This window comes from Acinetobacter sp. LT1, from assembly GCF_059800965.1.
The window spans coordinates 115,344-173,014 of the sequence record NZ_JBBAXE010000006.1 but is presented as its reverse complement, the minus strand read 5'-3'; the positions used below and the strand labels follow the sequence as shown (position 1 = coordinate 173,014).

Annotated in this window: 53 protein-coding genes (2 of these 53 cut by a window edge); 38 read left to right on the top strand and 15 right to left on the bottom strand. The window is 40.1% G+C overall.

The features are described from left to right. Window positions 1–275, bottom strand: the beginning of a protein-coding gene (gene betI, locus WBW42_RS08010) for a transcriptional regulator BetI (protein WP_005070763.1). It extends 349 nt beyond the left edge of the window; 275 of the gene's 624 nt are visible here — the first part of the coding sequence; it begins with the start codon at window positions 273–275; its stop codon lies off the left edge, out of view. 264 nt (window positions 276–539) lie between these two features. Here betI and WBW42_RS08005 point away from each other — a divergent pair, with 264 nt between their 5' ends. From WBW42_RS08005 to WBW42_RS07990, 4 genes are all read left to right on the top strand, one after another. Continuing rightward, window positions 540–2,162: a BCCT family transporter gene (locus WBW42_RS08005; RefSeq protein ID WP_032056878.1), complete on the top strand. Its 1,623-nt coding sequence runs from the start codon at window positions 540–542 to the stop codon at window positions 2,160–2,162. Window positions 2,163–2,282: 120 nt separating this feature from the next. Continuing rightward, on the top strand, window positions 2,283–4,349 hold the full coding sequence (locus WBW42_RS08000) for a choline transporter (protein WP_032056877.1): 2,067 nt from the start codon (window positions 2,283–2,285) through the stop codon (window positions 4,347–4,349). Between the two features lie 11 nt (window positions 4,350–4,360). Continuing rightward, complete coding sequence (locus tag WBW42_RS07995) at window positions 4,361–4,975, top strand: MarC family protein (RefSeq protein ID WP_002117499.1); 615 nt, start codon at window positions 4,361–4,363, stop codon at window positions 4,973–4,975. 251 nt (window positions 4,976–5,226) lie between these two features. Next, the gene (locus WBW42_RS07990; RefSeq protein ID WP_005070756.1) at window positions 5,227–5,742 is read left to right on the top strand and encodes an acyl-CoA thioesterase; all 516 of its coding nucleotides are present in this window, start codon (window positions 5,227–5,229) and stop codon (window positions 5,740–5,742) included. 130 nt (window positions 5,743–5,872) lie between these two features. Here the strand turns inward: WBW42_RS07990 and WBW42_RS07985 are convergent, their stop codons facing one another. After that, window positions 5,873–6,073 carry a hypothetical protein gene (locus tag WBW42_RS07985; protein ID WP_000761577.1) on the bottom strand — a complete coding sequence of 67 codons (201 nt, stop codon included), beginning with the start codon at window positions 6,071–6,073 and terminating at the stop codon, window positions 5,873–5,875. 500 nt (window positions 6,074–6,573) lie between these two features. Here WBW42_RS07985 and WBW42_RS07980 point away from each other — a divergent pair, with 500 nt between their 5' ends. Then, window positions 6,574–7,572 carry a CobW family GTP-binding protein gene (locus tag WBW42_RS07980; RefSeq protein ID WP_032056876.1) on the top strand — a complete coding sequence of 333 codons (999 nt, stop codon included), beginning with the start codon at window positions 6,574–6,576 and terminating at the stop codon, window positions 7,570–7,572. A gap of 45 nt (window positions 7,573–7,617) precedes the next feature. Here the strand turns inward: WBW42_RS07980 and dctA are convergent, their stop codons facing one another. Continuing rightward, window positions 7,618–8,880 carry a C4-dicarboxylate transporter DctA gene (gene dctA, locus WBW42_RS07975; RefSeq protein WP_032056875.1) on the bottom strand — a complete coding sequence of 421 codons (1,263 nt, stop codon included), beginning with the start codon at window positions 8,878–8,880 and terminating at the stop codon, window positions 7,618–7,620. A gap of 189 nt (window positions 8,881–9,069) precedes the next feature. Here dctA and WBW42_RS07970 point away from each other — a divergent pair, with 189 nt between their 5' ends. The 5 genes from WBW42_RS07970 (at window position 9,070) to pgaD (ending at window position 14,041) form a co-directional block, all read left to right on the top strand. Continuing rightward, window positions 9,070–9,600: a YaeQ family protein gene (locus WBW42_RS07970; protein WP_005075397.1), complete on the top strand. Its 531-nt coding sequence runs from the start codon at window positions 9,070–9,072 to the stop codon at window positions 9,598–9,600. Window positions 9,601–9,687: 87 nt separating this feature from the next. Continuing rightward, window positions 9,688–10,026, top strand: coding sequence for an FKBP-type peptidyl-prolyl cis-trans isomerase (locus WBW42_RS07965; RefSeq protein ID WP_002117532.1), 339 nt, complete (start codon window positions 9,688–9,690; stop codon window positions 10,024–10,026). A 244-nt stretch (window positions 10,027–10,270) separates the two neighbouring features. Next, window positions 10,271–12,265 carry a poly-beta-1,6-N-acetyl-D-glucosamine N-deacetylase PgaB gene (gene pgaB / locus WBW42_RS07960; RefSeq protein ID WP_032056874.1) on the top strand — a complete coding sequence of 665 codons (1,995 nt, stop codon included), beginning with the start codon at window positions 10,271–10,273 and terminating at the stop codon, window positions 12,263–12,265. A gap of 13 nt (window positions 12,266–12,278) precedes the next feature. Then, the gene (gene pgaC, locus WBW42_RS07955) at window positions 12,279–13,538 is read left to right on the top strand and encodes a poly-beta-1,6-N-acetyl-D-glucosamine synthase (protein WP_002117710.1); all 1,260 of its coding nucleotides are present in this window, start codon (window positions 12,279–12,281) and stop codon (window positions 13,536–13,538) included. Between the two features lie 83 nt (window positions 13,539–13,621). Further along, window positions 13,622–14,041 carry a poly-beta-1,6-N-acetyl-D-glucosamine biosynthesis protein PgaD gene (pgaD, locus tag WBW42_RS07950; protein ID WP_032056873.1) on the top strand — a complete coding sequence of 140 codons (420 nt, stop codon included), beginning with the start codon at window positions 13,622–13,624 and terminating at the stop codon, window positions 14,039–14,041. 103 nt (window positions 14,042–14,144) lie between these two features. On the opposite strand, the gene WBW42_RS07945 is transcribed toward pgaD, so the two are convergent. After that, window positions 14,145–14,933, bottom strand: coding sequence for a crotonase/enoyl-CoA hydratase family protein (locus WBW42_RS07945; RefSeq protein WP_032056872.1), 789 nt, complete (start codon window positions 14,931–14,933; stop codon window positions 14,145–14,147). A gap of 247 nt (window positions 14,934–15,180) precedes the next feature. Here WBW42_RS07945 and pnuC point away from each other — a divergent pair, with 247 nt between their 5' ends. Both pnuC and WBW42_RS07935 read left to right on the top strand, forming a co-directional pair. Continuing rightward, on the top strand, window positions 15,181–15,762 hold the full coding sequence (pnuC, locus tag WBW42_RS07940) for a nicotinamide riboside transporter PnuC (RefSeq protein WP_005075405.1): 582 nt from the start codon (window positions 15,181–15,183) through the stop codon (window positions 15,760–15,762). Between the two features lie 14 nt (window positions 15,763–15,776). Continuing rightward, window positions 15,777–16,076: a hypothetical protein gene (locus WBW42_RS07935; RefSeq protein WP_032056871.1), complete on the top strand. Its 300-nt coding sequence runs from the start codon at window positions 15,777–15,779 to the stop codon at window positions 16,074–16,076. 44 nt (window positions 16,077–16,120) lie between these two features. On the opposite strand, the gene WBW42_RS07930 is transcribed toward WBW42_RS07935, so the two are convergent. Next, the gene (locus WBW42_RS07930; protein WP_017399043.1) at window positions 16,121–16,933 is read right to left on the bottom strand and encodes an IclR family transcriptional regulator; all 813 of its coding nucleotides are present in this window, start codon (window positions 16,931–16,933) and stop codon (window positions 16,121–16,123) included. Between the two features lie 272 nt (window positions 16,934–17,205). Here WBW42_RS07930 and WBW42_RS07925 point away from each other — a divergent pair, with 272 nt between their 5' ends. The 14 genes from WBW42_RS07925 (at window position 17,206) to WBW42_RS07860 (ending at window position 30,658) form a co-directional block, all read left to right on the top strand. Continuing rightward, window positions 17,206–17,511 carry a non-heme iron oxygenase ferredoxin subunit gene (locus WBW42_RS07925; RefSeq protein WP_002117586.1) on the top strand — a complete coding sequence of 102 codons (306 nt, stop codon included), beginning with the start codon at window positions 17,206–17,208 and terminating at the stop codon, window positions 17,509–17,511. 27 nt (window positions 17,512–17,538) lie between these two features. Further along, window positions 17,539–17,838 (top strand): recombinase-like helix-turn-helix domain-containing protein, encoded by a 300-nt coding sequence (locus WBW42_RS07920; protein WP_005070730.1) that lies wholly within the window; start codon window positions 17,539–17,541, stop codon window positions 17,836–17,838. Window positions 17,839–17,854: 16 nt separating this feature from the next. After that, window positions 17,855–18,922 (top strand): Rieske 2Fe-2S domain-containing protein, encoded by a 1,068-nt coding sequence (locus tag WBW42_RS07915; RefSeq protein WP_005070727.1) that lies wholly within the window; start codon window positions 17,855–17,857, stop codon window positions 18,920–18,922. Continuing rightward, window positions 18,915–19,679, top strand: a complete 765-nt coding sequence (locus tag WBW42_RS07910; protein WP_005070723.1) for an SDR family oxidoreductase — start codon at window positions 18,915–18,917, stop codon at window positions 19,677–19,679. Before WBW42_RS07915 ends, WBW42_RS07910 begins: the two co-directional genes overlap by 8 nt. A gap of 11 nt (window positions 19,680–19,690) precedes the next feature. Further along, window positions 19,691–20,620 carry a VOC family protein gene (locus WBW42_RS07905; RefSeq protein ID WP_032056870.1) on the top strand — a complete coding sequence of 310 codons (930 nt, stop codon included), beginning with the start codon at window positions 19,691–19,693 and terminating at the stop codon, window positions 20,618–20,620. 28 nt (window positions 20,621–20,648) lie between these two features. Further along, window positions 20,649–21,860, top strand: coding sequence for an NAD(P)/FAD-dependent oxidoreductase (locus tag WBW42_RS07900; protein ID WP_032056869.1), 1,212 nt, complete (start codon window positions 20,649–20,651; stop codon window positions 21,858–21,860). Window positions 21,861–21,902: 42 nt separating this feature from the next. Continuing rightward, a complete protein-coding gene (locus tag WBW42_RS07895) occupies window positions 21,903–23,126 on the top strand; it encodes an MFS transporter (protein ID WP_017399048.1) in 1,224 nt (407 codons plus the stop codon). Between the two features lie 23 nt (window positions 23,127–23,149). Beyond that, window positions 23,150–23,671, top strand: a complete 522-nt coding sequence (locus tag WBW42_RS07890; protein WP_002117566.1) for a cupin domain-containing protein — start codon at window positions 23,150–23,152, stop codon at window positions 23,669–23,671. A gap of 35 nt (window positions 23,672–23,706) precedes the next feature. Beyond that, window positions 23,707–24,531: an alpha/beta fold hydrolase gene (locus WBW42_RS07885; protein ID WP_032056868.1), complete on the top strand. Its 825-nt coding sequence runs from the start codon at window positions 23,707–23,709 to the stop codon at window positions 24,529–24,531. 15 nt (window positions 24,532–24,546) lie between these two features. Beyond that, complete coding sequence (locus WBW42_RS07880; protein ID WP_000009973.1) at window positions 24,547–25,341, top strand: SDR family oxidoreductase; 795 nt, start codon at window positions 24,547–24,549, stop codon at window positions 25,339–25,341. Window positions 25,342–25,356: 15 nt separating this feature from the next. Next, complete coding sequence (locus tag WBW42_RS07875; protein WP_000735774.1) at window positions 25,357–26,148, top strand: aspartate dehydrogenase; 792 nt, start codon at window positions 25,357–25,359, stop codon at window positions 26,146–26,148. Window positions 26,149–26,161: 13 nt separating this feature from the next. Continuing rightward, window positions 26,162–27,628 carry an aldehyde dehydrogenase gene (locus tag WBW42_RS07870; RefSeq protein WP_001040549.1) on the top strand — a complete coding sequence of 489 codons (1,467 nt, stop codon included), beginning with the start codon at window positions 26,162–26,164 and terminating at the stop codon, window positions 27,626–27,628. Between the two features lie 38 nt (window positions 27,629–27,666). Beyond that, a complete protein-coding gene (locus WBW42_RS07865; RefSeq protein WP_032056867.1) occupies window positions 27,667–29,307 on the top strand; it encodes a thiamine pyrophosphate-binding protein in 1,641 nt (546 codons plus the stop codon). Window positions 29,308–29,461: 154 nt separating this feature from the next. After that, window positions 29,462–30,658, top strand: coding sequence for a putative porin (locus WBW42_RS07860; protein ID WP_032056866.1), 1,197 nt, complete (start codon window positions 29,462–29,464; stop codon window positions 30,656–30,658). 61 nt (window positions 30,659–30,719) lie between these two features. Here WBW42_RS07860 and WBW42_RS07855 read toward each other — a convergent pair whose 3' ends face one another. Further along, the gene (locus WBW42_RS07855) at window positions 30,720–32,018 is read right to left on the bottom strand and encodes an MFS transporter (protein ID WP_032056865.1); all 1,299 of its coding nucleotides are present in this window, start codon (window positions 32,016–32,018) and stop codon (window positions 30,720–30,722) included. 234 nt (window positions 32,019–32,252) lie between these two features. On the opposite strand from WBW42_RS07855, the gene def reads away from it, so the two are divergent. After that, window positions 32,253–32,735 carry a peptide deformylase gene (gene def, locus WBW42_RS07850; RefSeq protein ID WP_032004170.1) on the top strand — a complete coding sequence of 161 codons (483 nt, stop codon included), beginning with the start codon at window positions 32,253–32,255 and terminating at the stop codon, window positions 32,733–32,735. 178 nt (window positions 32,736–32,913) lie between these two features. Continuing rightward, entirely contained in the window at window positions 32,914–34,236 is a 1,323-nt protein-coding gene (locus tag WBW42_RS07845; protein ID WP_002060167.1) for a glutaminase, read from the top strand. Here WBW42_RS07845 and WBW42_RS07840 read toward each other — a convergent pair. After that, on the bottom strand, window positions 34,203–34,991 hold the full coding sequence (locus tag WBW42_RS07840; protein WP_032004168.1) for an AraC family transcriptional regulator: 789 nt from the start codon (window positions 34,989–34,991) through the stop codon (window positions 34,203–34,205). The genes WBW42_RS07845 and WBW42_RS07840 overlap by 34 nt on opposite strands. 106 nt (window positions 34,992–35,097) lie before the next feature. On the opposite strand from WBW42_RS07840, the gene WBW42_RS07835 reads away from it, so the two are divergent. Next, window positions 35,098–36,318 carry an MFS transporter gene (locus tag WBW42_RS07835; RefSeq protein WP_032056864.1) on the top strand — a complete coding sequence of 407 codons (1,221 nt, stop codon included), beginning with the start codon at window positions 35,098–35,100 and terminating at the stop codon, window positions 36,316–36,318. 67 nt (window positions 36,319–36,385) lie between these two features. Here the strand turns inward: WBW42_RS07835 and WBW42_RS07830 are convergent, their stop codons facing one another. Next, entirely contained in the window at window positions 36,386–37,531 is a 1,146-nt protein-coding gene (locus tag WBW42_RS07830) for an aldose epimerase family protein (protein ID WP_032056863.1), read from the bottom strand. 192 nt (window positions 37,532–37,723) lie between these two features. Between WBW42_RS07830 and WBW42_RS07825 the strand changes: the two genes are divergently transcribed. Beyond that, window positions 37,724–38,170 carry a hypothetical protein gene (locus tag WBW42_RS07825; protein WP_032056862.1) on the top strand — a complete coding sequence of 149 codons (447 nt, stop codon included), beginning with the start codon at window positions 37,724–37,726 and terminating at the stop codon, window positions 38,168–38,170. Between the two features lie 11 nt (window positions 38,171–38,181). Here the strand turns inward: WBW42_RS07825 and WBW42_RS07820 are convergent, their stop codons facing one another. Next, window positions 38,182–39,057 carry a LysR substrate-binding domain-containing protein gene (locus tag WBW42_RS07820; RefSeq protein WP_032036302.1) on the bottom strand — a complete coding sequence of 292 codons (876 nt, stop codon included), beginning with the start codon at window positions 39,055–39,057 and terminating at the stop codon, window positions 38,182–38,184. A 184-nt stretch (window positions 39,058–39,241) separates the two neighbouring features. On the opposite strand from WBW42_RS07820, the gene WBW42_RS07815 reads away from it, so the two are divergent. The 5 genes from WBW42_RS07815 (at window position 39,242) to WBW42_RS07795 (ending at window position 44,180) form a co-directional block, all read left to right on the top strand. After that, a complete protein-coding gene (locus WBW42_RS07815; protein ID WP_000926501.1) occupies window positions 39,242–39,991 on the top strand; it encodes an SDR family NAD(P)-dependent oxidoreductase in 750 nt (249 codons plus the stop codon). A 78-nt stretch (window positions 39,992–40,069) separates the two neighbouring features. Continuing rightward, complete coding sequence (locus WBW42_RS07810) at window positions 40,070–41,371, top strand: MFS transporter (RefSeq protein ID WP_498478693.1); 1,302 nt, start codon at window positions 40,070–40,072, stop codon at window positions 41,369–41,371. A 19-nt stretch (window positions 41,372–41,390) separates the two neighbouring features. Continuing rightward, window positions 41,391–42,236 (top strand): transketolase, encoded by an 846-nt coding sequence (locus WBW42_RS07805; RefSeq protein WP_080631221.1) that lies wholly within the window; start codon window positions 41,391–41,393, stop codon window positions 42,234–42,236. A 10-nt stretch (window positions 42,237–42,246) separates the two neighbouring features. Next, complete coding sequence (locus WBW42_RS07800; protein ID WP_032056859.1) at window positions 42,247–43,251, top strand: transketolase family protein; 1,005 nt, start codon at window positions 42,247–42,249, stop codon at window positions 43,249–43,251. A 329-nt stretch (window positions 43,252–43,580) separates the two neighbouring features. Continuing rightward, window positions 43,581–44,180: a hypothetical protein gene (locus tag WBW42_RS07795; RefSeq protein WP_017387128.1), complete on the top strand. Its 600-nt coding sequence runs from the start codon at window positions 43,581–43,583 to the stop codon at window positions 44,178–44,180. 79 nt (window positions 44,181–44,259) lie between these two features. Here WBW42_RS07795 and metH read toward each other — a convergent pair whose 3' ends face one another. Continuing rightward, entirely contained in the window at window positions 44,260–47,946 is a 3,687-nt protein-coding gene (gene metH, locus WBW42_RS07790) for a methionine synthase (RefSeq protein WP_032056858.1), read from the bottom strand. Between the two features lie 463 nt (window positions 47,947–48,409). On the opposite strand from metH, the gene WBW42_RS07785 reads away from it, so the two are divergent. Both WBW42_RS07785 and dsdA read left to right on the top strand, forming a co-directional pair. Beyond that, entirely contained in the window at window positions 48,410–50,041 is a 1,632-nt protein-coding gene (locus WBW42_RS07785; RefSeq protein WP_032056857.1) for an inorganic phosphate transporter, read from the top strand. A gap of 166 nt (window positions 50,042–50,207) precedes the next feature. After that, complete coding sequence (gene dsdA / locus WBW42_RS07780) at window positions 50,208–51,542, top strand: D-serine ammonia-lyase (RefSeq protein WP_032056856.1); 1,335 nt, start codon at window positions 50,208–50,210, stop codon at window positions 51,540–51,542. A 47-nt stretch (window positions 51,543–51,589) separates the two neighbouring features. Here dsdA and WBW42_RS07775 read toward each other — a convergent pair whose 3' ends face one another. From WBW42_RS07775 to WBW42_RS07755, 5 genes are all read right to left on the bottom strand, one after another. Then, complete coding sequence (locus tag WBW42_RS07775) at window positions 51,590–53,137, bottom strand: hypothetical protein (protein ID WP_032070513.1); 1,548 nt, start codon at window positions 53,135–53,137, stop codon at window positions 51,590–51,592. A 554-nt stretch (window positions 53,138–53,691) separates the two neighbouring features. Further along, a complete protein-coding gene (locus WBW42_RS07770; protein ID WP_000854552.1) occupies window positions 53,692–53,856 on the bottom strand; it encodes a hypothetical protein in 165 nt (54 codons plus the stop codon). Between the two features lie 109 nt (window positions 53,857–53,965). Continuing rightward, window positions 53,966–54,970, bottom strand: a complete 1,005-nt coding sequence (locus WBW42_RS07765) for a formylglycine-generating enzyme family protein (RefSeq protein ID WP_032056854.1) — start codon at window positions 54,968–54,970, stop codon at window positions 53,966–53,968. Continuing rightward, a complete protein-coding gene (locus tag WBW42_RS07760) occupies window positions 54,967–56,643 on the bottom strand; it encodes an arylsulfatase (RefSeq protein ID WP_032056853.1) in 1,677 nt (558 codons plus the stop codon). The genes WBW42_RS07765 and WBW42_RS07760 overlap by 4 nt, the downstream gene beginning before the upstream one ends. Before the next feature lie 170 nt (window positions 56,644–56,813). After that, entirely contained in the window at window positions 56,814–57,431 is a 618-nt protein-coding gene (locus WBW42_RS07755) for a rhomboid family intramembrane serine protease (RefSeq protein ID WP_002117778.1), read from the bottom strand. Between the two features lie 158 nt (window positions 57,432–57,589). Here WBW42_RS07755 and nfuA point away from each other — a divergent pair, with 158 nt between their 5' ends. After that, on the top strand, window positions 57,590–57,671 hold the 5' portion of the coding sequence (gene nfuA, locus WBW42_RS07750) for a Fe-S biogenesis protein NfuA (protein ID WP_002117617.1). The gene runs 557 nt beyond the window's last position; 82 of the gene's 639 nt are visible here — the first part of the coding sequence; it begins with the start codon at window positions 57,590–57,592; the stop codon falls past the right edge of the window.

Sequence of the window (57,671 nt, the reverse complement as noted above, 5' to 3'; positions counted from 1 at the left end):
ATGGCCTTAATCTGGCTCTCTGGATGCGAATCTGCTTCTGCTCTGTACTGTTCGGTTTTACGACGCAGAACATTTAACATTTCTTGCATACAGGTATTTATCAACCCTTGTTTGTCGCCAAAATAATGGCTAACAATGCCGGTCGACAGCTCGGCTTTTTTTGCAATTTGTGCAATGGTGGTATTAGATAACCCCACTTCATAAATTACGTCGAGTGCAGCGTTCATGATTTCTTCACGTCGCACATGTTCTGGTTTTACTCTGCGTTTTGTCATGGTTGTCCACATCAGCACTTTTAGTGGTGCTTAAAATTCAACATGTTAACTTGCAGAGCATCATAGCACTTTTTTATCATACTTGTTATTGATTGAACGTTCAATCAATAACAAGTATGATATGTAAAAATCAATGAATTTTTGAACAAGCTTCTAAAAATAAAGAGGTGAAATCAAAGGTTCTTAAGGATAGGATGATGCGCATAAGTACATTACTTATCACGTTATTTTGAGAAAAATACACCGATTGCAAGGAGCAATAAGATGGTGTTGAAAAGTGATGGATATTCTTCAGACCATATTCGGTTAAATCGTTTCGTATTTTGGAGTTCAGCAATCAGTATCGGTATTTTTGGCCTACTTTTTGTGCTGTTTCCAGAAAAAAGTCAGTTTTGGCTGACCTATGTACAAGAGCAAGTAAATCACTTTTTTGGGTGGTATTACATGCTGGTTATTGTGCTGTGTCTGGGTTTTGTTGGTTGGCTCGCTTTTTCAAAAGTAGGGCAGATTCCTTTAGGAAAAGATGACGACAAACCAGAGTTTAGTTATTTAGCTTGGACTTCAATGCTGTTTTCGGCAGGGATTGGTATTGCGCTACTTTATTATGGTGTGGCCGAACCTGTTGACCATTTTTTAAGACCGCCAGAAGGTGAGGCAGGAACGATTCAGGCAGCCCGTAATGCGATGACTTATAGCTTTTTGCATTGGGGGATTCATGGCTGGGTGCTCTATGCATTGCTCGGAGTTACTTTAGGTTATTTTGCTTTCAGACAAAACTTGCCATTAGCACTGCGTTCAGCGCTTTACCCAATTTTTGGAGAGCGAGTGCATGGCTTGGTGGGTGATTTTGTCGATGGCTTTGGAATTTTAGCGACAGTTATTTCCTTAGTCACCAACTTGGGAATTGGAGCATTAGTACTCGTATCGGGCATTTGTTATTTACTGCCGCAAATTCCAGATAACTCTGCGACCTTAATTACTGCCGTGCTCATCATGATGTTCGTTGCGACGATTACGACAGTGGTGGGTATTGAAAAAGGCTTGGCATGGTTGTCGCGTATTAATTTACGTCTGCTGTATGCCTTACTTTTATTTGTATTTTTAACAGGTCCGACCAACCATTTATTAAATGGTCTTGTGCAAAATACAGGCGATTACCTCAATAATTTTATTGGTAAAAGTTTTGATATGTATTTATACAATCAAAAAGCCAGTGGCTGGTTGGGTTCGTGGACTGTATTTTATTGGGCTTGGTGGATTGCTTGGGCGCCTTTTGTCGGTATGTTTATTGCCCGCATTTCAAAAGGACGTACCATTCGTGAAGTAGTATTAGGTGTATGCCTGATTCCACTCGGCTTTACACTGGCTTGGATTTCGGTTTTTGGAAACACTGCAATTTATTTAATCTTGCAGCAAAAACAGAAAGTATTAGGTGATATGGTCTTAACTGATCCAGCATTATCTTTATTTAAATTACTCGAATATCTGCCGTTTAATCCTTACGTTGCCGGTATTGTTGTTGTAATTTGTTTCGTTTTATTTTTGACACCAGTTGGCTCTGGTACACTAATGATCGCTAATTTGTCCTCAAAAGGGGGCACCAATGATAGTGATTCACCGATCTGGTTACGCGTCTTTTGGTCTGTGGTAATTACCATTGTAAGTATTGGCTTGCTTTTAGCCGGTAGTTTTAACTCCATGCAAAGTGCTGTGGTGTTATGTGGTTTACCATTTTCAGTCATTATTTTGCTCTATATGTTTGGTTTAGCCAAAGCGTTAAAGCAAGATGATTTTGACCCTCAATTAGTGAAAAAACAGTTAGCTGTTTCAAAAGACATTTCAGTCCCATCGAACTGTGGACAGAATAAAGTGACCGAGGTTTTATAACCTCAATCGATCACATCTATATATTATTTTTTGCGTTTAAAGTCGTCTTTTCATTGTTTTAAATAAGAGTGAAAAGACGAAATTAAATATTTTGTTTTTATTTTATTCCTTGAGGATTGTATGGCAACAGATAATCCAAGAGCAGTTGATGATTTAACATTATCTAAATCTAAAAAAGACCCGCTCAACCGTGTGGTTTTTTATTTTTCAGCTGTACTTATTTTAATTTTTTCTCTCGTCACGTTTTTGTTCAACGATTTTGCAAATCGAGTCATGAATGCCGTGCTTCAGTGGGTGACTTCAACCTTTGGTTGGTATTATCTGCTTGCCGCAACACTATATATGGCCTTTGTGATTTTTATTGCCTGCTCAAGATATGGCAGTATCAAATTAGGACCTAAGCATTCAAAGCCTGAGTTTAGTTTACTCAGTTGGTCTGCCATGCTGTTCTCGGCGGGTATTGGTATCGACCTCATGTTCTTCTCGGTCGCTGAACCACTATCTCATTACATGCAACCTCCGGTCGGAGCAGGGCAAACCTATGAAGCAGCACGCCAAAGTATGGTTTGGACATTGTTTCACTATGGTTTAACTGGCTGGTGTATGTATGCCTTGATTGGTATGTCATTGGGATATTTTAGCTATCGTTATAATTTGCCGCTTACCATTCGTTCTGCACTTTATCCAATCTTTGGACAAAGAATTAATGGGGCAATTGGGCATAGTGTTGATACAGCTGCCGTGATCGGGACAATTTTTGGTATTGCGACGACCTGCGGGATTGGAGTAGTACAGCTAAATTATGGCTTACATGTGTTATTGGGGTTACCAGAAAATATCTGGATGCAATTTATCCTGATTGCTGTTGCAGTGGGTATTAGTATTATTTCAGTGACATCCGGGGTCAATAAAGGCCTGCGGATTTTATCTGAAATCAATATTTATGTTTCGGTCGGGTTATTGCTGTTTATTTTATTCTTGGGAAATACCGAGTTTTTACTCAATGCCCTTGTCCAAAATATTGGTGACTATTTAACTCGTTTCCCTGCTTTAGCATTACAAAGTTTTGCTTTTGAACAGCCTAAAGAATGGATGAGTAGTTGGACTTTCTTCTTCTGGGCGTGGTGGATTGCTTGGTCTCCATTTGTAGGACTCTTTTTGGCACGTATCTCAAGAGGACGTACCATTCGTGAGTTTGTATGCGGTACCTTAATTATTCCACTTCTATTTACACTCACTTGGTTATCTATTTTTGGTAATAGTGCACTGCACAGCGTTATTTTTGAAGGCAATCAAACTTTAGCAGCGACTGTGTTAGCAAATCCGGCTCATGGTTTTTATGACCTGTTAGCGCAATATCCAGGTTTTACCTTTATTGCTTCAATTGCCACTGTAACAGGGCTTTTATTCTACGTGACTTCTGCCGATTCGGGAGCGCTAGTTTTAGGTAACTTCACGACTAAACTCACTAATATTGATAATGATGCTCCACGTTGGTTAAGCGTGTTTTGGGCAGTGACGATTGGTTTACTCACGCTAGCCATGCTCATGACCAACGGCATTACTGCCTTGCAAAATGCAACTATTATTATGGGTTTGCCGTTTAGTTTTGTGATGTTCCTTGTGATGGCAGGGCTTTATAAGTCGCTCAGACTTGAAGATTACAGGCATGCTAGTCTCAGTATGAATGCAGCGCCAGTGGTAGGGAACGTTGATATTCTGAACTGGAAACAGCGTTTAACTCGAGTCATGCATCATCCGGGAACCACTGAAACACAGCGCATGCTAGATACGGTGTGTTTGCCAGCTGTTCAGGCTGTTGCTGATGAGTTGATTAAGCAGGGTATGAATGTGGACGTGCAGCAAACCCCGCTTGAAGATGAAGATACGCTTTTCCATCTAGATCTCACTATTCATTTGGAAGAAGAGCAAAACTTTGTTTATCAGATCTGGCCTGTACGCTATAGCGCGCCGAACTTCAGTCAGCGTGTAAAACGTGGCAAACAGTTCTATTTCAGACTTGAAACCTATCTTTATGATGGCTCGCAAGATAACGATCTGGTCGGTTACAGTAAAGAACAGGTCATTAACGATATTTTAGATAAATATGAAAGACATATGACGTTCTTACATATTAATCGTATTAGCCCCGGGAATCGTCCATTGTTCCCAGATCCACAAGCTTAAGAGGAAAATGCATGGCTTCTCCTTATCTACATTCTTTTGCTTTATTTTTCTCATTGCTCAATCCATTTTTAATGAGCATTTATATGATTGGCCTGATCCGCCATTCAGAAGCTAAGGTGTTTAACAAAGCACTGATTCAGGGAAGTTTGATTGCTTTTGTCGTGTTCATGCTATTTGCATGGGGCGGCGAAACAATTTTTAGTAAATATCTGAATGTACGTTTTGAAGCCTTTCAGATTTTTGGAGGCCTAATCTTTTTGGTGATTGGCTACCGCTATGTGTTTCAGGGTGCCGACACCATTGGAGAAATGCGTGGTGCTCCAGAACATCTGGCTGGCACCATTGCCATGCCGTTTATGATCGGCCCAGGGACTATTAGCGCTGCGGTAGTCACAGGGATTGAAATGTCAATCGGTGAAGCAGCCCTAGTGATTGCTTTCACCTTGTTTTTAACTTGCAGTATTTTGATTTTGATGAAATTTTCACATGATCATTTACGCTATAAACATGCCAAACATATTGACCGCTATTTTGATATTGTCGGGCGTTTATCTGCTTTATTAATTGGTACGATCGCCATTGATATGATCATTAATGGTGTGACAGGCGTCATTAATAAAGTTTAGCAAGTCACTCATAAGAACCGGCTATGCCATTGAACATGGAATAAAATGGCATAGCATCTTCTAAAAAATTCTAAGATAAATAAAACAGCTTTAAAAAAATAACTTTAAAAATAGTGTCTTAAAAAATTAAATTTTAAAAAACAATCAAAGATATTAAAAAATACGATGCTATGTTGTGGATTTAAGCATGTTTTTTTTGTGAATTATCAACCATAATGTTGACTGAGCTTGTTTTAAGACAGAGTTGAGCTATGCCTACATTAGATGAAATGACCACAGCAACTGATGATCAGTCTGAATTGACGATGTCAGTTTTGATGACGCCTGATATGGCAAATTTTTCAGGTAATGTTCATGGTGGTACGATTCTAAAACTACTAGACCAAGTCGCTTATGCTTGCGCAAGTCGTTATTCGGGTGGCTACGTGGTGACTTTATCTGTAGATAAAGTAAATTTTAAAGAACCTATTTATGTAGGTGAGCTGGTGACCTTCTTGGCAAGTGTGAACCATGTAGGTCGTACTTCAATGGAAGTCGGAATCCGTGTTGAAGCGCAAAATATCCAGAAGCGGACAGTGCGCCATACCAATAGCTGTTATTTCACGATGGTTGCTGTTGATGAACAGGGCAAGCCATGTGAAGTACCTCAATTAAATCTCAATACAGAATGGAAGCGTTGCCGCTTTGAAGCTGCTGAGCATCGTAAGGTTTTACGTCTTCAAGAAAACCACAATCCATCTTGTAGCATGTATAAGAAAACTTCTTAAAAAATAGATCGAATTAAAAAAGGATCGAACCGCAGCATGGTTCGATCCTTTTTCTTCTTTACCAAAATTCAGCGTCCATTTTTCATTTCAGTAAAATTATCTCTGAGCTTGGAGGAGAATGCTGAGAGAATTAACGAGTTGCAGGAGCAGCTTCAGAAGCAGAACCTACAGCATCAGATGCAGCATTTGCAGTGTTTGCTTGTTCTTGAGTTGAAACAACAACTTTTTCTTCACCAGCAGTGTTATGTGCTTGGTCGTGCTTAGAAGCAGCGAAAGTTGAAGCAGCAGTTAAAGCAAGTGTAGTAGCGAGTAAAGTTTTAGCTAATTTCATTTTATGGCATCCTTAAATTTCATTTAAAAATAAATTAAACCTAATCATTCATACCTACCTGAAACCTGTATGGCTGAATGACTAAGCTAGGACACATGCTAAGCCGAGCTTGGTATTACATCAATTAACTTAACAATCTATTACGGCTATCTTAACAATATGAAATATACGGGTCATTTATGTGAGCAATCTGTAAAATAAAAGGGCTTAAATACACCTTAAAATGTGAAAAAATATTTCTTATCGAATGAAAAAAGATCAACTGTGTTACGTAAACCTAACACTCTGGCATGAATTGTGAATGCGCCTAAATAGAATATTCCGTTTGAATTATAATTATCCAGAGTTAATATAGATTTTAAATGAGATGTATGTCACATATTAATTATTTTGGCCTGATAATTGAAAAGTATATCTTCAAAGTGAAAAATCATTTTCATGCTACTTAAACAGTGATATATCTTTCTTAGTTTTTTGAACCTTGTTGATTTGAGCCGCTTGTGAAACTGATAGCCCTAAAAACTGTTCCCACCCATATTATTTCCGGTTTTTTAGGGGCAGGAAAAACCACATTATTACAGCATTTATTAAGTCAAAAGCCTAAAGATGAGGTTTGGGCTGTATTAATGAATGAATTTGGGCAAATTGGAGTAGACCAACAACTCTTACCCCAAGATGAAGGATATGCAGTCAAAGAACTATTAGGCGGTTGTTTATGTTGTAGCAGTCAATTGCCTATGCATATTGCTTTAGCTCGACTGTTAAGTGAACAAAAGCCAGATCGACTCTTTATTGAGCCGACTGGACTTGGGCATCCTTCTCAATTATTTGACCAACTGACTGAGCCTCATTGGCAAAGTAGTTTAGCCATGCGAGCGTTGATTACGGTGGTAGATGGTAGTCGTTTGCATGATACAAACTGGGTTAAACAAAACCTTTATGAAGATCAGTTAAAAGCTGCCCAAATTGTGGTGGTGTCACATACCGATGTGATGACTTTTGAAGATGATCAGGCGCTTGAGTTATTAAAAGACGAATACCAGCCTTATCACCAAGAGTGGATTAAAACTGAACATGGTCAGTTAGCCTTAAATAAAATTGATGTGGCTGCTCGTTTAACCGAGCGATCTATACAACCTTTACTTAAATTTCAAAAGCAAATGACTGAAACCGAAGTCACAAAGGAAATTCAGCAATTACCTTATCATTATGTCGAGTCGGCACAAGGTTATATTGTGGCTGGTTGGAAGTTGCCTAAACGCTGGAAATTCGAGTTTTATGCTTTGCTAGATTTATTATGTGCACAGCAAGACTGGCTTCGAATTAAGGGAATTTTTAATACAGATCAAGGATGGAAGGTTTTTAACTTTAATCCTGATCAGTTTAATTATAAGTCAGGTGAAGAGGGCATTGATAATCGTATTGAAATCATTAGCGAACATCACCATGATTGGTTGGCTTTTGAAACAGCATTACTTGCCTGTCAGCTTGAAGAATAGAGAACATTAAACCAAAAGTAATTCAATGTTCTCTGAAGAGTGGGATTAAGGTTTGCTATCTAACACAGCTTTAGCTTGCGCATGGTCAATATCTTTTTCCCAATGAGCAATCACTACGGTCGCGACACAGTTACCAATTAAGTTGGTACAGGCACGAATAATTCCAATAAACCAGTCCACTGAAAGTAGAAGCACTAAGCCAATTGCAGGGAGACTTGGTATCACTGAAAGCGTGGCTGCAAGAATAACTAAAGCCGAGCCGGGAATACCGTGTGCACCTTTAGATGTAATGAGCGAAACCAGCAAAATAGCCAGTAAGTCATGCATAGATAAATCAATATTGCAGGCCTGTGCAATAAAGATCACGCCTAAAGTTAAGTAAATTGAAAAGCCATCTAAATTAAATGAATAACCAGTTGGAATAACCAAACCGACAGTTGAATCCTTAATTCCCAAATTTTTGAGTTTTTTCATAATTTGAGGAAGAACAGAGTCAGAAGAAGCGGTACCTAAAACAATAGCGAGTTCATCTTTAAAATAGCCCACAAATTTGAAAATGTTGAGACCGGCAAGTTTTAAAATCGAACCTAAAACAATAACGACAAATAAAATGCAGGTTGCATAAAACAGTAAAACCAAATAACCCAATTGTAAGAGTGAATCTAAACCAAATTTAGCAGTGGTATAGGCCACTGAACCGAATACACCAATTGGAGCTAAACGAATAATAAGGCCCATAATTTTAAAGAAGACTTCTGAAAAAGCTTCAAGCGCTTGACGTACCACCTCTGCTAAATGTTTTGGAATTAAAAGTAGGGAAACACCAAATAAAATAGCGATCAATAAAACCTGTAAAATATCGCCGTTTGCAAAAGCAGCAGTGAAGGTTTTCGGAATAATATTGAGTAGAAATTCCGAACCTGTATGCATCTCGTGGGCACGTTCGGTATAGGTACTTAAATCTTTTGCATCTAAATGGCTAATATCGATATTCATACCGACGCCCGGTTTAAATACATAGGCCACAATAATGCCTAAAATTAAGGCAATACTGGTGACCACTTCAAAATAGAGAATAGTTTTTGCACCGACTTTGCCCATTTTTTTAATGTCGTTTGCACCATAGATTCCCAGTACAACCACACAAAACACAATTGGTGCAATAAGCATCTTAATTAAAGAAATAAAACCATCACCTAATGGCTTTAAAGATAGGGAGAAATCATGAAAGCCGATTCCAACTGCAACCCCAAGAAACAGAGCACAAAGAACCTGTAAAAATAAACTACGCTTGAGCTTTAGCCACATAAGTCATCAATTTTAGCAAGAGGAGAATATTTCTCTTTCAAGCAAAAAGTCGGCCAACTATAAAATAAGCTGAGCGTTTTGGAAGAATATGCAAATTTCACGTGACGAGGCTTTGCATTGTTCAGTTTTTTTATAATTTTTTACCCAAAATCGAGTATCCTTAGCGCCAAATTTTTGGACATATTAATCATGGCGCTTAAAGCAACAATTTATAAGGCAGACTTGAATATTGCCAATATGGATGACCATATTTATGGTGATTATCAACTGACGCTTGCCTTGCATCCTTCGGAAACTTTAGAACGCTTAATGGTTCGTTTGATGGCTTTTGCCCGTTTCGCAAGTGATGAGCTTGAGTTTACTAAAGACCTTTTTGAAACTGACGAGCCAGCATTATGGCAAAAAGATTTAACGGGTCAGTTAGAAACATGGATTGAAGTTGGCTTACCGTCTGAAGATAAAGTCAAAAAAGCCAGTGCGCGCTGTAAAACAGTTGCGCTTGTTGTGTATGGCACACAAGTCGAAGACTGGTGGAAACGAAACAGTAAAATTAAAACGTTAAGTAACGTTCAGGTGTGGCAAATTGCTCCTCAAAGTACAGCAGAGCTTGAACAACTTTGTGAACGTACGATGCAGCTTCAATTAAATGTCATGGACAACGAGTGGACGCTTTTAGGTGAAAAGGGCCAGGCAAGTGTTGTGTGGACACAGTTACAGTAACATAGAAAAGCGCAACAAATTCTACAGATTCAGTTGGTACACTAAGTACCAATTGCGATTTTAAAGATTCAGATTAAGGGGTAAACCATGTCAAATGAATTAGAAATTATCGATTTAAAAGTAGGTGAAGGCAAAGAAGCGGTTAAAGGTGCTTTGATTACAACTCACTATACAGGTTGGTTAGAAGACGGCACAAAATTTGATTCTTCAATTGATCGCGGTAATTATTTTGAATGTGTGATTGGAACAGGCCGTGTAATTAAAGGTTGGGACCAAGGCATTATGGGAATGAAAGTTGGCGGTAAGCGTAAATTAATCGTACCTGCTCATTTAGCTTATGGTGAGCGTAAAATGGGTAAGATTATTCCTGCTAATTCTAATTTAATTTTTGAAATTGAATTATTCGATGTCAAAACTCGTGACTAGTGAAAATTTAAAGCCCTTTAGGGGGCTTTCTTGTTTATATGAGCTTTAAATATAAATACATTATTAATTTATATTTTAGCTTTTTTAATATTTAAGATTATTTTCAGATTATTTGATTATAAATGCTGACTGAGAAACTGTTCATTTATGGGCAGGCTGACATTGAGACCAAATTCCAAAAAGTTTGCGTCTTAAAAATCAAACTTCGCATAAATAATCTATATTGTTATTGAGACGCTATTTCATGATTATCCGCTTTGCATCTCCTTTGTTGAACATATCACTTGGCTTAGCTTTGGCAGGCTTGTCAGGCATGGCATTAGCCAAACCACCTAAACTGGACGCGTCAACACTTACGGTGATTGGTTATCATGAAATTACCGATACTAAAAATGCGTTAATTCCTCAATATGCAGTGACGACTCAACAATTTACACAGCATGTTGAATGGCTGCAAAAAAATGGATTCCATTTTATTACGGTTGATCAGTTGATCCGTGCTCATCAAGGTAAATTTCAATTACCTACAAAACCTGTTCTATTAACTGTAGACGATGGTTATCAATCTTTTTATCAAAATGCTTATCCTGTTATTAAAGCTAAAAAAATCCCTGTAGTACTTGCAGTAGTAGGTTCATGGTTAGAGCCAAAAGCAGGGAAGAAAGTCGACTTTTCAGGGGAAGAAATTCCACGCGATAAAATCTTAAGCTGGCCTGAGCTGAAAGAAATGCAGGATAGTGGCTTTGTAGAAATTGCAAACCATAGCTATCATTTGCACCGTGGTATTACAGGCAACCCACAAGGCAACTCTGAACCTGCTGCAACTACTCGTTTTTATGATGTAAAAACTCAAACTTACGAGAACGATGCACAATATCAGGCACGTATTTATAACGACTTAAAGAAAAATAACGAACTACTTAAAGCACACGGCTTACGTTCACCACGTATTATGGTATGGCCTTATGGTCGCTATAATATGCAAACTGTTCAAATTGCTAAAAAGCTGGGTATGCCAATTACCATTACACTTGATGATGGGGCAGACCACGCAAAACAATCTCTCCAAAATATGAGCCGTATTTTGGTAGAAGGCGATATGACGACTGATGATTTGGCTCAAGAAATTAAAAATCGTGAATTGAATTTAACGGATAACAACCGCCCGCAAAAAATTATGCATGTCGATCTGGACTATATTTATGATCCAGACCCGAAACAGCAAGAACGTAATTTAGGTCACTTGTTAGACCGAATTAATGCGATGGGTGTAAATACTGTCTATTTACAAGCATTTTCAGATCCAGATGCGAATGGCTCTGCTGATATGGTGTATTTCCCGAACCGACATATTCCAATGCGTGCTGACTTGTTTAACCGTGTTGCATGGCAAATTCAAACGCGTACGCCTGTTAGTCGTATTTATGCGTGGATGCCTTTATTGGCATGGGAATTACCAAAAACTGATCCTGTTTCTAAGGATTTGGTTGTGACAGAACAGGCAAAAACAGGTGAGCACCTTAATATGGGGTATATCCGTTTAAGTCCATTCTCAGCAGAGGCACGCCAAACTATTCGTGAGATTTATCAAGATTTGGCTAAGTCATCTTCATTTAACGGAATTTTATTCCATGACGACGTCACCTTATCTGACTATGAAGATGCAAGCCCAGATGCCTTAAAAGCTTATGCGAAACAAGGTTTACCTACAGATTTGGCAAAAATTCGCGATAACGATCAAGATTTGCAAAAATGGACGGCATATAAGACAAAATATCTAGATGATTTTGCAATGCAACTCGTTGATGACGTGCGACAATATGAACCGTTCTTGCTCACCGCACGTAACTTATATGCGCAAGTTGCTTTAAAACCATATGCAGAAAACTGGTATTCACAATCGCTTGAAGAGTCGTTAAAACGCTATGACTTTACGGCTATTATGGCAATGCCTTATATGGAACAGGTCGATAATGCTGATCAGTTCTATAAAGATATGGTTGATCGCGTGAAACAATATCCAAATGGTATTAAGAAAACTGTTTTTGAGTTACAGGCAACCGACTGGCGTAAAAACGAAAAGGTACCTTCAACTGAAATGGCCGCAACAATTCATTCTCTTTATCAGCAAGGTGTAATGCATGTCGGATATTACCCAGATGATCCAATTAAAGATCATCCGGATGTGGACACTATGCATAAAGCATTTGCTGAAAAATCATCTCGTCTTGTGCCGTAGTTGAGGCTAAAACATGACAATCTTTGCTGCAATATGGTCGCATGCCTTAAAATTCGTTTTCTATTATCCATTATTCATGTCGTATTTATGGATGATTGGCGCGATCATTTTCTATTGGAAAGAACGTCAGGCTCCGCCTTACGATCAACCTGCTCCGTTAGAGAGTTATCCAAAAGTCGCTGTGTTAATTCCTTGTTTTAATGAAGGGGATAATGCAGAAGAAACCATTAGCCATGCGTTAAAACTGGACTATCCTCATTTTGAAGTGATTGCGATTAATGATGGTAGCTCGGACAATACAGGCGAGGTACTCGACCGTTTAGCAGCACAACATGAAAAACTCCGTGTTGTTCATTTGGCTCAAAACCAAGGTAAAGCGATGGGGTTGCAAGCCGGAAGCTTAATGACCGATGCCGAGTTTTTAATTGGTATTGATGGCGATGCTTTACTTGATCCACATGCAGCAAAGTGGATGATTCGTCATTTTCAGGAAAATCCAACAGTTGCAGCTGTGACGGGTAACCCGCGTATCCGTACTCGCTCAACTTTGCTAGGGCGTATTCAGGTCGGTGAGTTTTCTTCGATTGTCGGCATGATTAAACGTGCACAACGTACCTTTGGACGCTTATTTACCGTATCGGGTGTAATTACCGCTTTTCGTAAGAGCGCTGTTCACCAGGTCGATTATTGGTCACCCAATATGTTGACTGAAGATATCGATATTACTTGGAAATTGCAGCGCGCAGGTTGGGACATTCGTTTTGAACCGAATGCCTTGGTCTGGATTTTAATGCCTGAAACTTTAAACGGTTTGTGGAAACAACGTTTACGTTGGGCTATGGGTGGGGCACAGGTATTAATTAAAAATATTGATGTGTTCACTAAGCCAAAACTAAATTTTTTATGGCCATTAATGTTTGAGCTTTGCTTAACCTTAGTTTGGTCATATTTAATGCTCGCGATGGCTTTATTATGGTTGGTACATTTTATTTTACCTGTCCCTGCTTTAGCCGTTGTGAGCTCTCCATTTTTACCGTATGGTAGCGGTATTTTATTGGGGGCAACTTGTCTCATTCAGTTTGCTTTAAGCAAATGGATGGATAGTCGTTATGAACCACATCTAGGAAAAAACTATTTCTGGATGATCTGGTATCCATTGGTCTTTTGGCTAATCACCATCTCGGCAACTATTGTGGCATTTCCAAAAGTTTTAAAACGTGGAGATGAGAAACGTGCGCGTTGGGTGAGCCCGGATCGGGGCATTCGTGGATGAAATGCAAGAGTCATGAGATTTTAAAGATCGTGCTGTATTGATGTCTGGGGAAAACCACAGCACTTCGTTAGGTAAAGAGAGAAATGAAGACAAATTCGTTGATTATTGATTTACGCCGTCAATTACCATGGCATAAACGCTATACTTCTACAACAAGCACAGCCATGATGTGGGCGGTTTGGTTGTTGCTGTGGCGTCCATTTGTACTGATCTGGGTATTGGCTGAACTCCAAAAAACACATTTAGTTCACCGTTTGTTTAGTGCCTTTGGTTTAGGTATTGAACATGGCATTACTGCGTTAATTGCTTGTGCAATTTGCTTATTGTTGTGGAGTCATGTGCTGCCTGAGCATCGTGTTGGCGGTAATGCGCTTAAAGCAAAACAGACAGATGATTATGCGCGCTATTTTGATTTATCTGAACATGAAATTGAGCAGGGACGTAGTCAGAAAATTACAGTCGTTCATCATGATGAATTAGGTAAAATCGTTAGAGTTGAATAAAGCATATTAATGAAAAAAAGCCCGCATCATGTGGGCTTTTTTTTACGCTAATTTCAGTATATCCATAAGTTTTAAACTGTAGAGTGCAGTGCTTGTGCGGGTATTATTTACCTTTGAAAACAGGCGGTCTTTTTTGCAACATGGCAAATACACCTTCTTGAACATCTTCTGTGGTGAGCAAAGGTTGAAGATGGTTTTGCAATTGCTTAAAGGCAACCTCATAACCTTCGTTAATAGCTTCGCGAGCAGAGGCGAGAGTCGCTTTTACAGCAAGAGGAGCAGCTTGCGAAACATGTTCAGCAAGTTCTATTGCACGGTTGAGCTGAGAGCCTTCTGGGCATATTTCGGTAATCAGGTTCATGTCAAATGCTGCTTTTGCATCGAAAGAGTCACCAGTGAGTAAATAACGCATGGCTTTGGCCCAGCCTGCGGCTTGAGTAAAACGTGCAGTAGCTCCGCCAAAAGGTAAGATGCCACGTTGAACTTCCATTTGAGCAAATTGTGTATTTTCACTCGCAATCGTAATATCTGCGTTAAGAAATAGTTCTATACCAGCGGTGTAACAATAACCTTGTACCGCTACTATCAAAGGTTTACTGAGCTTTTGGCCGATTGTGCCCCAAGGGTTAATTTCATTTTCACTAAAATCAAAAACACCTGTAGCGAGTTTAGGTTGTAACTCAACTAGGTCTAAACCAGCTGTAAAATGATCCCCATGAGCAAAGATAACCGCACAGCGAAGCGCATCATTATTTTCATATTCGGTGAGCGCTAGTGATAAGTCTTTGATCATGTGACTATCAAAAGCATTACGTTTTGCTGCCCGATCTAGACCAATTAAAAAAATATGTCTACGAGTTTCACGGCTGACTTTTCCTTCTTGATTTGACATATTGTCACGCTCTTTATTTGTCTTTAATCATGTTTTAAACAATCGTTTAAAAACTAGCAAATATAATTTGTTCGCGACTCGATCGGTATTTCTTTTATCTGTGCATTGAAATAAATCGATGACATTAGAAAAGAATAAAACCTCAGACAATGCCAATTTGCATCATTTATTTAAATTAGCAGTTTGCTTCGCTTTATATTTTTCTCATAATACTTCGTCAAATTGATCTCAATAAGCAGCTGTTTTTATGTCACCTCTAGAAATCTTTGCGGTCTTGATTAGCCTGATTGGAGTCGGATTAACGGTAATCCGTAATATGTGGTGTTGGCTGTTTAATTTCTTTGCCTTTGTTTTATATGCCTATTTGTTTTACGAATTTAAGCTATATGGCGAAACGATTTTGCAGTTCTTTTTTATGGTCGTAAATTTTTATGGCTTTTACTACTGGCTCAAAGGAAAGCAGCAAGATCATGACATTCGTATAGAGCCAATAGCTCCTAAAGTTGCAATTTTTCAAATGATCATTGCCGCGGTAGGTGGCTTGCTTTTTGGCTTAATTCTTAAAAACTTTACTGATGCAGCAGTTCCTATGCTCGACTCACAACTTGCCGCATTTAGTTTGCTTGCAACGTATTGGACCAGCCGAAAACATATTGCGACTTGGATACTTTGGGTATTTGTCGATATTATTTATGTCGGTATGTTCATCTATAAAGATTTATTTTTAACAGCCGCTTTGTATGCAGCATTTGTTTTGATGGCAGCTTATGGTTGGTATCAATGGGAAAAGGTTAAAAAGAAACAGCTTTTAGCCTCAAACCAGCTTTAATTTGGAGTGTGATCATGCTGTTGAGCTTAGAGGTCTATAAACAACAACAATTTGATCAAATTGCTGCAAAAATAATGGCAGAGCCAAAACAGTATTGTGAATTTAATTCTGTATCAGATTTTTATAACGCTGCATGGCTTAAGAAATTTCCGCAAGGCAGCCAGATTTCTGCGACAGGTTTAGATGATGGTGCAGAAGAGTTTTATGCGGTAATCCAGTTTAAACAGCAGTATTTAAAATTTGATATTAAAGAAAATGATTCGACAATTATCTTTAAAGATATGAATGAGAACGTTTTAAAAAGTAATTTTTAATTTATGAAATAAAATCTAAAAAAAGCGACTTAACGTCGCTTTTTTTAATAAATAAATTTGGAAATTTTGTTTGCTGTTTCAACGACTAGGCTTGCGATATCTTCTTTAAATGTTCTTTCATCATAAGTCGTAATTGGACAACTTACAGAGATAACAGCCACCATTTTACCATTTGACTGTTTAAAAATAGGCGCCGCACAGGCTGCCATATCATGGTTGTAATGACCCCAGCTCACCATGGTTTTTTGAGTTTTTACGTAAGAGAGTCTTTGCAATAAAGCTTTTAAATTAGTGGGCGTCAGTTCAGAGAAACTGTCCCAATCGCTAAAATTGCGGTAACGCTGACGTACTTCCGTTTCAGGTAAATCAGATAAAAGCATTTGACCAATGACGGTTGCATGGGCAGGCCAGCGAGTTCCTAAACTAATGTTGCTCGTGAAGGTTCCCATCGACTGGATATTATTTACAAAGACAATATGAGTGCCTTCTAAAATTGAAAGATGTACTGCGAGTTTGGTCTGGTCACGTAGTTCTTTCATTAAAGGTGTCGATAAATCAAGTAATGAAAGTTTAGATAAACTGTTAAAACCAAGTTCCATAACTTTTGAATCGAGAGCGTAAGTTTTTTGAGATGCTTTTCTTAAATAGCCACAAGATTCGAGTGTATAGATCAGACGAAATGCACTAGAACGGTTCACTTCTAAAATTTCAGCAATTTCTGTAATGGTCATTTCTTGCGCTTGTTGGTTAAATGCTTGCAAGATAGCTAAACCCCGTACAAGTCCGGGTACTAAATATCGATCATCATTTTTTGTTGTTTCCGATTCTTGCGAATCTTCATCAATTGCTATGCTCATTCGTGTCATTTTCCTATAAATAAAACATGATTCAATTTGGGGCATGCTGCTTTATTTTATAACTATTGTAATTGTTAAAAATGCATAAAACAATTTTTATATTTAAAACTTTGTTTCTTTCTTAAACGTAACAAAATATTTAGAAATTAATAAACCAATGAATTTTATATTTATTTTTACTTTGACAAAAAATGATCAAGGGGATTATGCTTAGCTTGTGTTTTGAAAATCAAATTATGTTTTGTATATAAAACAAAATGAGGACGCAAGGTATGAGTTGGATCTCAGTTTGTCAGCAGGGTGACGTTAGCGAAGATGAGCCGAAAGCCATCGAAATTGAAGGGAAAAAAATAGGCGTATTTTTTGTCGATGAAAATTACTTTGCTATCGAAAATGTTTGCCCTCATGCGTATGCCTTATTAACCGAAGGATTTATCGAAGATCAGACTGTTGAATGTCCATTGCACGAAGCAATTTTTGACATTCAGACAGGTGAGCTAAAAAGTGGGCCAGGGTGTAGAAACCTGTGTACGTACCCAGTTCGTGTTGAAGGACAGGATATTCAAATTCAACTCTAGTCCTCACATGTACAAGGAAGCAGAACAATGAAGACATTTAATGAAAAGTTGGCAAGCTGGATTCATGCAACGCCGGCAACCGAAGCAGGTATCAACAATATTCAAATTCCTGGTCAATCTGAATTGTTGGTTTGGCAGACACGTTATAAAGAACCAACTCTCTATGAACAGGATTTTGTAAAAAACTTGATTCAGGCATTTTCTGCGGGCGCAACAGAGTTAGATGACGTTGTTTCTGCACTTAATCAACAGGGCTTCCGTTGTGAATCTGGTGATGAATGGACTTCTGCAAGCTTTACAGAAGAAATGCAACGTTTAGGTTATTGATTCAAGGAAGAATAAAATGAACGCAATCGTATCAACTTCACAAAGCGCTGAAGAATATTTAGAACTTGGTTTACGTGACCAATGGCATCCGGTTTTAGCAAGTTGGGAAGTCGCTGCTAATCCAGTTGGAATTACCCGTTTAGGCGAAAATATTGTGGTTTGGCGTGATGCCGAAGGTCAGGTTCATGCACTTGAGGATCGCTGTCCACACCGCGGTGCTCGTCTTTCCCTTGGTTGGAACTTAGGTGACCGAGTTGCTTGCTGGTATCACGGTGTTGAAGTTCGTGCTGATGGTGTAGTTGCTGATGTGCCAGCGGTTCATGAATGTCCAATGACCGGCACTAAATGTTTAAAGAACTATCCTGTAATTGAGCAGCATGGTGCAATCTTTATCTGGTTTGGCATCGATGCAAATGAACAACCAGCACCGCTTGAGTTCCCAGAGCAACTTGCAAGTGAAGAGTGGAGTGCGTTCCTTTGCCAAGCAGACTGGAAAGTAAACCATCAATACGCGATTGATAATGTGATGGACCCAATGCACGGGACCTATTTACATGCGACATCGCACTCGATGGCAGATGGTGAACGTACTGCAGAGATGAAGCACCGTACTACCGATAATGGCTTTGTTTTTGAAAAAGAAGGTCAAACAGGTGTGAACTTCGACTGGGTTGAATATGGTTCAACTGGTGCAAGCTGGTTACGTCTTTCAATTCCTTACCGTAAACAATTTGGCCCAGGTGGTGAATTTTGGATTGTAGGTTATGCAACGCCGATTGATGCCAATAATACTCGTGTATTTTTCTGGCGCTGCCGTAAGGTAAGTGGTTGGCAACGTAATGTATGGCGCTTCTTATATCGCAATCATTTAGAACAGTTGCATTGGGATGTATTGGAACAAGACCGCATTATTTTAGAAAACCTTGCGCCAAATGCGCGTGAAAAAGAGTTCCTCTATCAACACGATGTGGGTCTTGCACGTTTACGCCGTTTAATGAAAAAAGAGGCTGAAAAGCAATTAAAGAAAATTGCTGCGCTAAATGCATCAAACCGTATCGAGATGCAGGAAGAAGCTCATGGCTAATGTAGCGTTGTTGCAAGGCAAAAAAGTTTTAGTGACTGGTGCTGCGCGTGGTTTAGGCCGAGATTTCGCTCAAGCGATTGCCGAAGCTGGCGCTGAAGTTGTGATGGCAGATATTTTATCTGACTTGGTGCAACAAGAAGCCCAAGCGTTACAGCAACAAGGGTTAAACGTTCATGCTGTCACCGTTGACCTTGCCAATGCAGACTCTATTGAAAATGCGGTTGCAAAAAGCGTTGAAGTATTACAGGGACTAGATGGCCTTGTGAATTGCGCGGCACTGGCGACCAATGTCGGTGGAAAAAATATGATTGATTACGATCCTGAACTTTGGGATCGGGTCATGAATATTAATGTGAAAGGCACATGGCTCATCAGTAAGGCATGCGTTCCCCATTTAAAGCAATCGGCTGCCGGCAAGATCATTAATGTTGCTTCCGATACAGCACTTTGGGGTGCACCAAACCTGATGGCTTATGTTGCAAGTAAAGGTGCAATTGTTGCCATGACGCGTTCAATGGCAAGAGAGTTGGGACAATCTAATATCTGTGTCAATACATTGTCACCGGGCCTTACTCTGGTTGAAGCAACCGAGTATGTGCCTCAAGAACGTCACGATTTATATGTCAACGGAAGAGCGATTCAACGTCAGCAACTTCCACAAGATTTAAATGGAACAGCATTGTATCTACTGTCGGATTTGTCCTCTTTTGTGACAGGTCAAAATATTCCGGTCAATGGCGGTTTTGTCTTTAACTAAGGAGTAGTCAAATGATTACAGGGATCGAGATTTTAAAGTTTGGAGTTGAAGATAGAGCCGCTTCAAACAAGTTTTTGGCAGATTTTGGTTTAAGCCAAAGTACTTCGGATATTGAAGGCACTGATCTTTACCAAACTCAAAATGGTAGCAAGATTTATCTATTTAATTGTGATGATGAGCGTTTGCCGACTGCTATTGAACAAGGTTCAACTTTACGTGAAGTGACTTGGGGCGTTGATAGTGCTCAAGACCTTGAAGACTTGGCAGCTCGTTTGGCCGATGTAGAAGGTTTTAAACGTACTGAAAATACAATTGAGTGTATTGACCCAAATGGCATGACCATTCGTTTTGAACAAAGTTTTGTTAAAGAAGTACCTGAACTTAAAACGGAAGGTATTAACCAATACGGCAACATTCAACGTGTGAATGCAGCAAGTCCTGTCTATGAAAAAGGTCAACCTGTTGCGATTGGACATGTGGTGTTCTTCACACCGGATTTGGCAACAACTGAAAACTTCTATATCGAGAAAGTAGGTTTCCATTTATCTGATGCTTACAAAAATCGCGGTGCATTCTTACGTTGCCGCGGTGAAGGTTATCACCATGATTTATTCTTGCTCAGTGTTCCAAATAAACCTGCTGGCTTAAATCACGTTGCATTTGTCGTTCGTGATATCCATGAAGTGATTGGGGGCGGTTTAAATATGAATCGTTCGGAGTGGTCAACCTTTATTGGACCAGGACGTCATCCAATTTCTTCTGCTTATTTCTGGTACGTCAACTCACCATTAGGTGGTGCATTTGAATATTACACCAACGATGATTATTTGACAGAAGAATGGCAACCACGTGTAGAAGAACATCGTCTAGAGCTTTTCACTGAATGGGCGATTGAGGGTGGTCTTGATGACACAACCCGCCGTCAGGTGAAGCCTGTTTAACAGATATTGCTTTACAAGGAAGATGGCTATGGAAAAGATCGTAATTGTAGGTGCCGGACAGGCAGCGGGTTGGGCAGTAAGTACCTTGCGTCAAAATGGGTATGTGGGCGAAATTCACGTGGTTTCAAATGAAGATCAAGTGTTTTATGAGCGTCCGCCACTGTCTAAGCAAGTACTTTCAAAAGAAGCAACGTATGAAAGTTTGAATCTGTTCTCTCCTGAGCAGGTTCAAGAGTTTAACGTTCAATGGCATAAACCGGAAATTGCAACAAAAGTCGATCGTGAGCAAAAACAGGTTCATTTAGAAAGCGGCCAGATCTTGCCGTATGACAAATTGCTGATAGCAACAGGAAGCCGTGCCCGTGTACCCGTTAATACATGGCAGTTCATTCCAAATGTTGTGACTTTACGTAATGTGCATGACTGTGAGCGTTTGGCTGAAATTTTAAAGAATGCCAAAAATGTCGCTGTGATTGGCGGTGGCTGGATTGGTTTAGAAATTGCTGCAACTGCACGTAAGCAAGGTAAAGATGTTCATATTTTTGAGTATGGCGACCGCTTATGTGCAAGAAGCGTGAGTCCGGAAGTTTCTGCATTTTTAAAAAATATGCATGAAACCCAAGGCACAAAAATTCATTTAGACAGCAAGAGCCTTCATTTAGTTGAAGCGCCGAATCAGAAAGTTGAAGTGGTGAACCATCCTCAAAATAGTCAGTTATTTGACTGTGTTGTGGTAGGTGCAGGCGCTGAAATTGCCAAAGAGTTAGGTGTACATGCTGGTCTCGATGTGAAAGATGGCATTGTAGTGAATTGTTTTGGGCAAACTTCAGATCAAAACATTTATGCCGCAGGTGATGTCGCGATTCATCCGGGCTTGGGTTATTGCATTCAGTCTTGGGCAAATGCACAAAATCAGGCAATTGCAGCAGCAAAGTCGATGCTCGGCATTGAAACTGAATATAGCGATATTCCATGGCTTTGGTCAGATCAATACCACTTTAATATCCAGATTTTGGGTACTTATCAACCTGAAAAAACGAAGGAAGTAGTCATTCGCCAAGGCGGTGAAGATCAGGTGAGTTATTTATATCTGGACCATGAAAATTGTTTGCTCAACATGATTGCCATTAATGATTCTAAACTGGTCAAACTGGCAAAACGTTGGATGCAAGCCAACACCGTTTTAGATCCAAAACTATTAGCAGATGCTGAATTTAATGTCATGAAGTTAAAACCGTAAACATTAAATCTGGTTCTCATTACCAAATCGAAGGAATGACACATGAGTAATGAAGAAAAAAGTGGATTGAAGCATTGGGTACCTGCTTTTGTCCTTATGGTGTGTGTGGTACTGGCGTTTTTCGACAAGATTAGTATTGCGGTTTTATTTTCAGATCCTCATTTTCAAAGTGCAATGGGAATTGCTGAAGATAAGGCCAAGCTCGGATGGCTCATGACAAGTTTCTTACTTGCTTATGGTTTTTCATCAGTCTTTCTAAGCTTTTTGGGTGACATTTTTAACCCAAAGAAAATGCTGTTCTGGAGCGTAACGTCGTGGGGCGTACTCATGTTCTGTATGGGGTTCACCACCAGTTATTCAGGCATGTTGATTTTACGTGTACTGCTCGGTTTAGCAGAAGGTCCGTTATTTGCCCTGGCATACACCATTGTTAAGCAGACTTATACGGACCGTCAGCAGGCACGTGCTTCTACCATGTTCTTACTTGGAACACCGATAGGTGCATTCCTTGGATTCCCGATCACTGCAAATGTTTTAGCTCACCACGACTGGCACACCACTTTTTTTGTGATGGCTGCGCTAACCCTGATTGCGATTTTTAGCATTGTTTTTGGTTTACGTAACTTGCAGCTCAAGAAAACTGTCGAAATTGAGGGCGAGAGTAAACGCACCAACTTCAAAGGTCACATTACCAATACTAAATTGCTGCTCAGCAACAGCGCATTCTGGTTGGTTTGTCTCTTTAACATTGCATTGATGACGTATTTGTGGGGCTTAAACAGCTGGGTTCCTTCTTACTTAATGCAAGACAAAGGATTCAATCTCAAAGAGTTTGGGATGTATTCAAGCTTTCCGTTCATTGCCATGTTAATTGGCGAAATTATCGGTGCGTTTTTATCTGACAAGTTAGGCCGCCGTGCAATTCAAGTATTTAGCGGTTTATTACTCGCGGGCATCTTCATGTATGTGATGGTCATAATGACCGAGCCATTATTGATTATTGCTGCCATGTCTTTAAGTGCTATGGCGTGGGGTTTTGGAGTAGCAGCTGTATTTGCTCTGCTTGCAAGAGTAACGACCTCAAATGTAGGGGCGACTGCGGGTGGAATATTTAACGGTTTAGGTAATTTTGCAAGTGCAATTGCGCCTGTTCTTATCGGTTACATCGTGATGCAAACACATAGTTTTAATTTAGGAATTACCTTCTTGGCTGCTGTCGCTGTCATTGGGTCGTTGTTCTTGGTTCCTCTTTTAAAACGTTATTAATTCACTGTATAGGAGTTTAAAAAATGACTACACAACAATTCGAATCGTGGGCACAACCAGAGGGTGCTTCTTTAGAAGATTGGTTAAACACACGTATTGCTCGCTTTGAGACACGTAAATACGACTTCGATGCTTTGAAGTTCCAAGCAGATTACGACCCGAAATATCGCCGTGCACAAATGCGTTACATGGGTACGGGTGCAACAGGTGTTGCAAATGACGGTAACACCGTTCCAGCAGAAAACTTCACGTTTTCAACCATGGTTCTGCCACCACAGTGTGAAGGCCCTTTGCACATTCACCATGATGTTGAAGAAGTTTTCTTTATGCTCCGTGGTGAAATTGATTTGTTCATTGAGCACAACGGCGAAAAATTTGAAACCCGTTTAAAAGAGCGTGACCTGATTTCAATTCCACCGGGTATTTACCGTGGTTTGTTTAACCCAGGTCAAGAAGATGCCTTGATGTGTGTGATGTTAGGAACAGGTAAACCAACCATTCCGAACTATCCACCAGAGCATCCATTGTCTCAAATCAAACGTTAATTGTTTGATGAAGTGAATGAAGGAAAGAATTGAAAATGATGACACTCATTGAAAAGTTAGCAGAATTTCCGGTGAAAACCGTCACTGTTCAAGGCCAGCAGCAAGCCTATCGGGAAGCCGGTCAGGGCGAGTACCTTGTGCTGTTGCACGGCATTAGTTCCGGTTCTGCTTCATGGGTAAACCAACTTGAAGTGCTGTCTCATCATTTTCATGTCATTGCCTGGGACGCACCGGGCTATGGCAAATCAGATGAACTTTTAACGGATCAACCGAATGCGACCGACTACGCAAAGCGTTTGGCAGCATTGTTCGATGCTTTAAAAATTGAAAAAGCGATTGTGGTCGGACACTCCTTAGGTGCCTTACAGGGCAGTGCATTTGCTGCACTTTACCCAGAGCGAGTGAAGCACTTAGTTGTTGCTAACTTAGCGCAAGGCTACCAACGCCACGATGAACAGACACAAATTCAGGTTTTTGCAAAAAGACCAAAAATGTTGAAAGAGCTCGGCGCTAAAGGCATGGCCCAAAGCCGTGGACCTCATTTGATTTATAAACAAGAGCCACAAGCCTTAGCTTTAGTTTCAGAGGTGATGCAACAGTTGACCCTACAGGGTTTCACACATGCATCGTACTTACTCGCATATGACGAAATACGTAATTACTTAACCAATTTAAAAGTCCCATGCACAGTGATTGCAGGGCAGCAAGATCAAATCACTCCTGCGTTAGGTATACAAGAGCTTGCTCAGGAATTGCAGTTGGAACAGCGCTTCGTCATAGAAGATGCCGGACATTTAAGTTATGTCGACCAACCGCAAGCATTTAACCAAATTATGTTGACGATTCAGGAACAATCGTAAGAGAGATTAAGGATTATGAGCTTCCAAGTTGAAGGAAAAGTTGCAGTTGTTACCGGTGGCTCATCTGGGATTGGGCTGGCTGCTGTTGAAATACTGGTTGCAGAGGGTGCAAAAGTTGCTTGGTGTGGTCGCGATGAAGAACGTTTAAATGCGTCTAAGCACTATATTTTAGAAAAATTTCCACATGCTAATATTTTTACCAAAGCATGTAATGTTTTGAAAAAAGAAGAAGTTCAGCAATTTGCCAAAGAGGTCAAACTCAATTTGGGCAATGTGGACATGCTTATTAACAATGCTGGACAAGGCCGTGTTTCAAATTTTGAAAATACGCAAGATGAAGACTGGATGAAAGAGATTGAGCTGAAATATTTCAGTGTTTTACATCCGGTACGGGCTTTTCTTGACGACTTAAAACAGTCGGCAAATGCCTCAATTACCAATGTGAACTCGTTACTGGCATTGCAACCGGAACCACACATGATTGCGACTTCATCTGCACGCGCTGCACTGTTGAATTTAACCCATTCGTTGGCGCATGAGTTTACTCAATATGGCGTTCGTGTGAACTCGATTTTACTCGGAATGGTCGAATCTGCGCAGTGGAAACGCCGTTATGAAACCCGTTCAGATTTAAATCTGTCATGGGAAGAGTGGACAGGCAATATTGCAAAAAATCGTGGCATTCCTATGCAGCGTTTAGGCCGTCCGGAAGAGCCAGCACGTGCTTTAGTTTTCTTGGCATCACCATTGGCATCTTACACCACAGGTTCGGCAATAGATGTCTCAGGTGGTTTTAACAAACATTTATAAATATCAGGTGCTGTCATGAAAAAGTTGATGATGATTGGTTTTGGCGCAATGGCAGCAGAAGTGTATGCCCACTTGCCTCAAGATCTGCAACTCAAATGGATTGTCGTGCCATCTCGCAGCATTGAAAAAGTGCAGTCACAAGTCTCTTCTGACATTCAAGTGATTTCAGATATTGAGCAATGTGATGGTACACCAGACTATGTCATTGAAGTGGCAGGTCAAGCAGCAGTGAAAGAGCATGCTCAAAAAGTTTTAGCGAAAGGTTGGACCATTGGTCTGATTTCGGTGGGTACTTTGGCTGATAACGAGTTTTTAATTCAGCTTAAACAAACTGCCGAAAAAAATGATGCCCATCTGCATTTACTGGCAGGGGCTATCGCAGGCATTGATGGTATTTCTGCTGCTAAAGAAGGTGGCTTGCAAAAGGTCACTTATAAAGGCTGTAAAAGTCCAAAAAGCTGGAAGGGCAGTTATGCAGAGCAATTGGTTGATTTAGACCATGTTTCAGAACCTACGGTCTTTTTTACAGGAACTGCCCGTGAAGCTGCCATGAAATTTCCGGCCAATGCCAACGTTGCAGCAACCATTGCACTTGCAGGGCTTGGAATGGATGAAACCATGGTTGAGTTAACTGTTGATCCAACTATCAACAAAAACAAACACACCATTGTGGCAGAAGGTGGCTTTGGACAAATGACCATTGAACTGGTGGGTGTGCCGTTGCCAAGTAACCCGAAAACATCAACTTTGGCTGCGCTTAGCGTGATTCGTGCTTGTCGCAACAGTGTAGAAGCAATACAGATTTAAGAAGGATTTGATCATGGCAAAGGAAATTTATATTGCGGGTGAATGGCGATTAGGCCGTGGTGCAGTCATTCAAAGCCTGTTTCCGGCAGATCAGTCGGTAAACGCTGAGCTTTCAACAGCAACGCTTGAAGATGTAAATGAAGCAATTGAAAAAGCAGATCAGGCTTGGCGTCAACCGAGCTGGAGAAACAGCTTGCCGCATGAGCGCGCACGTATTCTCTATAAAGTTGCAGACATTATTGAAGCGCGTGTAGATGAATTAGCGAAACTACAAACCCGCGATAATGGTAAGCCTTTAACCGAAACTCGTGGTTTAGTGATGAGCGCGGCGGCAACTGCGCGTTATGTTGCGGCGGCTTGTGAAACGCTAAACGATGAGCTCACCACTCAGCGTGCTCCAGACTTTATGACCATGAGTGTGCATGAACCTGTAGGTGTTGTAGCAGCTATTACCCCTTGGAACTCTCCAATTGCGAGTGAAGTTCAAAAGCTTGCTCCAGCTTTGGCAGCAGGAAATGCCGTAGTGTTAAAACCAGCAGAAGCAACTTCACTGATTGCTTTAGAGCTTGCCAAAATTTTTGAAGAGGCTGGTTTACCAAAAGGCTTACTTAGTGTGTTAGTGGGGCGTGGTTCTATCATTGGTGACGCAATTGCTCAGCACCCATTGGTTCGTAAAATTTCTTTTACAGGTGGAACAACCACGGGTCGTCATTTGGCACATATTGCCGCAGATAAACTCATTACCACTTCGCTTGAGTTAGGTGGTAAGTCACCAACCATCGTTTTACCGGATGCAGATGTCGAACTGGCTGCTAAAGGTGTGGCTTACGGTATTTTTAGCTCGGCAGGCCAAGCGTGTATTGCAGGTTCTCGCTTGTTTATTCATAGCAGTCTTTACGATCAGTTTTTAACGCGTTTGGTTGAAATTACCAAAGGCTTACGTGTGGGTCATCCAGAACAAGCTGGTGTGCATTTAGGGCCATTGGTCAATGACAAACATTTGCAGTCAGTTGATCGCTATGTACAGCTTGCTAAAAGCGAAGGTGGTCAGGTTTTGATTGGTGGTGAAGCGCTTACGACTGGTGACTATGCCAAAGGAAGCTATTACCTACCAACGATTATCACGGGCTTAAATAACAGTGCTCAAACCTGTCAGGAAGAAATTTTTGGCCCTGTTTTAGTCGTTATGAAATATGACAACGAGCAAGATTTAATTGCTCAAGCCAATGACAGTTGTTTTGGTCTTGCCGCAGGTATCTGGACTGAAAGCTATCGCAAAGCTTGGCGTATTGCACGTGCATTAGAAGTGGGAACGGTATGGATTAATACCTACAAAAAATTCTCGATTAGTGCGCCGTTTGGTGGCTTTAAAGACAGTGGGATTGGGCGCGAAAAAGGCCGTTTGGGCATTTTATCGTACATGCAACAAAAGAGTATTTATATGGGGCTGAATGAACAGCCTAACCCTTGGTGCGATTAATAAATTCAAGGACTGAAAACAAATTTTGAGGAACAGACATGACTGAACGTGTAAATGTAGGCGAAGCAATCGCAAGAGTTTTAGAAGCGCACCAAGTTGATAGTATTTATGGTGTTATTTCCATCCACAATTTACCTATTGCCGATGCGGTAGGGCGCCGTGAAAAAATGCGCTTTGTTGCAGCACGTGGTGAAGCGGGTGCGGTTACTATGGCAGATGCACACTCACGCTTTAAAGGCCTAGGGGTAGCGTTGACCAGTACGGGTGCTGGGGCAGGTAATGCAGTAGGTTCACTGATTGAAGCAATGAATGCAGGTAGCCCTGTATTGCATTTAACGGGTCAAGTTGAGCGTGAATATCTCGACCGTGATGCAAGCTTCATTCATGAAACCAAAGACCAACTTACATTCTTACGTGCATCAAGCAAAGCGGCGTTCCGTATTACCAGTCCAGACAATGCCGTTGGTGTGATTCGTGAGGCTATTCGTGTCGCAACTACAGTTCCAATGGGACCAGTTAGTGTTGAGTTACCAATTGATGTACAAGCAGCAGAAATTGATTTACCACTTAATCTTGGGCCAGTGAAAGCACTTGAATTGCCACAGGCAGAGCAAGCTGAAATTGATCTTCTTGTAAGCGAGATCAAAAAAACAAAACGTCCGATTTTCTGGATTGGTGGTGGAACTTTAAATAGCATTGCCGAAGTTAAAGCAATTGCAGATTTAGGTATTCCAGTTGTTTCATCGACTCATGCTCGTGGGGTGTTGCCAGATGATCATCCACGTAGCTTAGGTGCGTTCCATAACTCGGCAGGTGTTGAGCAGTTATTAAAAGATGCCGACCTGATGGTGGTAGTGGGTTCTCGTTTACGTAGTAATGAAACAAAAACTTATTCGGTTGAATTCCCTGAAAATATTATTCAGATAGATGCAAACCCGGTGGCTCAGCAACGTAATTACAAAATTCGCAACTTCATTTGTGGCGATGCCAAAGATGTCTTAACACGTGTGTTAGAACAGCTTCAAGGAACTTCAAAAGTTGACGCCGATTACGATGCTGCTGTAGTGGCTGCTAAACAGGCTGCAATTGATGCACTGCGTAAACAAATCGATCAGTACGCTTTAATTTGTGATCACTTACGTGCAGCTTTACCTCAAGACGGCATTTTTGTACGTGACATCACCATGTCGGGTAGTACATGGGGTAGTCGTTTATTCCCGGTACAAGCGCCAAACCAAAACATCCACTCACTTGCGGGTGCAATTGGTTTAGGCCTTGCAACAGCAATCGGTGCTTCGATTGCTAACCCTGATAAAAAAGTAATTGGTTTAGTTGGTGATGGCGGCTTAATGCTTGGTATTGGTGAAATTGCAACTATGGTGCAAGAAAACACCAATATGGTCCTAATGATTATGAATGACGGTGGTTATGGCGTAATGCGTGGCATTCAAAATAATTACTTTGGTGGTCGTCAGTATTTCAATGAATTACATACACCCGACTACAAACTTCTTGGCGAATCAATGGGTGTGAAAAGCTGGAAAGTCGGTAGTGCAGAAGAGTTTAAAACGGTTATTCAAGAGGCTATCGCTTTTGAAGGGCCAACCGTGATCGAGCTCGATATGAAATCGATTGGACCATTAAACTTCGCGGGTCCACCGCAAAAGAAACTGTATTAACCAGTTTGGATGGTTTAGTACATATGCGATGGGAGCTGCTAAGCCATCCTTTTTTAGATAAATTTTTTTGTCTAAAAAACAATAAAAACGAAGTTTTACAGGTAAAACAAATAAAGTTCCAGCAGGACGCTGGAACTCAATCAAGGATGTAGAGATGAAAAAGACTTCATTGATCATGGCATTCATTGCACCACTTACGCTGGGGGTAAGCGTCAATGCATTTGCAAAAGACTCATTGCTTGAATGGAAAAGTGATGATGGCACGGATTCATTAAAGTTAGGTGGGGTGGTTCGGTTAAATCAACGTTATGAAGATTGGGAAGGGCCAAACCGCGGTTTCGGTAAGCTCTATTTTGATATTTTCAGGGTAGATCTCAAAGGTAAATTTGATGATGCCTATATCAATGCCAGTTATATGTTTCAAGACCAACAGAAAACGTCCATTGAAAAAGCATATGTCGGCTATAACCTAGATGCCAATAACAGCATTGAAGCAGGTTTGGTTTATAAGCCTTTTACGATTTATCCTTACCCGCAAAATGGCTGGACCTACCACATCCCATTCTTTTTAGGTTATGGCAACAATATTGCGCCGGGGATTAACTGGAATTATCACGACAAAGATTGGGATGTAAAACTCGGTTATTACCCGCAAATGTTAGAGACTAACTTGCGTTATTCACCAGAAAGTGCAACTTATGATGACTTAGCAGGAAATGCATTTCCATCTCAAAAAGCCTATCAAAATGAAAAGCGCAATCAGGTGAATACCCGCATTGTTCGTAAGTTAGAAACTGATTTCGGTAAACAAGAGTTTGGTGTATCGGGTTCAATTGCCCAGTTACATAATGATATTACCGATAAAGACGGCAAATATTATGCAGTTGGTTTGCATACCGAAAACAACTATAAGCGCTTTAACTTACAAAGTTCGGTCATTCATTATCAGTACGATGCTAAAAATCCGGATGGTGTAAATAGTGATATGACTTTGATGGGGGCAAATGGCCTTACGCCTGCTTATTTCATTGCTTCGGAAGGAACCATTGCCAGTTTAAACCTTGCCTATACGTTACCTGTGACCAATATGGGCAAGCTAAAAGCCATTAAGTTTTATAATGACTATAGTTATCTCGATAAAAAACGTGATGATTGGTCAGACTCGCAAATGAACACTACAGGGATGATGTTTATTGCTTCACCATTTATGGTTTGGGCGGATTATACGTGGGGTAAAAACTCCAACATTATTGGTGGCTCGACTAACTCAACGGGTTATACCTCTGCAACCTCGCCAAACAGTGATAAATGGCTATACCGTATTAACTTTAATATTGGCTTTACTTTCTAAAGTAAGCAGCAATAAAAAACCACGCGATCGGCGTGGTTTTTTATTTAATAAGTGAAAATTTTTAATACCTGTTTTTTTCAAACTTATTCCAAAATACAAAGGCAGTCACAAAGGCCAAAATGGTTAGCGCGAAAATATAATACATCGCACCAATATCACTATATTGACTGAGCCAATGCACTAAAGGCAGGGTCATACCGCCAACAATCGCATATGACAAATTATATGAAAATGAAATGCCCGAGAAGCGAACAGGCGCGGGGAACATTTTAACCATACTGCTCGACACCATGCCGACAGTACCAGAGCATAGACCCAACAACATATATAAACCAAAAATGGTTGAATGGGCGGCATGTCCTAAACTGTTATAAAAAACTGCTGCTGTGAGTGCCACGGCAAGCGCACCGAACATCATGACTTTGCCACAGCCAAAACGGTCAGCAAAATAGCCTGCCAAAATACAACCGACCATTTGCATGATAATAGCTGCACTTTGCATTTCAAAAGTCTGTGCGCGCTCAAAGCCAAACGTACCAGTTAATAAATTTGGCATGGCTAAAATCACCACCACCACACAACCTGTTAAAAACCATGTAAATAACATGCCAATCGCAACGGCTGTTTTATGCGTTTTTAATACTTGTTTTACAGGCATTTCTTTAGAAATTTCTTTACGAGCTTGCATGGCTTTAAACACAGGCGTTTCTTTTAAATACGTTCTTAAATAAAGTGCAACCAGACCAAAAATACCACCTGCAATGAAAGGAATACGCCATGCCCAGTCATGGATTTGTCCTTCACTAAAATTCAGCGAAATCCATAAAGACATGAGCGCGCCTAGTAAAATTCCTAAAGATAGCCCAGCGGTGAGTAACCCATTTGCCAGTCCGATTTTTCTTTCAGGTACATGTTCAGACACAAATGTCCACGCGGCTGGAATTTCACCCCCAATTGCGATCCCTTGCACCACACGCATGAGTAATAAAAGTAGCGGTGCCAAATATCCGATATTTTCAAAGGTAGGCAATATCCCGATAAACAAGGTAGGCAGTGCCATCAGTAAAATAGAAAGCGAAAATAGTTTTTTACGCCCAACCAAATCACCAAAATGGGCCATAACAACCCCACCCAAAGGCCTAAAAAAATAACCTGCTGCAAAAATACCGTAAGTATTAAGCATGGCCCAAAAAGGGCTAAGCATGCTTGGGAAAAAGAGGTCGGAAATGATTTTGGCGTAAAACACATAAATCACAAAATCGTAAAATTCTAAAGCTCCACCCAATGAAGAAAGGGCAAGGGTTCGTTTATCTTCTTTATTAAGATAGTTCGCATCCTGCAAAGTTAAGTCCTGATCCATTTTTTACTTAATTGTTGTAATTGAAGTTTGGATATTAATGGAAAAGTGAAGTAAAAGTAAATGGAGGAAATTTGTTCTATAGGACGATGTCGATTGGACTTACTCAGAACAAAAAGCTTTAAAACAAAAAACGCTTTAGATGAAACAAAAACAGATGTAGGAATGACTTTTCTTTTGAGTCGTTCAGCGACACAATAAAAATTGTCATAGCCAGTTTAATGAGAGATTCAAAGGATGAGTGTAGTTCTACCTGTCGCGAAGCGTGGCGAAGATATTTTAAAACTAATTGCGGCTCCCGTTTCGGTAAATGAGTTAAACAGTAATTGGCTTTATCAGCTTGCTGACGCTATGCATGCAACAATGCTTGAGCGTAATGGAGTAGGGATTGCCGCACCGCAAATTTATATCTCTAAACGTGTCATTATTGTGGCATCTCGACCAAACCCACGCTATCCCGATGCACCTGAAATGGAAGCAGTGGTCATGGTGAATCCTGAAATTTTAGAGTTCTCAGACGAAGTTTGTTTAGGTGAAGAAGGCTGCTTAAGTGTGCCAGACGAACGTGGACAAGTTGAACGCGCCGAAATGGTTAAGGTGAAATATTTAACACTTCAGGGCGAGACGGTGGAAACAATTTTTCATGGTTTTCCTGCTCGTATTGTTCAACATGAGGTCGATCATTTAAATGGGATCTTGTTTGTAGAAAGAATAAGCTAATCTTCAGTTTAAAGTTTTGAAAAACCTATAATGAGCTTGAAAAGGATAAGTCATCGGAATTACAATACTTATAGCGTGATATTTAAATCATTACAAAAGATATAATTTTAATATTATCAGCAGGTTGTGCTGAAATTTTGCGCGATGTTGTAAATCTCCTCATTTAAGGTTACTAACCATGCAAACCCCTCTCCCAGATTATTTGGCAAATGTTATAGAAGCCTGTGACATCGATAACAGCGGTCATCTCGCCGATTATATTCCTGAGTTGGCAAATGCAAACCCAAATCGATTAGCTTTAGCAATGTCTACGGTAGATGGTGAAATTTATTCGGTCGGCGATGATGATGTTGAATTCACCATACAATCGATTTCTAAACCTTTTGTATATGCCTATGTTTTACAACAGCTTGGCATTGATGCAGTACTTGCGAAAGTAGGGGTAGAGCCTTCTGGTGAAGCCTTTAATGAAATTTCATTGGGTAAAGATGGTCGTCCGAAAAACCCGATGATCAACTCTGGCGCAATTACTGTACACTCCTTGATTCAGGTCAAGCATGGTTTACATAGCGCAGAAATTCTGCGCCGTTTTATGAGCGAGCTTGCTGGTCGTGAATTAAGTTTTGATGAGTCTGTTTATGATTCGGAAGTCAAAACAGCCTACCGTAATCTTTCGATCGGTTATATGTTGCGTACGGTGGGGATTTTGGAAACTGACCCTGTCGATATTGTGAATGGTTACATTCGTCAATGTGCGATCATGGTTACAGTTAAAGACTTGGTACGTATGGGCAGTGTACTTGCCAATGGCGGGGTCGATCCTAGAACTGGAAAGCGCCTATTGAATCGATCTGTAGTTAGACAAGTCCTCAGTGTCATGATGAGCTGTGGTATGTACGATGCAGCGGGTGACTGGCTTTCAACTGTAGGTATTCCTGCTAAAAGTGGTGTAGCAGGCGGTATTTTGGGTGTGCTACCGGGGCAGGTCAGTATTGCTGCTTTTTCACCTCGACTAGATGAGCATGGTCATAGTGTTCGAGGTATCGATATTTTAGAACGATTATCTCGTGACATGGGGTTACATCTCATGGAAGGCACACCTTCTGCCCAGACCATTGTACAAAGTCATTACCGTACAGGAAAAGATGCATCATTAAGTGTGTATGTACTTCGGGGTGTATTGAAATTTACCGAAGCTGAAATGTTGTTGCGTATTTTACAAGACGAGACAACTGACCAAAGCACGATCGTTATTGATTTAACCCAGATTTCACTTATCCACGATGTGGGTAAACGTATGTTTTTAGAAGGCGTAGATCGTCTGATTGATGATGGCCATACTCTTGTTTTAGTCGACCCTGAACAGCGCCTAGATCATGCCAGAACTGGTAAAGATCGAGAATTGCATGTCTATCATGATTTCGATGATTTGCTCGAAAAGCATGACCTACCTGCAAAAAAAAAGACTTATAGCGACATCGCGGCACTTCTAAACTGCTGAGGTGTTTTTCCTAGATGTCGCTTAAACATTGCACTGAACGCGCTGGGGTTTGTATACCCCAGTGATTCTGAAATTTGAGCAATAGATTCACCATTCGCGATTTTACTTAACGCAAGTGCAATATGCATTTGTTGTAACCATGCCCGATATGACAGTCCAGTTTCTTTTTGGAACATACGCATTAGGGTTCTAGAACTCGCACCAATATCATCAGCCCAATCTGTTAAATCTTTTGAATGGTCAGGCGTATGTAATAACTCTTGGCAAATTTTTAATAATCGTTTGTCTTTCGGCCAAGGTATCTGGATAGGCAATAAATTGGCTCGATGGATTTCTTCAAAAATCAAAATTTGTAAAGAACGGGAAAGTTCTTGAGAGGTTGCTGTATTTGGCGTGTCTTCTCGTTCAATTTCATTTAAACGAATCAAAAGCTCATGCAACAGGTTGCTTACCCGAATAATAAAACAATATTGTCCCATTAGAGCAGCAGCATTTACTTCAACCAATGCCGTATTTAACTTAACGTGACTCAGTGAAATCACGCTGTGCTCTACATGTGCTGGAATCCATAACGCGCACATGGGTGGCACAATCCACACATGATTAGGTGTAAAAACCTGAATAGTTCCAGTAGAGGCATATAAAAACTGCGCACGTGTATGCGTATGGGTAGGGGTGATTTCTCGGTAAGAATGCTCAGAAGATAGCCCAATCACAAGTTCAGACAAATCAGACTGAATAAGAGAATCGGACATAAACTATCCTAAAAATTGTCACTTATACGATGATTATTGGAAGATAACTTTATAAGCGACAATTTACAATAAGCATCTCATTTAAAAATATTGGAGTTTTTCAGGTATGACGTCTTCAATACAATTGAAAGATGGTATTGCCAATACCGTTGCAAATGATCAGCCTCAAGGAATGATTATTAAAATTGTAGGCGCCGTGGCAGTCGCACATTTACTGAATGATTTAATTCAAGCGGTGCTACCAGCCATCTATCCAATGCTAAAAGCAAACTTTTCGCTGAGTTTTGCGGAGGTTGGCCTAATCTCGTTTGTATATCAAATTACGGGTTCACTGCTCCAGCCTTGGATTGGACTTTATACCGATAAACATCCAAAACCGTATCTTCTCCCACTCGGAATGGTTGTCACATTCAGCGGCATTATCTTGTTAGCATTTTCACCAAGTTTTGCTGTGTTGTTATGTGCATCTGCGCTTATTGGGGTGGGGTCTGCAACATTTCATCCAGAAGCTTCACGTGTGGCACGAATGGCATCGGGCGGGCGCTTCGGTACAGCGCAGTCGACTTTTCAGGTGGGCGGAAACACCGGTACAGCCATTGGTCCATTGTTGGCAGCTTTACTGATTGTCCCGTTTGGACAGCATGCAGTTGCGGGCTTGGTGATATTTGCACTTTTGGCGATTTGGGTTTTATTTGGTGTAAGCCGTTGGACAGTGAGCCATGCTAAAAGTCAGGTGGTTGCACGTGCTACCCAAGCACATACTAAATTGCATGGCCGTAAGCTAATTATTGCTTTGAGCACAATTAGTGTATTGATGTTTGCCAAATTTACCTACATTGCTAGCATTAGTAACTACTTTACCTTTTACTTAATTCAAAAGTTCCATATCAGTATTCAAACAGCTCAGTTGCATTTGTTTGCCTTTTTAGCAGCCGTTGCTTTAGGTACATTTGCAGGTGGTCCAATTGGTGACAAAATTGGCCGTAAAGCAGTGATTTGGGTTTCATTTGTTGGTATGGCACCGTTTGCATTAATGATGCCGTATGCAAACTTATTTTGGACAACGGTTTTCTCAATTATTGCAGGTTTGGTGTTGTCGTCTGCTTTTGCAGCGATGGTAGTTTACGCACAAGAAGCTGTTCCGGGCCGTGTGGGTATGATTGCAGGTCTAATGTTTGGTCTTATGTTTGGGGTAAGTGGTATTGCCGCAGCTGGGTTAGGGCATTTAGCCGATATTAACGGCATTGAATGGGTATTTGGTTTATGTTCATTGTTGCCATTACTTGGTTTTGCAACTGCATTTTTACCCAACACAAAAGTTAAATAAATGAAAAGACTCTCAGCCATATTCAGCTGAGAGTCTTTTTAGTATGAACATAGCCTCATTGAAAAGACTATTTTTGAACACCAAACTTAAATACGGTGACACTGTTATAAGTTTGATTTGGGTTTAAACGTGTAGACGGGAAGGATGGTTGATTTGGGCTATCTGGAAAATGCTGTGTTTCTAATGCTAGCGCGTCTGCTTGTCTATAGAGCACACCATTCGCGCCAACAATATTTCCTAATAAATGATTGGCTGTATACATTTGGACACTTGGTTCAGTGGTTAAGACTTGCATGGTCCGTTTAGATTTTGGATCAACCACACTAGCTGCAAGATTGAGTTTCCCTTGAGACTTTTGATTAATTACCCAAGTTTGGTCATAGCCATATCCATAGGCCAATTGCTGATTATTCGCTCGAATATCTTTCGCAATCGTCTTAGGCGTCCGAAAATCAAAAGGTGTACCTGCAACCGAAGCTATTTCACCTGTGGGTAAAGAGTTTTGATCGGTTACCAATATACGGTCTGCATTGAGTTGTACCACATGATCTAGTACGCCATAAGGATTATTCCCAGCGCCTGATAAGTTGAAATAACTGTGGTTGGTGAGATTGACGACTGTCGGTTGATCAGTTTTGGCTTGATATTCAATCTGGAATTCATTTTGATCTGAAAGACTGTAGATCACTTCTACATCTAATTTTCCGGGAAATCCTTGATCACCATTTGGACTGGTTAACTTCAGAGACGCTTTAACGGTTTCACCTTTAGAAACCAGAGGCTTAACTTGCCATACACGTTTATCAAAACCAGGATTGCCGCTATGTAATGAGTTCGGGCCATTATTTTTTTCGAGGTTATACGTTTTTCCATCTAAGCTAAATTTAGCATTGCCAATACGGTTCGCATAACGACCAATTAATCCGCCAAAATGAATTCCTTCCTTGGTATCAGTAACTTCATAGCCTTTTAGATCATCGAAGCCCAAAACGATATTATTTTGTTTACCTTGGGCATCGGGAGTCAAAATCTGTGTAATTACACCACCGAAGCTAATAAAAGAAACTGAGACTCCTTTATTATTGCTCATGGTGTATAAACCAACTTTTTGACCGTCTTGAGTTGTACCATATGGTTTTACATTTAATGTGGCTGCATTGGTAAGTTGTGCAAAGCTATAAACCGTAACACCTAAAATTACTAATTTTTTCATGTTTATACTCTATTTTTTAATAGTAAGACTGGATGAATATAAGATTGATTTTTCATCTTTTTAAAGAGGTTTTTATTATATGTAGTGTTAATAATAATCGAGTAGTTAATGTTAAATATTGGAAAAATTGGTTCAATTTAGGCTTATAAAGAAATTAATCTTATGAGCAAAATTCGACGGTAAGCTATTTTTATGAATCATCCCGACTCGGTTTTAAAATTTTCACTTGGTCTTAATGGCTTGTCATTTGACTTAGACAACCAACATATTCAACTTGAACAGGGCTTGGGTTTTGTTGATTCGAACAGTATTCTTCATGGCGTTATTGATGAGCTTGCTATCGAAAAGATGATTTATTTTATTGAAGAAATCATCGAGTCTCAGCCACTCAGAAATCTGAATATAAGTGGGGTAGCTGTTACATCTGGTGCTGCTATGACACACCTCAGTCAGTTATTTTTTAGTGCTAAAAAGCAAATCAGCCGTATCGAGCTTGAGCATGGATTTAATGATTTTATTGAACGTTTGAGCTACTACACAAACCAAGTAGCTCCAGATCAGGTTTATGTTTTTACCTACTTTGTATTTATTCGAGAGATGATGCATCACTTACGAGTTGAGCAAATTCAGATCATTTAAGAAATGATTTCTCAGCCTGCCAATTCATCATGAATCCAGTTTAAAAATAGCTCAATTTTAGGAATAAATTGGTGGGTTCGTGGATATACCAAGTGATGAGCAGAGATTGGAATCGATAGCTCATCTGCAAAAACTCTAACTAATTTCCCAGATTCTAAATAATTTTGGGTAAGCAAATTACTTTCTAAAACAAAACCTAGCCCGTGTGTGGCCGCCTCAAGTGACATATAAGAGCGGTCAAAACTCAAAGTGTAGGGAAACTCAGGAATAGTTAGACCCTGATGGGCAAACCATTGTGGCCAAGTGACTAAGGTCGATCGCGATAAAATCAGTTCTTTCTTTAATAAATCTTGAGGTTTATTTACTGGACTACGTTCAAGTAGTTTGGGGGAAGCAAGCACTTCAAGCTTTTCATTACGAATCGTTCTGATTTCTACCCCTGTCCAGTTGGGCAAACCATGACGAATATCAATGTCGATCTTGTCGCGAGTAAAGTGCAAATTTTCATAGGAACATGACAAGTTGACCTGAATCATGGGGAACTTTTCTTTAAATGACTCGAGGCGAGGGAGCAACCAAAGCAAACCAAAACTTGGGGATGAATGAATATATAAACTGTCTTTAGGGCTTTTATCGGCAGCTTTTTCCGTGGCTAACATCAGGTTATGCAAAATGGTGGTGACATCTTGAAAATAGCGTTCACCAGAAGGGGTAAGTGTCACACCACGTGCACCACGAATAAATAAACTCTGCCCAATCATTTCTTCAAGCTTAGCAATTTGATGACTCACTGCTGAAGGCGTGAGATTCAAATGCTCGGCTGCCTTCGCAACATTGCCGAAACGGGCGGTTTGTTCAAAAGCCTGTAAGGTTTTAATTGAGGGCATGTGGTTGAAATTGTTTTCACTACTATCCATGAAATGATCCATTTTTATCCCTAAAACTTATTTGAAAATAGCATAGGCATGAATTTTTTTCATGTCTTGTTGAATTCGAGATGATTGCTGGGCTTTGTGAAAAAAGAGATTCTAAGTCAGAACTCAGGAAATAAAGCGTAAAAGAGGATTGAATATGTTACTACAAGGAAAAGTGGCATTAATTACCGGTGCAGCATCAGAACGTGGAATTGGGCGAGCAACCGCAGAAATCTTTGCACAACAGGGTGCCAAAGTCATTATTGTTGATTTAGATCTTGCTCAAAGCCAAAACGCTGCAAAAGCGCTTGGTGAAGGACATTTAGGCCTTGCTGCAAACGTTGCGAACGAAGAACAGGTCAAAGTAGCTGTTGAACAAGCACTACAGCACTATGGCAAGATTGATATTTTAATTAACAATGCTGGTATTACTCAGCCAGTTAAAACCCTTGATATTCAACGTAATGACTATGACCGTATTTTAGATGTCAGCCTCCGCGGAACATTGATTATGTCGCAAGCGGTTATTCCATCTATGAAGGCAAATGGCGGTGGAAGCATTGTGTGCCTATCTTCAGTTTCAGCACAACGCGGCGGTGGTATTTTTGGCGGGCCACACTATAGCGCTGCTAAAGCAGGCGTGTTAGGTCTGGCAAAAGCGATGGCTCGTGAGTTTGGTGGTGACCAGATTCGTGTAAATTCTCTTACTCCAGGTCTAATTCAGACTGATATTACTGGCGGTTTAATGAATGATGACCGTCGTCATGACATTTTGGCAGGTATTCCTCTCGGCCGCTTAGGTAAAGCACAAGATGTTGCAAATGCAGCATTATTTTTGGCAAGTGATCTGTCAGCTTACTTAACTGGTGTCACACTCGATGTAAATGGTGGCATGCTGATTCATTAATCGCTCACTATTTCAAAACTAAAAATAGAATGATGGTCACAAGAGGATACTGTGGCCAAATGTAAAGGGATTCGCATGATGGATACAGTATTTTCATCTGAAGTAGATACAACGATTCGTAAATCGGCGTATCGAAAAATTGCATTTCGGCTCATGCCATTTTTAATGCTTTGTTATTTTTGTGCCTATTTAGATCGAGTAAACGTGGGTTTTGCCAAGCTCCAAATGATGAGCGATTTACAGTTTAGTGAAGCTGTATATGGTCTAGGCGCAGGGATTTTCTTTATTGGTTATTTTCTTTGTGAAGTACCAAGTAACATCGTACTTCACAAGGTAGGTGCGAGACGTTGGATTGCCCGAATCATGATTACATGGGGCATTTTGTCAGGCTGTTTCGCTTTTGTTCAAACCGAATGGCAATTTTACACCTTACGTTTTTTGCTTGGTGTTGCTGAAGCTGGGCTAGCTCCGGGTTTGTTGCTCTACCTCACTTACTGGTTCCCATCTTACCGCCGTGCGCGCATGACCGTACTCTGGTTTATCGCGATTCCAATTTCAGGAATGATTGGTGGACCACTTTCAGGCTTGATCATGGACCGAATGAGCGGTGTACATGGTTGGTTTGGATGGCAGTGGATGTTTGTGATCGAAGCTATTCCCACAGTGATTGTCGGCTTACTTGTACTTGCTGTTTTAAAAGATTCAGTTCAAGACGCCAATTGGTTAACCCAAGATGAAAAGAACTTGGTGAAGCAAGAGCTTGCTCAGGATAACCAGCACAAAGAAGGTCATGCTAGCGTCAAAGAGTTCATCGCAGATAAACGCTTATGGCTATTGGCAGGTATTTATTTTTGTGTCGTGATGGGGCAATACGCCATTACATTTTGGCTACCAACTCTCATTCGTAACTCGGGCATTAGTGATAACTGGCATATAGGTTTGCTCACAAGCCTGCCTTATATGTGTGCCATTGTGGTCATGATTTTGGCAGGGCGTAGTGGTGACCATTTCCAAGAACGCCGCTGGCACTTAATTATTCCGATGTGTGCAGGCGCTATAGCACTCACATTTGCGACTTTATTCGCTTCAAATCTAATGCTCTCTTTAATTTGCCTTTGCATCGCAGCCTCAGGTGTGCTGACGGCATCCTCTTTATTCTGGATGTTACCGACCAACTTTTTGGGTGGTGTTTCCGCAGCGGCAGGTATTGCAGCAGTGAATAGCTTCGCCAATCTTGCAGGATTTTGCTCACCTTATTTAATCGATTGGGTCACTACCAACACAGGTTCAAATGCAATCGGCATGTTCTTAATCACAGCAGTATTAATTTTCGGTGCCAGTTTGGTTCTGCGTGTTCCGGCAAAACTGGTCAATCGTTAATAAGGAATAGTAAATGACAATGTTAAATGTTGATAAAGCAGGCCAAATTGCCGAGTTGCAACAACGTGCCTACCACATTCGCCAACATGCTTTACGTATGGGGCAAGTACAAGGCCAAGGCTATGTTGGACAAGCTTTAGGTGCAGCAGATTTGCTCGCCGTGTCTTATTTTCATGCGATGAAATATCAGCCAGAAAACCCTGAATGGGAAGGCCGTGACCGTTTTTATCTTTCTATTGGGCACTATGCAATTGCACTCTATGCAGCCTTAATTGAAGCAAAAATTATTCCGCTTGAAGAGCTTGAAACCTACGGAGCCGATGACAGTCGGTTACCAATGTCGGGCATGGCTTCCTATACACCCGGTATGGAAATTACAGGTGGCTCATTGGGTCATGGTCTTGGAATTGCAGTTGGTGCATGTCTAGGACTGAAACAGAAAAAATCAGATGCTTTTGTCTATAACTTACTGTCCGATGGGGAGCTAAATGAAGGTTCAACGTGGGAAGCCGTAATGTCTGCTTCTCATTGGAAACTAGATAACTTGATTGCGATTATTGATGTGAATAATCAGCAGGCAGATGGGCACTCCAGCGAAATTTTAGCGTTTGAGCCAATTGTTGATCGTTGGCAGTCATTTGGTTGGTACACCCAACGTGTAGATGGCAACAACATGGAAGCTTTGCTTGAAGCATTCGATCAAGCGCGAAACCATAAAGGTACATGCCCACGCGTCATTATTTGTGACACTAAAATGGGTAAAGGCGTGTCGTTCTTGGAAAGCCGCGAAAAAACACACTTTATTCGTGTTGATGAACATGAATGGGATGATGCTTTAAATATTTTGACCCACTACGGACAGTAAGGAATACACCATGAGCCAGTTAGCTAATCCCCCTAAGAAAAAACTAACCACTTCGGCAATGATTGCTTCTATTGCTGCCGAGGGCCAACCGACCAAACCAGCACCATTTGGACATGCACTGAATGCCTTGGCAAAAGAGCGTGACAATATCGTAGGTTTGTCAGCAGATTTATCAAAATATACAGACCTGCATATTTTTGCTAAAGAAAACCCAGACAAGTTTTTCCAAATGGGCATGGCAGAACAACTTTTGATGAGTGCAGCAGCAGGACTTGCTCGTGAAGGATTTGTTCCTTTTGCGACGACCTATGCCGTGTTTGCATCACGCCGTGCCTACGATTTTATTTGTATGGCAATTGCAGAGGATAACCTGAATGTCAAAATTGTGGCGGCACTTCCGGGGTTAACCACGGGCTACGGCCCAAGTCATCAGGCAACGGATGATATTGCAATTTTCCGCGCTATGCCGAACTTGATGGTTATCGATCCATGTGATGCCTTGGAAATAGAACAGGCGATTCCTCAGATTGCCGCGCATAATGGCCCCGTATATATGCGTTTATTGCGTGGTCAGGTTCCATTAGTGCTCGATAAATACAACTACCAGTTTAAATTGGGTAAGGCACAGGTGATTAAACCCGGTAAAGACTTACTCATTATTTCGACTGGTTTATTGACCATGCGTGCGCTTGAGGCAGCCGAAGAGCTTGAAAAAGAGGGCATTGAGGTTTCTGTGCTGCATGTGCCTACCATTAAGCCTTTAGATGAACAAACTATTTTGGCCGAAGTCGCAAAAGGTGGCCGTTCTGTTTTAACTGCCGAAAATCATTCAGTGATTGGTGGTTTAGGTGAAGCTGTCGGCTCACTACTTCTAAGAAATGGGCAACATCCTCGTTTTGACATGATTGGTTTGCCAGATGCATTTTTAGATGCAGGCGCATTACCCACTTTGCATGATCGATATGGTATTTCAACTGAAGCAGTTAAAGAGAAGATTAAGTCACATTTGAAGTAGATTAATTTCTGTTTAGGATAGAATCCAAAATAGATTATTTAAAATCTCCTAATATTAAAAGTTGGGGGATTTTTTGTTTAAATTCAATAATAAAATATAATAGGTAGCTAAGAATATTTAAAATTTTAATTTTAACAGAATTGAGGTGAATTTTATTTTTATTTAATGTATATTTGTTTGTTAAATACAAATAGAATTTTCAAAATATTAAATATTTATAGGGTTGATTGGAGTATATAGGATTGTTTTATATATATTCTATTATTAAATGAAAATTTTTTATGGTATAAACTTTTATTTTTATAATTATATTAAATGAGGGCGGTCTATTGAGTTTAATTAAAAATATATGCATTTTATTATTAAGTTTTTTATTGGCATCATGCTTATATTCTCCATATACTAAGCCAGACGCAATTTACGTATTTAGTGCTGTCACCAAAACTCCAGAAGGTGTTGTATTTTTTAATAAAAATAAACGTCATCAAGGAATGATTTTTTATAAAAAATCATTATCACTCCTATATAATCTTGGATTATTTTCTAAACTTAATTTTAATTTTAGAGGTTGTTCAGAGTATGTTGAAATTACAAGATGTGTGTGGTCTGCGGATATTGTATTAAATCATTCGGAGGCTGCAAGTTATGGGAGCTTGTTATTGAATGATTATTGGGAAGTAGAAGATAAAGATGGACTATTTTATATACGTACTATAGATGCCGCCAAACGGTTTAAACGATTATTAAATACAAACCAGTCTTATATTAAATTTTTTTATACGGCTCCAGATGGGAATTCTGAGAATGTTGGTAGATTTGTATCTGCCAAGAATATAAAAAATAATTATATTGAAATTATACCTCAGAAAGTTTTAATTTTTAAAAAACCTAGCAGGGTTAGTCGCATACTTCATGTCGATATGAGATAAACATAAAGTAAGAGTTCAATTAAGTTAAATAAATCCATTCATTCCCGAACAAGCGGGAATGAATGGATTTATTTTGATTTTAAACAATCGAATCATCTAAATTCGGCGCTAACCAACGCTTCGCTTCATCCAGTGTCCAACCTTTACGTTTTGCATAATCTTCAAGTTGGTCTTGTGAGATTTTACCCACGTTAAAGTATTCACTTTGTGGATGAGAATAATAGAAACCACTCACCGAAGATGGTGGCATCATTGCAAAGTGTTCAGTCAGTTTAGTACCGATTTTGTCGGTAGAACCTAACCAGTCGAACAACACCGCTTTTTCAGAGTGCTCTGGGCAAGCAGGGTAACCCGGTGCAGGGCGAATACCGACATATTTCTCTTTAATCAGTTCTTCATTGCTAAGCTGTTCATCCGCTTTATAGCCCCAGAACTCTTTACGAATGCGTTCATGTAAGTGTTCGGCAAAAGCTTCAGCAAAACGGTCTGCCAATGACTGAACTAAAATTGCAGAGTAGTCATCACCTTTAGCTTTGTATTCATTTGCCAGTTCTTCTGCACCAAAAATCGATACAGTGAATCCGCCTAAGTAGTCCTGTTGTTCACGGTCAGTACGAATATAATCTGCCAAAGACAAGTTTGGTTTACCTGTCACTTTGTCAGATTGCTGACGTAAGTGCTCAAAAGTATGCGTAACATTTTGACCAGCTTCATCAAATACGCTCACTGTGTCTGCATCAGTGCGCTGTGCAGGGAACATACCGAATACGGCACGAGCATCAAAACGATTGTTGTCGATAATATCTTTCAACATCGCTTGAGCTTGGTTATACAAATCTGTTGCAGCTTCGCCGACCACTTCATCTTCTAAAATTTTCGGGAATTTACCTGCCAAGCTCCAAGAAATGAAGAATGGTGTCCAGTCAAAATACTCTACAATGGTTGCAAGAGGGTAGTTAGTGAGAACTTGTGTTCCTAAAAGATTTGGTTTTGGTGGTACATAGCTTTCGTCAATTTTAAAACCGTTTTCAACTGACTCAGCATAGGTCAATTTTGCAGCTTTTGGCTGTTTGTTGGCTAAGCGCTCGCGAATCTTGGCATATTCAGCACGGTGCTCTGCAATAAAGTTTCCACGCATTTCTTTCGAAAGGAGAGTGGTTGCAACACCCACCGCACGTGAAGCATCGGCAACATAAATCACAGCATCGTTTTGGTACTGAGGATCAATTTTTACTGCAGTGTGTGCTTTAGAAGTAGTCGCACCACCAATTAATAAAGGAATGTTAAAGCCTTTGCGCTGCATTTCTTTCGCAACAAATACCATCTCATCTAAAGATGGAGTAATCAGACCTGACAAGCCGATGATGTCACATTTTTCATCAATTGCAGTTTGTAAGATTTTCTCGCAAGGGACCATCACGCCAAGATCAACAATGTCATAACCATTACAGCCGAGTACTACACCTACAATATTTTTACCAATATCGTGTACGTCGCCCTTAACAGTTGCCATCAGGACTTTACCTTTAGATTGGCTACCTGTTTTTTCAGCTTCAATGTACGGGTTGAGCCAAGCCACAGCTTGCTTCATAACACGTGCAGATTTCACAACTTGTGGTAAGAACATTTTGCCCGAACCGAACAAGTCACCAACCACGTTCATACCGTCCATCAAAGCGCCTTCGATTACATCTAAAGGACGTTTGGCTTTGAGGCGAGCTTCTTCGGTATCTTCATCAATGTAAGTGGTAATACCTTTGACTAACGCATATTCAAGACGTTTTTCTACAGATTCATTACGCCATTCAAGGTTCTCGGCTTCTTTTGTAGCACCGCCTTGGCCACGGTATTTTTCAGCCACTTCAAGCAATTTTTCAGTCGCCGCCTGACCAGACTCACCTTGGTTTTGGTTTAAGATGACATCTTCAACAGCTTCTTTTAGCTCGGCTGGAATATCATCATAAATTGCCATTTGGCCAGCATTCACAATACCCATGGTCATGCCTTGCTTGATGGCATGGTACAAGAACACAGAGTGAATGGCTTCACGAACAGGCTCGTTACCACGGAACGAGAACGAAACATTCGACACACCACCAGAAATCATAGCGTGCGGTAAGTTTTGTTTAATCCAACCTGTGGCCTCAATGAAATCGACGCCATAATTGTTGTGTTCTTCAATACCTGTTGCTACTGCAAATACGTTTGGGTCAAAAATAATATCTTCAGCAGGGAAGCCGACATCATTAACCAAAACATCATAAGAACGTTTACAGATTTCACGTTTACGTTCAGCAGTGTCGGCCTGACCTTTTTCATCAAATGCCATGACAATAATCGCAGCACCATATTGACGGCACAGGCGAGCTTTTTCTACAAACTCGTCATAACCTTCTTTTAAAGAAATTGAGTTAACAACGGGTTTACCTTGTACGCATTTTAAGCCAGCTTCAATGATTTCCCATTTTGATGAGTCAATCATGATTGGCACACGTGAAATATCTGGTTCAGAAGCCACAAGATTTAAGAAATGCACCATCGCATTTTGCGAATCGAGCATCCCTTCATCCATGTTAATGTCGATAATCTGAGCGCCAGCTTCAACTTGCTGCTGTGCCACTTCTAAAGCTTCGGCAAAGTTTTCTTCACGAATTAAGCGTAAGAATTTTTTCGAACCTGTAACGTTAGTACGTTCACCCACGTTAACGAACAATGAGTCATCATAAATATTAAATGGTTCTAAACCACTCAAACGACATGCAGGTACAGTTTCAGGAACTTGACGAGGCGCAATATCTTTTACCGCATTGGCAATCGCGCGGATATGGTCTGGTGTTGTACCACAGCAACCACCAGTAATATTGATTAAGCCGCTTTCTGCAAATTCTTTTAAGAATGCTGCAGTTTGTTCTGGCGTTTCATCATATTCACCAAAAGCATTTGGTAAGCCCGCATTTGGGTGCGCTGAAACAAAGGTATCTGCTACATCGGAAATGGTTTTTACGTGAGGACGCATGGCATCTGCACCAAGCGCACAGTTAAAACCAATCGATAGTAAGTCACCATGACGTACAGAGTTCCAGAACGCTTCCGCAGTTTGACCTGTTAAGGTACGACCCGATGCATCGGTAATGGTCCCTGAAATCATGATTGGTAATTCACGACCAACTTGTTTAAAGACTTCTTTAACCGCAAAAATTGCAGCTTTGCAGTTTAATGTGTCAAATACGGTTTCAATCAAAAGGATATCTGCACCGCCTTCAATCAGCGCATGAGTCGCTTCAATATAGTTTTCTTTTAACTCATCAAAAGTAATGTTACGAAAGGCAGGGTCATTTACATTCGGTGAAATTGAACAAGTACGCGATGTTGGCCCAAGGACACCTGCGACAAAACGCGGTTTATCTGGAGTCGAATACTTCTCACAAGCTGCTTTAGCTAAACGTGCTGCTTCACGGTTAATCTCTGGAACAAGATCTTCCATATGATAGTCAGACATTGAAACACGCGTGCCGTTAAAGCTATTAGTTTCAATAATGTCTGCACCAGCATCAAGATAAGCTTCATGAATACCTTGAATGATTTGAGGCTGGGTCAGAACCAAAAGGTCATTGTTACCTTTTAAGTCATGTGCCCAATCGGCAAAACGCTCACCACGGTAGTCGGCTTCTTCCAATTTATGGCGCTGGATCATAGTTCCCATTGCACCATCAATAATCAGAATGCGTTTAGCAAGAAGCGCTTTTAGGGTGGCAAGCGTAGACATAGAAAACCCCGATCTTTTATATGAATTTAAAAATGCGGCGCTATTGTAACAGAATAGTTGCGCAATTGATGACCTATAACGACCCACCATTCACCGTAAATTAGTCGTAAAAAAAGTGTTTTCGAACAACAAGAGGGTGTTTTTTCATCAAATATTCATAAAATGATCATGATATTGAAATATTTCATCTCCAATATTCGGTTTTATGACAGTTGTAGTGTTTAAAAAGTAGACGTTTAGGTAATTTTTTAGATATTTTTGCTTCAAAAATAGTCATAAAATAGATGGGTAGGGATTTATGTAAATTATTGTATTTAAATAAAAAAATAAAAATCATAGAGGAAAGGTGCATCAAATGAGGTCAAAATGTGAAAAATTGACTTCATCAGGCGCCGCTTTGTCATATAATTGTCATAATTTAATTTAAGAATACAGAGGATTTTTTTATCCTCTTACCGTCTGCATGAATTCTAATCTACCCCCTGTTTCGGATTCAAAACTTGCGGCAAACCTGCAAGTCAAATCGACGAATGTACATGTCCCGACACCTAAATTTTTTATGCCGGTGTTTCTGACGATTATTGTTGCAACACTTATTTATATTGGATTTCAGGTGAGTGCTGATTTAGCACATGTACCACCTTTGAGTCTTTATTCAGTTATTCTTTTATCAACTGCACTCTTGATTGCTTTAGGCTTTGAGTTTGTAAATGGCTTCCACGATACTGCAAATGCAGTGGCAACAGTGATTTACACCAATGCTTTACCAGCACCGGTTGCAGTCATGTGGGCTGGTTTTTGTAATTTCCTTGGGGTAATGGTTGCAAGCGGCGCAGTCGCTTACGGCATTATTGCATTGTTACCTGTTGAATTGATCATGAATATGGGTAGCGGTGCAGGTTTCGCAATGGTTTTTGCGCTTCTTATTGCTGCGATTCTCTGGAACTTGGGTACTTGGTTCTTAGGTATTCCTGCATCTAGCTCACATACCTTGATTGGTTCAATCTTGGGTGTGGGCATTATGAACCATCTATTGAGTGCATCGACTGGCGTAACGACCAGTGGTGTTGATATGGATCAGGTGATTAAAGTCGGTAAGGCATTATTATTTTCACCTTTAATTGGTTTCGCTTTTGCAGCGATTGTATTCTTGTTGGTTAAAACTATTTTTAAACGCCAATTAGAATTATTCCAGCCACCTGAAGGGAATAAACCACCACCAGCAATCATTCGTGCAATTTTGATCTTTACCTGTACAGGTGTGAGTTTTGCACATGGTTCTAATGACGGTCAAAAGGGTATGGGACTCATCATGCTGATTTTGGTTGGTCTGGTGCCGTTGGCTTATTCATTAAATAAAAATCTTGATACTCAGCAAGTTCAATCATTCCATCAGCTTTCTTCTCAAACTGCCGTATTTTTGAATCAAAATCAGCCAGAATTAACCGATGAAAAAGCACGTGTTATTTTGACTAAATATATTCAAACTAAACAGCAAACTCCAGAAGTTGTGCCTGCATTGGCAAGTATGACTGATCACTTGGGGGAGCGAGTTTCTAGCTATAACAACTTAAAAGATATTCCTGAAGCTGCTATTAGCGAAATTCGTAATGACATGTATTTGAGTACAACCACGTTTAAGCGTTTGGAAAAAGCAGATGCTTTACCAAAAATGGATGACTCACAGAAAAAGCTCGTGAAAGAATACCGTAGTAGCTTAGATTCATTCTTACAATACATTCCGACTTGGGTAAAAGTGGCTGTTGCTTTAGCACTTGGTCTAGGCACAATGGTGGGTTGGAAACGTATTGTTGTGACTGTAGGTGAGCGTATTGGTAAGCACCACATGACTTATGGTCAAGGGATGTCTGCTGAGCTTGTTGCAATGAGTACAATTGCAGCTGCCGATGGTTTAGGTATGCCAGTTTCAACAACACACGTTTTAAACAGTGCTGTTGCGGGTACGATGGTCGCGAATAAATCAGGTTTAAACTTTAATACCGTGAAGACAATACTCTCTGCATGGGTATTTACTCTTCCTGCAACAATCTGCTTGTCAGGTGGTTTGTACTGGTTATTCTTACAGTTTGTATAAACGCATTTAAAAAAATTAAAGCCACTGTTCACAGTGGCTTTTTTATTTGTTTAGTTTTTAAAGTTGAGACTATTTTTCATGTACATTCATCTATAAATTAATAAGTTGTTATAGGTCATCAAACAGCTTTATAGGCTGGGCTTAAAATTTTATATCAGGATATATTATGAATGCGGTTCAAATACATCAGCTAAAACAACAATTTCCACTTATTCAAACACTTCAAGCCTATCAAGAAACATTTTGGTTTACACCTCATCGATATCCTTTAAAGGAAGCTTTAGAAAAAGTTGGACTAACCGCTAAAGATGTAAGTGAAGCAGAAGCAAGACTAGCGCGTTTCGCACCTTATTTGGCAAAAGTATTTCCTGAAACTCAAGCACAACATGGAAAAATTGAATCAGATATTGTTGAAATTGCTCATATGCAACAAGCACTTTCTTCAGCAAAACAAGTACAGCTTAACGGAACATTCTGGCTGAAAAAGGATAGTCATCTACCTATTTCAGGCTCCATTAAAGCACGTGGTGGTATTTATGAAGTGCTCACACATGCTGAAAAACTTGCCATGCAGGCAGGGTTACTCAAACCAGAAGATGATTATAGTAAATTAGATCAAGATTCATTTAGGGCATTCTTTTCTAAGTATCAAATTGCAGTAGGTTCTACAGGCAACCTTGGGCTTTCTATTGGCATCATGAGCGCCAAACTCGGCTTTAGAGTCACAGTTCATATGTCGGCTGATGCTAGACAGTGGAAAAAAGACAAACTACGTTCACTCGGCGTCAACGTTGTAGAATATGCCAGTGATTACGGAGTAGCTGTTGAAGAGGGACGTAAAGCCGCAGAGCAAGATCCCCATTGTTTTTTCATTGATGATGAAAACTCAACAACATTATTTTTAGGTTATGCCGTTGCAGGAATACGCTTAAAACAGCAATTTGAGCAAAACCAAATTAAAGTCGATGCTGAACACCCATTATTTGTTTATTTGCCGTGTGGCGTCGGTGGTGGGCCTGGTGGGGTGAGTTTTGGACTAAAACTGGCTTTTGGTGAGCATGTACACTGTATCTTTGCAGAACCAACACATTCGCCGTGTATGTTACTTGGTGTCCACACAGGTTTGCATGATCAGATTTCAGTCAATGATATTGGTATTGATAACGTTACTGCGGCAGACGGACTTGCGGTAGGGCGTGCTTCAGGTTTTGTCGGGCGTGCTATGCAACAGTTAATTGATGGCTATTACACCATTCACGATGAACGTTTATATGAGCTCATTGCGCTTTTAAATCAAACTGAGAATATTCAGCTTGAGCCTTCTGCGATAGCAGGCATGATGGGGCCGTATTATGTACAGACTAGTCCTGATTACTTGGCTTTACACCAATTTACAGCTGAGCAGTTGCAACAGGCAAATCATGTAATATGGGCTACTGGGAGCGGTATGGTGCCTCCTGATGAAATGCAAAAATATCTATCACACTTTCAAGGTAAATAAAGACACATTAGAAAAAAGCCCAATTCTAGGATTGGGCTTTAATCAAATTATTTTTTAGATGATTTTCTAAAAGGAAGTTTTTCGGTAGTAAAACCATAAATTGCCGCAAAAGGTAGGGCAGTTCGTGCTAAATAAGCGACACGCCATAGACCACCATGATTGGCACCTTCCATCATAAGTTCAAGCGGATGGTCTAAGACAGTTTCAGGATTCGCCACAGAAGACTCATTTCTTAAGTCATGAATCCAGAGTGCCGCCATAATGGCATTGGTGGTTTCAGGGCTAAATGCTTCTACATCGAAAAGTTCTGCGCCATTAAAAGCTGCTTTCAATAATGGATTTTTAGTCACTGAGTGAGTCGTTGTCGATGGTGCAATATTAATGCTGACACGTTGTCCTTGATGGCGGGCCAAAATAGCACGCCATTGTTGAATACGTTTTGCCAAAGCATAGTTTGGACCTTGTTCAACCACTAAGCAGTCGGCAATACCATAAGTTTTTCCATTTTCACATGTAACCAGGTCTTGGTATGGCGCTTGAAAAAAACGATTGAGCGAAAGAGCAGAAACACCTTTTACTGCCAATTTTTGCATTTTTCTGCGGGATTTAAATTTCTCTTGAGCAGCCTCTGCAACTTCTTTTGGTACTGCATAAACATCGGTTGGAGTACACATAAACATAAGGCTTGTATCAGGCTTATGCTCGCTCACAAATTGCATGATGCTATCCATTGCCATGGAAACGCGGACATGCTTTTCACCATCTAAATAGGCGATTGCTGCCAAATCTAACTTTTGTGGAAACTGCACCAGCCACTGTGCTATTTCTGGTAATTGAGTCAGTAAATTTGCACCCAGCTTATCTTTTAACTCAGAAGCTTTTGCTGACGAATCAACGGCTTCAACACATGGTGCAATGAGTGTTGCATTCCCTTGTTGAATCGTATTTAAGATTTTGCCCCAGACTCGTGAGTTTGGTAAATCTACAGCAACAATATTTGCTTTCCATTTGGCTAACCAAGGCAGTGGTCCTGCTTCTGAGGCTGCACCAAACAGCACCATCGTACGGTCAGACAAATCGAACCATTCAGGATGAGCAATAGCTTCACGAAGTGCTTTTGCATGACTTGGCTCAATAATACCAGCCTCTTCCCAGCGTTGAATTTGGTCCAGTAAGCTTTGTCCACTCAGCTTTTGTCCTTTATAAGGAACATACCACTCTGGTGTTGCCTCACTTTCACCTTTAAGTTTTACTGTATAAAGAGGAGTAGATGAAGCAATATGAACGGCATCTTTTAAAAGGTAGTGTTTACCATCACGATAATAATCAAAAATATGGTGAGCTTTATGCAAGCCTTGCTTCGCAATAGTAATTGGGTTGTTGATATTAGAAATCCCTTGTTTAACAAGAGCCTTAAAATATAAAGGATAGTTTTTTCGCCAGTTTTTTTCATTCAACACTTGTTGTGCGGTTTTATTATCTACAATAGATAAGGCCTCTGACAAAATCTCTTGGCCTGTAAGAGATGTACTTTGTTTTTTTGTTGAGGCGTGTACTGGAAATTGTAGACCTTCGACTTGACTTGTGCTGGACATAAAATATCTCGTTTATACGACTGGGTTAATATACATGTGTATACATTATCTATGCCAATGAAAGGAAACGAGTGGCAATAACTGACAAAATAATATTGATTATTTATGTGATGAAACGTGAAAGAGAAAGTTATTATGATAAATTCATCTCATTTTGGCCTTAATTTTTTTCACATTTTTAGAACATTTTTATAGACTTACGTTACATAAATGTTTATTTTGTATTAAGCAAATACATCAGTATTAACCTGAAGGTAAAATGTTCAAAATGTATCAATAATAGAGATACAGAAATGATTAAAAACTAGACTTTTTTCTTAAGCGATAAGAAAAGTCAAACGGAATAAGAAAGAATTGGGGTGAAACTAGATAGAAGACAACGTAAGATTGTCTTTTAAAAATCTTGGGGATATGGTGATTTTTTTACACCATAATTTTCTAGTTTCATCCCATCTATTTTTGGGCTGGAACCCTCCATTTAGTATTCAATTTATCACTTGATTGAAGCCTATTTCTTTAAAGTAACTTCAAAATTACTTTAAAAGAGGGTATTTCTAACAACGTCCTTTTTTAGCTTGTCCTGGTGGGCAAAAGCCTCCTGGATGTCCGTAATATGGTGAATCAGGGTCAATCACAATACTACCTTCAGGTGTATGGACCGCACAGGCTGATAGTGACATTGTGAAAATTGCTGCGGCACAAAGAAGTAAAGTTTTCATCTTGTTCTCACTTTTTTATCATTCTCACTTGTACTATAAAAACATTTTGATTATTTTTCGATCTAATTTTGGTTAAAAAATATCTTTAATAAGTCGAATTAAGTAGAAATTAAGGAGACCGTAAAATAGTCCGAAATCCAACATGTGTTGCAGCTAAATCAAAATCTTGTGGATAACGGCTACTGCTACGATAACGTGAACAATAATTTTGTGCACAAAGAAAAGATCCACCTTTAATTACATATTGAGTGCTGGTGATTTGTTGTTGACGTAAATCAGAATAATTTCCCATATGCTGGTCATGAGCGCCTTGATAAGGAGAAGATGTCCATTCCCATACATTTCCAATCATATCAAATAGTTTGAAATTATTTGCCGTAAAACATCCAACGGGTGCAACACCTTTAAAGTGATCTTGATTTAGGTTTTGAAAAGGGAATTCACCTTGCCAGTAATTTGCTTGTGGATGTTGATGTTCATCAGTAGGAGCCTGATGTAAAGGTGTATCAGTCTTTGAATTGGCTTTAGCTGCATATTCCCATTCTAGTTCTGTTGGTAAATCACGTCCTAGCCACACTGCATAATGTTCAGCATCATTTTTACTCACATACCTTACAGGCTCATTAGGATTGGCTATGGGAGCATTACTGCCGTTTGGCGTTTTCCACGTATATCCAGATTTTAGTTGCCACCATTGCTGTGGATGATCAGGATCTGGTGAAAAAACAGCAGCCTGTTTTTGTTTTTCGGCATCTGTAATATAGCCAGTTGCTTTTACAAAACTTGCAAATTGAGCGACCGTAACTTCAGTTTGGTCAATCCAAAATCCTTTGACTTCACGCTTTTTTTTCCCAAAATTAAGTTCATCGGGATAGGCATTTTCAGAACCAAAGTTAAAATCTCCATCGGCAATTAAAACCATTCCTGCTGTAGGCTGTTTGAGCCAACCCTGAGGCAGACCAGTATAGTTTTGACACTTTTCAATAGATCCTAAATCAGCTAAAGATGTTTGCTGTTGCGTCGAAGATGTAGGTTCAGAAACTTTTGAAGATTGGCTACAGCCCGTCATAATAGACAGGCTGATTGTGGTGACTAAAAAAGGTTTCAATTTCATTTGGCGTTATATTCCTGCACACCATTTTTTTCAGTATATTTTTGATAGACCGATAAAAGTTCTTGAACTTTTGCAGGATAAAGCTGAGCAACGTTTTGTCTTTCACCGCGATCTAATTTAATGTTGTATAGCTCCCAAGTCCCTGTGCCTAATTCAGGTCGTCCTTGAAGTGCGATTTTCCATTCACCTTGTTTTGCATATTTGCTGCCATGTAACTCATCGGCAAAGCTAAAATTTGCAGGACGAATAGTATCGGTTTTGTTTTCAAGCAAAGGTTTCCATGAAATCCCAGATGGTGTATTAATGGCTCGGCCATTATATTGGCCTTGAGGTACTGGAATATGAGCATATTCTAGTAAGGTAGGGAAAACATCGAGTACAGATGCAAAGCTATGATTTGTCTCTTCCGCTTTTTTCTGATTTGGTAATTTCACAATAGCAGGGGCAGTCGTTGCACCTTCGCCCGCCGTATCTTTCCATAAGTGGAAAGGTGCCGCACTGACTTCGGCCCAACGTGGCCCAATATAGTGATATGAAGTAGGTGTACCCACATTTGCTACTGAGTTATCAAAACCAGATTCACTGCCATATCCGCCACGTACAAAACCTTCTGCACCATTGTCTGAAACAAAGAAAATTAAAGTATTGTCATAAAGATTATTTTGTTTGAGATATTGAATAATGCGGCCGACATTGGCATCAAGATTTTCTACCATACCCGCATAGATTTCCATCTTACGAGCTTCTAGTGCCTTTTGTTCGGCTGTTAACTCATCCCATTTCCCATATTTTTGTGGAGCATTTTGAGTTGCAATTGGTTCTGCTGCATCAAAGTTTGCAGGAATAATTCCAAGCTGTTTTTGTCTAGCAATGCGGGCATTACGAATTGCATCGTAACCTACATCATAAACTCCGCGATATTTTTCACGATATTCGGCTGGGGCTTGAATTGGCCAGTGAGGTGCCGTGTAGGCAGCATAAGCAAAGAATGGTTTGCCACTATTTTTGCCTGAATCTAAGTAGCTCAGTAATTTGTCGGTAAAATAGTTGGTAGAGAAAAAGTCATCAGGCAATGCCGAAATAGGAATAATTTGTCCATCTTCTGTATAAGTTGAATTTCGTTTAAAGGCACTTGGAGCTTGTTTAAAATGATGATCTAAACCTTGTAATAAGGTAAATGAATGATCAAAACCTTTAGCATGTGCATTGCTTTCAGGGGTTAAGCCTAAATGCCATTTACCACTAATATACGTGCGGTAACCATTGTCTTTAAGTACTTGTGCAATCGATAAAGAACGTTCGTTTAAATAGCCCTCATAACCTGGTTGTCCTTTCAAATGCTCTGGTGTGAGTTCAGCCATTGCACCAATACCAGCTAAATGGTGATCAGTACCGGAAATAAGTTGAGAGCGTGTTGGCGAACAGGTCGGGGCAGTATGATAATCCGTTAAAAGTCGACCTTCTTGAGCCAGATTATCAATATTAGGGGTGTGAATTTCGCCACCAAAAGCCCCTAAATCTGAATAGCCTAAGTCATCAGCCATAATAAATAAGATATTGGGTTGCTTAGGCGTGCTTACGACATTTTCTTGATTATCGTTGTCATTACATCCAGCCAGAGATAAGCTAAATAAGGCAATAGAAAGGCTAGATAAAATTGCTCTGTACTTCATTGTATCATCTGAATTATTAAAAGAATTGGCATGAGTTTAATCAGATGGTTTTTGCAAACAAAACAACGAATTGATCAAAGAAAATCAGAAAAAAGACTGAGAATTTATGCAGATAAATAAATCAGAAAAAAAGAAAAGCCCATAACGGGCTTTTCTTTGATTTATATCGTTTAGAAAGGAAGACGGGTAAGCTGGTCTAAGAAATGTGGAATAACTTTAGGTTCAAGTAAAATGGTTACGATGATTCCGTAAGCTGCACCCCATAAATGAGCACTATGGTTAATATGACTATTACCACGTTTACCAGCCCAAATACTGTACGCCACATATAAAATAGCAAAAATAATAGCGGGTACAGGAATGAAGAATACAAAAATCAGCTTCCATGGCTGAAACAGAATATAAGCAAATAAAACCGCTGAAACAGCACCTGAAGCACCTAGGCTGGCCCAGTTCGCATCATTTTTATGTTGTAAATAGCTTGGCAAAATTGCAAAGATTAAGCCACCTAAATAGAACAACACAAAACCCATGTCATAGAAATATTGGCGGTAAAAACTTTCAATGATACTGCCAAAGAAAAACAGGGTAATCATGTTGAACAGTAAATGTGTTCCGTCGGCATGGATAAAGCCATGAGTAATGAATCGATCAATTTGTCCACGTTGCATTGCAGGCGGCCAAAAAATCAATCGGTTCATTACATTTTGATTGCTAAAAGCAAGTAAAGAGATAATGACCGTAATAATAATAAGAGTAACTGTATGGTTAAACGGCAAATGCAACATAAGAAATATTTAAAAAATGATCAATACTGAGCTCAATAATGCCATTAAAAACTTAAGTTGAAACCCTGTTGTGTATAAATCCGACAAATTTAGTTGATTTTTTTTAAATCCACCTCATCTTCGGTTAATATAAAGGCATCAGCTTGAGGAATATTGTTATGTCGACTGAGAACACCAACACTGCTGTTGCAGAAGAAATTCCAAACCTTTTGATTACACCATCTGCACAAGAGTATTTGC

What these genes read in the sequence shown, in the direction of transcription:
- WBW42_RS08005 (WP_032056878.1), top strand. Translation starts at nt 540, where the DNA reads ATGGTGTTGAAAAGTGATGGATATTCTTCAGACCATATTCGGTTAAAT.
- WBW42_RS08000 (WP_032056877.1), top strand. Translation starts at nt 2,283, where the DNA reads ATGGCAACAGATAATCCAAGAGCAGTTGATGATTTAACATTATCTAAA.
- WBW42_RS07995 (WP_002117499.1), top strand. Translation starts at nt 4,361, where the DNA reads ATGGCTTCTCCTTATCTACATTCTTTTGCTTTATTTTTCTCATTGCTC.
- WBW42_RS07990 (WP_005070756.1), top strand. Translation starts at nt 5,227, where the DNA reads ATGCCTACATTAGATGAAATGACCACAGCAACTGATGATCAGTCTGAA.
- WBW42_RS07985 (WP_000761577.1), bottom strand. Translation starts at nt 6,073, where the DNA reads ATGAAATTAGCTAAAACTTTACTCGCTACTACACTTGCTTTAACTGCT.
- dctA (WP_032056875.1), bottom strand. Translation starts at nt 8,880, where the DNA reads ATGTGGCTAAAGCTCAAGCGTAGTTTATTTTTACAGGTTCTTTGTGCT.
- WBW42_RS07970 (WP_005075397.1), top strand. Translation starts at nt 9,070, where the DNA reads ATGGCGCTTAAAGCAACAATTTATAAGGCAGACTTGAATATTGCCAAT.
- WBW42_RS07965 (WP_002117532.1), top strand. Translation starts at nt 9,688, where the DNA reads ATGTCAAATGAATTAGAAATTATCGATTTAAAAGTAGGTGAAGGCAAA.
- pgaB (WP_032056874.1), top strand. Translation starts at nt 10,271, where the DNA reads ATGATTATCCGCTTTGCATCTCCTTTGTTGAACATATCACTTGGCTTA.
- pgaC (WP_002117710.1), top strand. Translation starts at nt 12,279, where the DNA reads ATGACAATCTTTGCTGCAATATGGTCGCATGCCTTAAAATTCGTTTTC.
- pgaD (WP_032056873.1), top strand. Translation starts at nt 13,622, where the DNA reads ATGAAGACAAATTCGTTGATTATTGATTTACGCCGTCAATTACCATGG.
- WBW42_RS07945 (WP_032056872.1), bottom strand. Translation starts at nt 14,933, where the DNA reads ATGTCAAATCAAGAAGGAAAAGTCAGCCGTGAAACTCGTAGACATATT.
- pnuC (WP_005075405.1), top strand. Translation starts at nt 15,181, where the DNA reads ATGTCACCTCTAGAAATCTTTGCGGTCTTGATTAGCCTGATTGGAGTC.
- WBW42_RS07935 (WP_032056871.1), top strand. Translation starts at nt 15,777, where the DNA reads ATGCTGTTGAGCTTAGAGGTCTATAAACAACAACAATTTGATCAAATT.
- WBW42_RS07930 (WP_017399043.1), bottom strand. Translation starts at nt 16,933, where the DNA reads ATGAGCATAGCAATTGATGAAGATTCGCAAGAATCGGAAACAACAAAA.
- WBW42_RS07925 (WP_002117586.1), top strand. Translation starts at nt 17,206, where the DNA reads ATGAGTTGGATCTCAGTTTGTCAGCAGGGTGACGTTAGCGAAGATGAG.
- WBW42_RS07920 (WP_005070730.1), top strand. Translation starts at nt 17,539, where the DNA reads ATGAAGACATTTAATGAAAAGTTGGCAAGCTGGATTCATGCAACGCCG.
- WBW42_RS07915 (WP_005070727.1), top strand. Translation starts at nt 17,855, where the DNA reads ATGAACGCAATCGTATCAACTTCACAAAGCGCTGAAGAATATTTAGAA.
- WBW42_RS07910 (WP_005070723.1), top strand. Translation starts at nt 18,915, where the DNA reads ATGGCTAATGTAGCGTTGTTGCAAGGCAAAAAAGTTTTAGTGACTGGT.
- WBW42_RS07905 (WP_032056870.1), top strand. Translation starts at nt 19,691, where the DNA reads ATGATTACAGGGATCGAGATTTTAAAGTTTGGAGTTGAAGATAGAGCC.
- WBW42_RS07900 (WP_032056869.1), top strand. Translation starts at nt 20,649, where the DNA reads ATGGAAAAGATCGTAATTGTAGGTGCCGGACAGGCAGCGGGTTGGGCA.
- WBW42_RS07895 (WP_017399048.1), top strand. Translation starts at nt 21,903, where the DNA reads ATGAGTAATGAAGAAAAAAGTGGATTGAAGCATTGGGTACCTGCTTTT.
- WBW42_RS07890 (WP_002117566.1), top strand. Translation starts at nt 23,150, where the DNA reads ATGACTACACAACAATTCGAATCGTGGGCACAACCAGAGGGTGCTTCT.
- WBW42_RS07885 (WP_032056868.1), top strand. Translation starts at nt 23,707, where the DNA reads ATGATGACACTCATTGAAAAGTTAGCAGAATTTCCGGTGAAAACCGTC.
- WBW42_RS07880 (WP_000009973.1), top strand. Translation starts at nt 24,547, where the DNA reads ATGAGCTTCCAAGTTGAAGGAAAAGTTGCAGTTGTTACCGGTGGCTCA.
- WBW42_RS07875 (WP_000735774.1), top strand. Translation starts at nt 25,357, where the DNA reads ATGAAAAAGTTGATGATGATTGGTTTTGGCGCAATGGCAGCAGAAGTG.
- WBW42_RS07870 (WP_001040549.1), top strand. Translation starts at nt 26,162, where the DNA reads ATGGCAAAGGAAATTTATATTGCGGGTGAATGGCGATTAGGCCGTGGT.
- WBW42_RS07865 (WP_032056867.1), top strand. Translation starts at nt 27,667, where the DNA reads ATGACTGAACGTGTAAATGTAGGCGAAGCAATCGCAAGAGTTTTAGAA.
- WBW42_RS07860 (WP_032056866.1), top strand. Translation starts at nt 29,462, where the DNA reads ATGAAAAAGACTTCATTGATCATGGCATTCATTGCACCACTTACGCTG.
- WBW42_RS07855 (WP_032056865.1), bottom strand. Translation starts at nt 32,018, where the DNA reads ATGGATCAGGACTTAACTTTGCAGGATGCGAACTATCTTAATAAAGAA.
- def (WP_032004170.1), top strand. Translation starts at nt 32,253, where the DNA reads ATGAGTGTAGTTCTACCTGTCGCGAAGCGTGGCGAAGATATTTTAAAA.
- WBW42_RS07845 (WP_002060167.1), top strand. Translation starts at nt 32,914, where the DNA reads ATGCAAACCCCTCTCCCAGATTATTTGGCAAATGTTATAGAAGCCTGT.
- WBW42_RS07840 (WP_032004168.1), bottom strand. Translation starts at nt 34,991, where the DNA reads ATGTCCGATTCTCTTATTCAGTCTGATTTGTCTGAACTTGTGATTGGG.
- WBW42_RS07835 (WP_032056864.1), top strand. Translation starts at nt 35,098, where the DNA reads ATGACGTCTTCAATACAATTGAAAGATGGTATTGCCAATACCGTTGCA.
- WBW42_RS07830 (WP_032056863.1), bottom strand. Translation starts at nt 37,531, where the DNA reads ATGAAAAAATTAGTAATTTTAGGTGTTACGGTTTATAGCTTTGCACAA.
- WBW42_RS07825 (WP_032056862.1), top strand. Translation starts at nt 37,724, where the DNA reads ATGAATCATCCCGACTCGGTTTTAAAATTTTCACTTGGTCTTAATGGC.
- WBW42_RS07820 (WP_032036302.1), bottom strand. Translation starts at nt 39,057, where the DNA reads ATGCCCTCAATTAAAACCTTACAGGCTTTTGAACAAACCGCCCGTTTC.
- WBW42_RS07815 (WP_000926501.1), top strand. Translation starts at nt 39,242, where the DNA reads ATGTTACTACAAGGAAAAGTGGCATTAATTACCGGTGCAGCATCAGAA.
- WBW42_RS07810 (WP_498478693.1), top strand. Translation starts at nt 40,070, where the DNA reads ATGGATACAGTATTTTCATCTGAAGTAGATACAACGATTCGTAAATCG.
- WBW42_RS07805 (WP_080631221.1), top strand. Translation starts at nt 41,391, where the DNA reads ATGTTAAATGTTGATAAAGCAGGCCAAATTGCCGAGTTGCAACAACGT.
- WBW42_RS07800 (WP_032056859.1), top strand. Translation starts at nt 42,247, where the DNA reads ATGAGCCAGTTAGCTAATCCCCCTAAGAAAAAACTAACCACTTCGGCA.
- metH (WP_032056858.1), bottom strand. Translation starts at nt 47,946, where the DNA reads ATGTCTACGCTTGCCACCCTAAAAGCGCTTCTTGCTAAACGCATTCTG.
- WBW42_RS07785 (WP_032056857.1), top strand. Translation starts at nt 48,410, where the DNA reads ATGAATTCTAATCTACCCCCTGTTTCGGATTCAAAACTTGCGGCAAAC.
- dsdA (WP_032056856.1), top strand. Translation starts at nt 50,208, where the DNA reads ATGAATGCGGTTCAAATACATCAGCTAAAACAACAATTTCCACTTATT.
- WBW42_RS07775 (WP_032070513.1), bottom strand. Translation starts at nt 53,137, where the DNA reads ATGTCCAGCACAAGTCAAGTCGAAGGTCTACAATTTCCAGTACACGCC.
- WBW42_RS07770 (WP_000854552.1), bottom strand. Translation starts at nt 53,856, where the DNA reads ATGAAAACTTTACTTCTTTGTGCCGCAGCAATTTTCACAATGTCACTA.
- WBW42_RS07765 (WP_032056854.1), bottom strand. Translation starts at nt 54,970, where the DNA reads ATGAAATTGAAACCTTTTTTAGTCACCACAATCAGCCTGTCTATTATG.
- WBW42_RS07760 (WP_032056853.1), bottom strand. Translation starts at nt 56,643, where the DNA reads ATGAAGTACAGAGCAATTTTATCTAGCCTTTCTATTGCCTTATTTAGC.
- WBW42_RS07755 (WP_002117778.1), bottom strand. Translation starts at nt 57,431, where the DNA reads ATGTTGCATTTGCCGTTTAACCATACAGTTACTCTTATTATTATTACG.